Here is a 57,671-nt window from a genome sequence, read left to right on the forward strand (position 1 = left end):
TACCGGCTCGATCGGCAGTCGTCGGCAACACACGGGGACAGATCCAACGAGGGCCAACTCCTTCTCCCGTCGACACCGTCTGTCCACGGTTGGCGGTGCTCAAAAAGGTCGACTCGTTGAAACCCGACTCGTTCCGAAAAAGGCTTCCCCGAGACGTTACCCCACAATCTGATATCGGTTTGGGACGTGTGGGGTAACGATGGCGGACCAGCCAGCCGACCCCCCTGCCCCATCAGACCTGCCAGCATACGTGCTCGATCCACTGGAGCGCCAGTCGCCCGACCGCCTCGAACGCGTCGCGAGCTACGCGCAGACACTCGCCGCCTGGAAGCGCGCCCAGAATGAGCGCGACACCGCTCAGCGCCAGGCTGCGGAAGCGATCTCCGATGACGAACGCGCCGGACTCGACGACCGAGGCATCTCGACGAATCCCGAGGACTACGAGGCCGTGCCGAGCGGAGCGTACATCACGATCAAAACGACCAAACGAACGAGCGAGCGCGCCTACCAGTATTACTACTGGCAGTGGCGGGAGGGCGACATCTGGAAGAACGAGTACATCGCGCCGGTCGGGTCGACAGAATGATCGACCCGTGGCTGGAATGCGACTCCTTCCGTATTCAACCAGACGGCGACGCCCAACCCCGGAGCCAGTCGGCCACACAGCCGACAGGCATACGTCGTGCCGATTAGTATCAAGCGTCGCCGACACAAAGCCGTCACGCGGGCACCGGTTAGTGGCGGCGTGAGACCGAACACGGTCATCGTCACCCCACCCCCCGTCTGCGAGATGATATCCTGAGCGCTGTGCGGCGTTCCTACTCGCTGGGCGCGGGTTCCTTACGACGATGGCGGGCGAGCATCTACTCATGTTACCGGCAGTCCGAGACTGGAGAGACGCGTCCGTCAGCGGGAGAGCTCTGTTCGAACCAGCAGACATCGTGGCCGCTCTAGCGAGCAGTGCCGACCCGTCATCGAGTGTCGGGGGCGTGCGGTCGTGACTCCTGAGACTCGCATCTGCTCTCGTCTCAGCCACCCGAATGGAGTACAGACACCCCGTGTGCGAGATGAATTACACAGAGTTCAATGAATGTCAGACAAGCCAATCCAAACAGGGACACACCCCGTGTGCAAGATGAATTCGACGGATCCGGACAACCCGATTGTCCTACACAGACGGCACCGAAGACGAGCACACGGCAGAGGCCAGCCCCGCCACCCGAATTAGGAACTCACTCTGTCTGGAAGAAGTCGTCGAGCTGAGCGTTGACGACGGACCGGAGCAAGTCGATGTCGGTGTCCGCGGCTTCCAGATGCACGTCCTCGAGAAGCGTGTCAGCGACCACCTCGGGATCGTCGACGAACGTGTACTCCTTGTGAACACCACTGCCGTATCCTCGGCCACGTTTCTCGGAGGTAACGAAGTTGTACGTCTCCGCTTCGTTCATATATCGCAGGTACGAGTCGCGTGACTTCGTATCGGCGTCCAGTCGTTCGGTGAGGAACTGGTAGACCCGATAGGCGACCGTCGACGGCACGGCATTGATCGCATGGTCGGCAAACACTGGCACGATGGCGGTCGCGTACAGTGAGAGCTTCTTTTGTGTCGAGAGGCCCTGCATCTGTGTGAGCGTCCGGTCGCGCTCGGCCTCGGCCTGTGCGTCGCGGACGTGGTCCTCACAGACCATGGTCTCGTTGCGTCGGTCAGCGATCTCACCGGCCTTGCGAAACAGATCGATCGCCTTGCGCGCATCGCCGTGGTCCTGAGCGGCGAACGCAGCACTGAGTGGGATGATCTCCTTCTCAAGAACGCCGTCACGGTACGCATCCTGTCGGCGTTCGAGGATTGCCTGCAACTGATCCGCATCGTAGTCGGAGAACACCACGTCTTGGGGGTTGAACGAGCTCTCGGCTCGGCCGTCAAGGTCCTCCATGAACCGTGGGTCGTTCGTGAGAGCGGCGACTGAGACGTGGCCTTCAATTCGACCGAGTTGCGAGGCTCGCGAAAGCTGATAGAGCAACTTCGAGTACGCCGGTTCAGCGTTCGGGTCGCGTTGACGACCGGCTAGCAAGTCGACCTCGTCAAGGATGATGATGACTGAATCGTGGTGGTCGCTGAGGATGTCGTAGAACCGTCGAAGCTTGCGGTCAGTCGAGATGCCGCTCTGAGGGACGTCTGCGGGAACGCCCGCAGCAGCGGCGGCACTTTCGACGAGACGGTACACTGCACGATCGTGAGACTTGATTGTCTGGCAGTTGATGCTGATAACGCCGAATCGGTCGTCCTGTGCCGCCGCGAGTTCGACAACCTGTTCGCAGACGGCGTTGATGATGAGCGACTTGCCAGTGCCGGACGGCCCGTACAGGAGCATGTTCGGCGGGCGGTTGCCCTCCAGCGTCGGGCGAAGGTAGGTGATGATGTCATCAAGTTGGCTATCACGACCGACGATTCTGTCTTCGTCAATGACGGTATCGGGGTCGAGCAGCTGTTTGGCCTGGAACACAGAGTGTTCCGCCCCTGCTTGGAGTCGGCTTTTGATTGATTCCGAGAGGGGCTGGTCGTCGGCACCGTCAGGCATAGTCGGGACGTTTCACCGGCAGCATATATATCCACGGGCTACCGTGTGCGCGAATAATGGCCCGTGATATTGGACTCTAAGCACCTCTACAGTAGCCCGGCCGAAAATTTGGAAACACCGTGGTCAAAGTCAATTGAAGGAGCGGACACCCCGTGTGCGAGATGAAATTCCGGTCGGTCGGGTCTTGAACTCGCTACCCCGGTGTTAGATCAGTTATCATGACGGTACGGTCGCCTTCGTAGGAATCACGTTGACCGAGTTCCACTGTCCAGTGTCTCGTTCCATTGAACCCCCCCTCCCCGTGTGCCAGATGAATTCGACTGTGAGGCAGGGGGTGGGATGCCTCGAATCACATCGCTAAGCGGGACTCGTAGCGGCGAGCGAGATGGTGGCATGCACAGTGAACATAGACGGAGAGGTATATGACCCAAACATTGAATACAATCGCTAGGCTACTAGTCCGTAGCATCTCGTTATAGCGTCAAGAGAGATAGATGTTTAGTACGACTAAGTCGGGTCGCTAGTACTCCGATTTACTCTCAACTGATTTCATCTCGCACACGGGGTGGGGGTGTCTGTTTGCCAGGCGACCCTGCCTCACACACTCGGTCCACTGCAGAGCACCACGCAGTCTGAGTCAAAACGGGTCACTGCGGCCGATTCCGCACTCCGCTTCCAACTCTCAGCGACTGTGTCGCCCCACATACCACGATATCCGCTGTTCTTCGCGCAGGGACCACTATCCATGATGGAACAGCGGACATCGCGGGGTATCCGCGCAATCACATACAAGCATTCGCCTGTCCATCGTCACTGAAATCCGACGACGACTGAGCACCGACGACCAATCAATAGTTTCAGGACACTGATGGCCCAACTGAGGAAACGACAGACACGTGAGATGGTCCGGAGCGAGCTTCCAGAACCGGTACACCGTCGGGATGAGCACGCACTCAGCATGGTGTCCCATTGGCAGTATGTCGGCCTCTCTGTTCAGACGACACCCGCTCCAAACCGAATGTACGATGGGTTGTAAGCCAGGGAAAGAGGGACCCCCAGACCTCCAAGAGATCCTTGACGCACTCGACGACCCTGCGTGCAGAGAGATCGTTGAGTGCCTCGAGGAACCGATGACTGCTAGCGAGCTCTCGGAGCGATGTGAGATTCCGCAGTCGGCGATGTATCGGAAGCTCGACCTCCTCAGTGACGCCTCACTCGTCGAGGAACGTGTCGAGGTTCGAACTGACGGACATCACACAACCCGCTATGTCCTCGCGTTCAACGAGGTCCGTCTCTCTCTAGATGAGAACCGTGTCCTCGATGTAGAGATTGACCGTCCCGCCCGGACTCCCGAGCAACGGTTGTCCGAGATGTGGTCGGAGGTGCGAAAAGAAACATGAATACGAACATCACAACCACAGTAATCGTTCTCAAGACACTCACACTCCTCCTGGGGGGGTCGATCACGTTCTTCGCGTTCAAGGCGTATCGACGAACCGCCGCTCCGGCACTCCGTGCGCTCGCACTCGGGTTCGGTGCAGTGACAATCGGTGCGTTGCTCGCCGGAATCGCCGACCAGTTCCTCCCAGTCGACCCGAGTATCGCACTGGTCCTCGAAAGTCTGTTTACGACCGTCGGGTTCGGCGTCATTTTGTACTCACTCTATGTGGATTGAGAAGACGGTCGAGAGTAGAGAGCCTGCCAAACCGAGACACAACCAATCGGTTTCGACCGACTGAGAGGGGTTTCAGCGGGTCGAACGAACGTGTTCGCGAAGTCCGTAGAGGAAGGGTGCACCGAGCACAAGCGCACCACCACCAGTGACCGCGTAGCTGAGTGTCGAGAGTTGACGGGTTGGCCCCTCGCCGACGAGGATGACACCACGCATGCCCTCATCGCTGTACTCGGAACACTCGTACGTGCTCAGTCCGTCACCGTCGAACTCGACGGCGAATCGGTGACCCGCTCCGGCGACCTGGTCACTGTGGTAGCCGAGTTCGGCGTCGACCACGTCGTACGATTCGTCTCCCACCCACTCCCAGACGACGGTCGTTCCGGGGTCGATACGCATCGCTGGTGGGGCGAACGCGTAGGGGCCACCGTTGCCCTCCACACCGACCTCGACGGTCACTTCGGACTCGCCACGACGGTCGACGAGCTCGTGGTAGTTCCCGGTGTTCGCCAGCCAGCCGTCGTAGGTCTCCTCGGGCTGTTCGGGTGTCTGCTCTCCCCCACTGGGCCCGCTCAGCGTGACCCCCGCATCACCGACGACGACAGCGCCTTTCATGCCCATCGCTTCGTGGGGTGCACAGGCATACCGTGTGACGCCTGGGGCGTCGAGCATCGTCTCGAACGTGTCACCGCTCGCTCCGTAGTACTCCGACTCGAACGAGCCGTCCTTCGCGACGACGTTGTGCGTCCCGCCGTTGCCGGTCCACGTCCAGACGACAGTCGTTCCAGGGTCGATGCGAACTGCGGCAGGGGCGAACGCGAACGCGCCGCCATTCCCCTCCGCACCCACGGTGACCTCGACACGGGACTGGCCGCGGGCGTCGGTGACCTTCGAGACGCCCTCAGTGTTCGCGAACCACTTCGAGAGATCGACCGCTGAACCCCCCGCCTGTGCGGTGGCTGGTCCAACGAACAGACCGGCACCGAGCGTCGCACCAGCCGTCGCCGCGAGGAACCGTCGGCGAGTCGTTCCCGTCATCGCCATCAGGCCTCGTACCCCGCGTAGTCCATCAGCGTCCGGAAGATGTCCGTGTCCATCGCCTCCTTGTAGACGATGGCGTTGAGCATCCCACCCGGATACGACGAGCCGTTACGGATGTGGTCGACCTTGTGACAGTGCATGAGGTAGATGCCAGGGTCGGCGTCAGCCTCGAACTCGACGGTGTAGCGCTCAGCAGGAGCGACGTTCAACACGTCCTGTTTGAACTGGAGTACCTCGGGCATCGGACTGCCGTCTTTCTCGACGACGTGGAAGCGATGGTTGTGGGTGTGCAACGGGTGACTCATGAACCCCGCGTTGACCCAGTGGATACGAACTGTGTCGCCCGACTCGACGATGATGGGCGAGCCGGTCTCTGGGTGGAGCGTCGCGGGCGCGGACTTCCCGTTGAGCGTGAACGCGTCAGCCTTGCGGTTCGTGAGGTCGTAGCTGACGTCCTCGCCACCGTGCTGGCGGGAGAGGCTAGTATCCCACTCCTTGGCGGTCATGAAGTACTCCTTGTCGGCTTCCTCGTAGCCCTCGGGGTCGACTCTGAGGATGCCGTACATCCCCATGTCCATGTGCATCGGCGTCTGGTAGTGACAGTGGTACAGATGCGTCCCCGGAACGTTCGCGGGGATGTCATAAGTGTGACTCTCGCCGGGCATCACCGTGATGCCGGTCGTCGTCGGCACGCCGTCGTTCTCCCACGTTTTGCGAACGCCGTGGAAGTGCAGCGTGTGGGGTACCTGCATCTCCGTGTTGTCGAGGGTGATCTTCAGGTCGTTGCCCTCGGTCGTTCGAAGGATGGGGCCGGGCACGCTTGGCGTGCCGTCGTCAGCCTGGAACGCCCAGACCACGGGGAGGTTGACCGGCCCACCCATCGACTCGCCGGGGTGAATCGCGTGACGCGCCATCACCGACTTGATCGTCACTTCATGGTTTCGTTCGTCGAGGTCGACCACTTCCGGGCGACCGGTCGGGGGAAGGTCGGAGGGAGCCGCCGAATTGTTCGGGACCGAGTCGACGACGCGTGCGGACGGTGACGATGTCGTGGTGCAACCCGCCAACGCGACCAGTCCGGTCGAGCCGGTCGCGGCGAGGAACTGTCGTCGGGAGATACCCCGTCCAGGAGCGCCAATCTCGGACATACATGTAGTCGTTGGAAAGTACGAGAGATAAGCAGGTTATCCGATTCTCAGGTCGTAGGAATCGACACCTATTGGAAAGAGGGTAGAGTCCCGAATTCGAGGAAACGAGTTCTTGCACTGATAAACGATACCTGTCTGAGTGCGACCTACACGGAGGTACTGGAAAACGTTTCAGTCGATCGAACCATACAGCAGACACAAAACATCCCTCTCTGGACGTCATCTGGCTGGTTCTGGTGCCAGCCAGCCGAGGCCTACTCCAACGACAGCGAGAACGCCTGCGAGAAGAAACGCGGTCTCGAACCCAGCGGAATCGACGACTGCTCCACCGACAATCGGTGCGAGAAACGCCCCGGCCAGTCCAACACTCGTCTGAAACGCCACTGCAGTCGCAGCTACTCGTGTGTTGACGAGTTCGCGAACGTACGTGAACGAGAGTCCCAGTGTCAATTGAATCGCGAACCCAGTGACGAGTAACACGGCCACCAAGACTGGAATCGATCGGAGCCGCGTGAACCCGAAGACAAGCGGCGTCGCGACGACGAAGGAGCCGAACACGATTGGCTGTCGTCGGCCGCTGAACACGCGATCAGAGAGCAGACCGCTACTGGTACGAGACAGGACACCAACGGCAGGAAACACAGAGAGCAAGAGGCCACTCGCCGCCACAGAGAGACCCATCTCTTGAGAGAGGTACGGCCCACCCCAACTGTTGACGAAGAGGTATAGGGAGTACCCGAGAAAGCCGAGTCCTCCGACGAGCCAGACGTGCCGATTGCGGAGAACAGCCCCGAATTCAGCGAGAGATGGGGTAGCTCCAGAGGTGCGGCCGAGTCCTCGGCTCGTCGGCCAGAACAACACGAGGCCGAGCAGGGCGATGCCATTGAACGCGAGGAAGATAGCTGGCCACCCGAAGCGGGCTGCGATGAGTGGACCGGTCGCCTGGCCGAGGGCAAACCCGATCGGCCCACTCGCTGTGAAAATCCCGACCGCCGTTGCCCGGCGGTCAGTATCGACCGCTCGACTGACGATGTCGATACCAGCGTTCCAGACGGCAACGTACGCGACACCGCCCACTGCGCGAGACGCGATGACGGACCAGAAGTCGCCGCGACGGCCTGCCATCCAGCCCCATGTCCCTGCGACGAACAGGGTGAGAACCGCTACGGCCATCGCAGTTCGTGTGTTCGCTCTGTCGAGACCGATACCGATTGGAATACTCGCGATGACTGCCGTCCCGAACATCGTCCCGACAAGCAGTCCTGCCGCGGTTGCACTGATGCCCAGCGACTCCTGAACGAGTGGCGTAACGCTTGCCGGGGCGATTTCGTACGCGGCGAGACCTGTCGATATGAGACTCGCTCCGATGACGAGGCTCCAGAGCCGTCGTGGGCTTCGGTCAGGAGAATTCCCGTTTGTCTGAGAGACGTTCGCCGCTGTCGATGGTTCGGTCATCTGCCACGGTTCCACAGCGTCCGAACGAGTTCACGATCGCTCTCACCGCTGCACGTGAACTGCCGTCTCTCGCTGGGGACTGAAGCTGGCAACACTTGCACAGATGGCTTCCTCCCCAGCGAGGGAGCGCTACCGAGACGTGGACGTTTCCTTCTGCGTACGTCATCCGTAGCAATCGGACCTCGCGTATTGAAACGACGGCCAGTATACAGTGGGGTAGACCATGGGACCATTGTGGTTGTACTGCTGTTCCTCGTCAGTTGTCCTGCTCTCACTGAGTGATGCTTGATTCGTCCTCGACTTATTGGTACACATTGAACATCGAATGGGCAAGGTGGGTTCAGTTCGCCCCCAACCGTCGTCGATTGTCACCAGGTCACGAAGTCTCCAGACGGAATCGATCTCGGAACCGCCATCAATGCACCAATACTGCTAGCTCAGAGGGTAATCTAATTATGGTAAGCGTAGGTGAGTGACTGCTCGGATTGAAAGCCGGTACGTTCAATCGTCGCGATATTCAATATCCAACAATGGAAACTCCACCGCACGCTCTCGATGCAACGCACGTCGCGCTGGTTGGAGAGGCAGGATGGGTTGACGTGTTCAGAGACTGGGTGGGAACGAGAACGGATGCGACGGTGCTCGGAGTTTCGACCGCCACGGCTGCGCTCGACATCGTTCGGGAATCCGCCGTCGACTGCGTCATCTGTGAGTACACGCTCGACGGTGGGACTGGCATCGAACTCGTGGAGTCGATTCGTGAAGAGACGGCGACACTACCCATCGTGATGTGTACTGCCAGCGGGGACGAGACAGTAGCGAGCGCCGCCATCGGGGCTGGTGTCTCCGACTACATCGCGTTGGACGAGCCACATAGCGACGAGTTCGACGACGTTCTCGCTCGCGTAGACCGATGCGTTCGGGACGGGAAGCGATCGATGACACGGCAGGACAGAGCCTGCCAGTTCGACGCGATTTTCCACGACTCCCGGACCGCGACGTGGGTGCTCGACGCCGTCGGTGCGCTGACTCGCGTCAACGAGACCGCTCGTGATCAGATACCCTATACCGTCGAAGACATCATTGGCGAGCCGTTCTGGACCCTCCCATGGTGGACGCACGACGAGACAATCCAGACGGACGTACGGCGGGTCGTCGAAACCGCCCTTCAGGGAGAGTTCGGTCATGCCGTCGTCACTCACTCACCGGTCACAGAATCGGCGAACGTTGTCGAACTCTCCGCCCGCCCCGTCCACGATGGATTCGGCAATCTCGTCTCAGTGGTCGTCCAGGGAGTGGACATCACCGAGCGCGTCACGCTCGAACGCGACCTCCGCCAGTCCGAGGAGCTCCATCGGGTGACGCTCAACAACATGACCGACACGGTCCTCATGACCGACGACACCGGTGAGTACACCTATGTCTGCCCGAACGTTCACTTCATCTTCGGCTACACGGACGAGGAGATTCACCAGCACCACCCCATCGACGACCTGCTCGGCGAGGACCTGTTCGACCGTGACGAACTCGCCGCAAAGGGGGTCCTCAAGAACATCGAGTGTACCGCGACGGACAAGGCGGGCCGGGAACACACGCTGCTCGTCAACGTCCGCGAGGTGTCGATCCAAGACGGCTCACTCCTCTACAGCTGTCGTGACATCACGAAGCGGAAACAGCGTGAAGAAGCCTTGGCCACCCTCCACGGGACGGCCCGAGACTTCCTCTACGCCGAGACGCCGTACGAAATCGCCCAGCACGTCGTCGACGACGCCTCCGGTGTCGTGAACCTCGATGCGAGCGCCGTCTACCTGTTCGACGCCGACGAAAACGAACTCCAGCCGGTCGCGCAGTCCGCCGCAATGCGGGAGTTGAACGGGCCGCTTCCAGCAGTCCGAACTGACGACCCCGGACTCGTCAGCCACAGCTTCCTGCACGACGAACCACAGTTCTTCGACGACGTTCACGATTCGGAGCGGCTCGACAACCGTGCGACCGACCTCCGCAGTGTCGCGTACATCCCGCTCGGTGACCACGGGGTGTTCATCGTCGGTTCGGCAGTCGTTGGACAGTTCGATTCGGTGAGCCGGGAGCTGGCTGACCTCTTGGCGGCGACCGGTGAGGCCGCACTCGACCGTGTCCGACGTGAAGGACGACTTCGCCGACAGGAACGCGAGCTTCAACAGCGTAACACCGAACTCACCGCGCTCAATCGCATCAACGAAATCATCCGCGAGATCGATCAGGCACTCGTCGGGGCCGAAACGCGAACGGAGATCGACCACGCCGTCTGCGAACGGTTGACCGACGACGACCGATTCGCGTTCGCGTGGATCGGCGTCGTCGACACCGTGGGCGACGTCGTCGAACCGCGCTCGTGGGCCGGTGAGGAGCGGGGGTACCTCGACGAGATTTCCTTCACCGTCGCGGAGTCAGGAGTCGAACCGGCTGGCCGGACCGCGGCGACGCAGTCCGTGACGACTGTCGACAACGTCGCCGAGCAGCTTCGGGAGGAAGCGTGGCGAACAAACGCCCTCTCGCGTGATTTCCTCTCCGTCCTGAGTGTTCCGCTCGCGTACGACGAGTTCACGTACGGTGTCCTGACGGTGTACGCCGACGCCCAGGACGCGTTCGACGATACCGCACGGGAGGTCGTCGCAGAACTCGGTGAGACGGTCGCGTCGGCGACCAGTGCCATCGAGCGGAAGAACGCACTGTTGACGACGTCGGTTACCCGCGTCGAGTTCGCCGTTGACGACCCGTCGTTCGTTCTCACGCGCCTCGCGCGGGAAGCGGACTGCCAACTCTCCTATCGGGGTGGCGTCCAGCAGACCGAGCACGGGAGTGACGTGTTCGTGACGGTTGACGGTGCTTCCGTTGAGGCAGTTCAGGAGGCTGCGAACGCTCTCGTGGCTATCGAGCGTGTCCAGCCGATCAGTTCAGACGCGTCTGGTGGCGTCGTCCGATTACGAATCGCACAGCCGTTCTTGGCACTCGAACTGGCGGGCCACGGTGCAGTGCTTCAGCAAATCGTCGCCTCGGACGCAGAGACAACGCTCCGAATCGACATCCCGGAGTCAGTCGACGTCCGCCACATCACGCGGCTGGTGTCGAATTCGGTCGACGGGGTTGACCTCCGGTCGAAGCGGACGCTCGACGGGTCGTCGACGCGGGACCTCTACTCGCGATTCCTCGAACGGGTCACCGACCGGCAACTCGAGGTGATCCAGACTGCCTACTACAGCGGCTTCTTCGAAGCACCACGTGAGAGCACGGGTGAAGATGTCGCGGCTGCGCTCGATATCTCACCAGCAGCGTTCTACCGGCACGCACGGACAGTGCAACGGAAGCTCTTCTCGACGTTGTTCGATGAGGTCGGTGTCGCCGCGTTCCCAGCCACCGAAAGCTGATGTCGGGGCATCGCATCTGAATTCGCCGCATGCGACTACGGACGCGCTGTCCAGCATTACTCGCCACGCCGGTTTAAGGGGTTGAATAACGAATGTCTGCCACACACACTAGCGTGATGTTGAACTAGTGCGCCGATACGCTGATACCGTGTAGATTCTCGTGACGATGAGAGATGTCGAATACGACCCTCAAGAGGAATCGGCGTACGAGTGCTTCGACTGCGGTACCATCGTGGTCGAGGAATCCTGTCCGCGTTCGTGCCCCGACTGTGGTGGCTCGATGCGTAACCGACTGACGACGTTCGAGTAGGCCATGGCAACCGATTCACAGCAGACGACGCAATCTGAGTCGCCCGAAGACGACGAACCCGCTATCGAGACGGCCCGGCGCCAACTCGACCACGCGGCCGAGCAGTTCGACATCGACCGGAGTATCGTCGAACGCCTCAAACATCCGGCGAAGGTGACGGAAGTCGCCGTTCCCATCGAGCGTGACGACGGCACCGTCGAGGTATTCACTGGGTTTCGTGCCCAACACGACAGCGTTCGTGGACCGTTCAAAGGTGGGCTCCGGTACCATCCCGACGTTACCCGCGACGAGTGTGTTGGGCTGTCGATGTGGATGACCTGGAAGTGCGCCGTCATGGATATCCCGTTCGGTGGCGCAAAGGGCGGCGTCGTCGTCAACCCCAAGCGCCTGAGCGACGGGGAGACCGAACGCCTCACTCGCCGGTTCGCACAGGAGATTCGAGACGTTATCGGGCCGAACCGAGACATTCCCGCCCCCGATATGGGGACGAACGCACAGACAATGGCCTGGATGATGGACGCCTACAGCATGCAGGTCGGAGAGACGACGCCCGGTGTCGTCACTGGCAAACCTCCGATAGTGGGCGGGAGTTACGGTCGTGAGGAAGCCCCCGGCCGAAGTGTGGCGATTGTCACTCGCGAGACGTGTGAACACTACGGGATGTCGCTGGACCACGCGACGGTTGCTGTCCAAGGATTCGGCAGCGTCGGTGCGAACGCCGCTCGGTTGCTCGACGAATGGGATGCAGACGTCGTCGCGGTCAGTGACGTCAACGGTGCCGTCTACGACCCAGATGGACTCGATATCGCGTCGATTCCGACCCACGACGAGGAACCGGAGGCCGTGACGAAGAACGCGACTGACGTACTGCCCAACGAGGAACTGCTCGAACTCGATGTCGACGTCCTGATTCCCGCTGCTGTTGGGAACGTCATCACCGAGCAGAACGCAGACGCGATTCAGGCATCACTCGTCATCGAGGGGGCGAATGGTCCGACGACATCGAGTGCAGACGCGATGCTCCACGAGCGAGAGATACCAGTGGTCCCCGACATCCTCGCCAACGCGGGCGGCGTGACCGTCTCGTACTTCGAGTGGCTACAGGACATCAATCGCCGTGCCTGGTCGCTCGACCGCGTCAACGACGAACTCGAAGAGGAGATGCAGACTGCCTGGGGTGAGGTTCGGGACGTCGTCGAAGAACAGGACGTTTCGTGGCGAGATGCGGCCTACGCGGTTGCCCTTTCGCGAATCGCCGATGCTCACGGCTCGCGAGGGCTCTGGCCGTAGCGACGAGGCGCTCCATATTCGCTCACCGACGGTGTTCAGCAGCGATTCATCGAACTTTCTCGTATGAGGAGTTCACACACAGTAATGGTGTGAGAGACGAGCCCAGCACGTCAATGCTTTTCGCTCCAGACGTCGTACCGGGTTCCGTTGTGACCCATTCTGTCCTCACGATGTATGCAGACTACGCCTGTCCGTTCTGTTACCTCCAACATCAGGTGCTGAAAGACGGCCACGACGAGGCGCTACACGACGTCGAGATAGAGTGGCACCCGTACGATCTTCGTCACGAACATGAACCGAAAACGGGGGCCTGGGTGACGACTGGACCGGCGGCTATCCTGACCGGGTCCAACAGTCCATCCAGCAGTTGAAGACGGAGTACGGTGAACGAGATATGCTCAGCCCACACGACGTTCCCCGTGTCGACTCGCTACTGGCACAGTCGACCAGCCTGCACGTCCGACGACAGCACCCCAAATGGTGGTCCGAATTCGACGATGCTGTCTTTCGAGCACGCTGGGTGAACGGTCGCGATATCGGCAGTGTCGACACGCTCAGGAGTATCGCCGAAGAGACGGGAGTTCCCGGCGATACCGTTCGAGAGGTGACTCTGGACGGGCGAGACCGCTCAGCACTGTTCGAGTGTTTTGAGGAGGCCCGACGTCGTGGTGTTACCGACGTACCCACGTTCGTACACCAAGACGACAGCCTAACTGGCGTACACACGACCGAGAGGCTGCAGCAGCTCGTTGCTGAGTCCAGCTCCGAGTAACACCGAACTGAGCGATTCGGGTGTCGTACACCAATACCGTGACCTCGTGGTTCGCTCCCGCAGTGAGTGGTCGTCTCGCTGACGTCGTCACCGACAGACCCGTTCTGTGAGGATTGGCAACGCTCCATTGGATGCAGCGTGTCGCACTCGGACGATTCTACGCAGAAAACTGACCACTGTGGAGTACAATTGCCTCGAAACCAACGGGGACCGAAGAACCAGAACAGGGCTGTTAGCGTGCGAGAAGCTCACCCTCGACCGGCAGCGGGTGGCCGTTGACGAACGACGCGTCCGAAGACGCCAACCACACGACTGACGACGGGGTCTGCCATGCCTTCGACTGCGACGCTATAGAGGCAACAGGAAGTCGGCTGTGAAGGAAGCATTGTAGCAGTAGACGCGAGACGGGGGTGTATGGAGGTCGATGAACACGCCACTACCGACGACACCTTCGACCTGCTCAGCCACAACCGGCGTCGGCTTGCCCTCCAGCATTTCAAGCAGAACGACAACCCCGGCGACGTCGACACGCTCGCTCGTCGGGTCGCGCGGTGGGAACAGTCCCTGGCGACCGCCCCGGCGGACGTTGAGGTTGAGCAGGTCGGAATGGCGCTCGAATGCACCCACCTCCCGAAGTTCGAGGAGATCGGGCTCATCGAGAGCCATCCTGAGGAGGGTATCGTCACGATGGAGAGTGCGGCCATCGCCGCCGCCATGGCGAACGCCATCGCCGTCATCGAATTCTTCTTCGACGGCGCGGCCACCGACGGCGACTGACCCACGTCGGCAACCGTTATCGAGCGCCGACGACTTCACTCGCCATCGCTGAACATCATCTTGAGCGTAAAAAGATAGAATACCAGTAACTTCGTGGTCGAAGGTGACGACGGCCCCTCTGCCTTCGGGAGTGTGTCAGAGGCGCCCGAAGTACGACCGTCGTCAGGGGCGGCCGGTATCGGGCGACAGTGTTCCCACCTGCTGTCCGCCCGCCGGTCGACCGCCGGGTCACGTGGGTTCCTTCCCACGGAACGCCCCTCTTTCGTTTCGGAGGCTGCGAGGTGTCGATGCGCCGCCACGGAGACGAACCGAGACGTCACTCGTCCGGGCGACCCCAGCACGGAGAATCGAGCCAGCGTCGTCCAGCAACTCGTGACTGTCCGGGGCATCGTCCCCGAGCGTTTTTATCAGGGACTGTCGGACCGGACTAGCATGATTGTTATCGCCGACATCAGCGTCCCGGCGAGCCAATTTCCGCTCGGACGGGTGCTCGAAGCGTTCCCGGAGGTGGAGATCGAGCTCGAGCGACTCATCCCGCTCACCGAGGGAGTCATTCCGCTGATCTGGGTCCGTGATGCGGACGCCGACGCCATCGAAGCGACACTCGGGGACGACCCCGTGACGGAGTCGGTGCGGCGACTCACCCGGGTCGGACAACGAGTGCTCTATCAGGTCGAGTGGACGCTGGGCGTCGACGGCCTTGTGCAGTCGTTCATCGACTCGGAGGCACAGGTCGTCATCGGGGAGGGGACGGCGACCGTCTGGGACTTCCGACTGCAGTTCCAGTCGCGAGGAGACTTGGAGACGTTCCGTGCGTCCTGCGAGGAGAAAGACATCTCGCTCAGCCTCCGTCGTCTCTACAACCCAGCGCTCCCCGAGAACTCCCAGAGTCTCTCGGAGAGACAGTCCGAGGCGCTCATGACCGCCTACCGGGCCGGGTACTTCGAGGTGCCACGCGAGGTGAAACTGAGCGACATCGCCGCCGAGTTCGACATCAGCGACAGTGCGTTCTCCCAACGAATCCGCCGGGGCTCCTCGGCGCTCATCGCCGAGACACTCATCCCCGAGTTCGGGCGACGCGGAGGGCGCTCGGACTCGATCCCGTGGGGCTGAACGAGAGGGGCCACTTGTGGGGCCAATACCGCACGACGACAAAACATGTGGGACTCACGCGCTTTATTTACCAAAACCCGCAATCGACGTGTGACAGGTGACTGCCATCCCAATGAGCCTGCTGAGAGACGACTCGGGTGGACAGAACAGCGCCGTCGACTATCAACCGCTCACTGGATAACGAATGGTACTGTCTACCGGCCATGTGGTTTGTAGAAATCCACCCTCCGAAGTCAGGGCTTCCATCTCTCAAAAGATCGTATATCAATATGTGGTTTACTTGCTTCGATATCGCCACTCAAACGCCGAAGGTTTGGTTCTGAGTCCGCCTACCGAAGGAATACGCTCTCGGGCAAACTCACTTTGTTATAATGAAGTACAACAAAGTGATTTTGAGGCGCCCATCCCGTATAGGGACCGTTGACTCTTCTCTCAGAGCGACGGGCACTTCCTTACGACACAGAGTCGAGAGTAGTTTCGGCCTCGTTACCACTGTACCATTCGTTCGAGTACAGTCGATATCGCCTACCGCTCACCGATGGTTGGTATTCATTTACAACCAAATTCGCCACGCTCAGGATCTCTGGGCGGCGATTCACTGCCCATGGCCCTCGGCGGGCCTAGCTGGGCTTTCCCATCTCGCCGCACCATTCACCGAAGCTATCCTATCCATTCGTCTTTTTCAGCACAAGGAGCCCGTGTTCCAATTGGGTAGCTGAACTCTGGCTCCAGTCTTCCCCGATGTTTCAGCCTTTGTGCCACTTCTCTACGGCAGCGTAATCGAGGGCAGCACAAATCCCGCCAGTACAAGCGTCTCGAAGTGTCGGAAACTCTACTCGCAGATGGCCCCCTCTTCACTACCCATGTCGGTGGTCGTCTGTCACCGGATCGACTGGCCTCTGGATGAATCGATTGGTCCGGTTGGCAACTGACGATAGGCGTTGTACGGCGGCGTCTGCCGACCGGATCCTGTGGGCATGTGTGTTTTGGAAACGACCTGCCCCAGTCGTTCAATCGATCTTCACTGCAAACACTCATTAGTTGTGTTCAGTAGTGTTGTTCATTGGTTGTGTTCATACTCCTGCGGCCGTTGCTCTTCGTCGGGTACATGCGGTGGTTACATGGGCTGTTATCATTCATTGTTTGCACTCCTGAGTATTGTTCATTAGTTGTGTTCACCGGTTGTGTTCATTAACTGCACTCAGCAAATACATTCAGTTGTTGCACCAACAGTTTTTGTTCATGAATGCGTCTGACGTGGTTTGATAATGGATGCCTCTAATCAACGGTTATGTTGTCGTACTCGACGTACAGCGAGGCTGGTGGGGTGGGAAAAACCACGACGGCCGCAAATCTAGCGGTCGCGCACGCTCGTGGAGGACTCAAGCCACTGGTGGTCCCGCTCGACCCGCAGGACGGTGACCTCTCCCGGTTGTTCGGTGTCGACGACCAACGAACAGAATCGATCGACAATCTGGTCAGACACATGATTCGACGACCGAAGGGTGACTTCAATAACCTCGTCCGGACGGTCGAAGGGGTCGATATCCTCCCCGAACACAACATGCTCTCGGACCTCGCGACGTTTCTCCAACGGGAGAAAGAACAAGCCGAGGCGATGGGAGAAGCGTACGGAATCCATTCCCAGTTGCTTCGGGTCCTCCGCGAGGCCGGAATCCCAGACGAGTACGATGTCCTCATCTGTGATCCCCCTGCCACGGAGGGGCCGCATCTCTACAACGCGATCCATGCGACTCGGTCGCTCGTCATCCCTGTCGAGCCGAGTGCGAAAGGCCGTGCCGCCGTAGAAGGACTCGAATCACTCGTCGCTGGGTTCGAGGACCAACTCGAAGTCGACGTCGGTGTCCTGGCAGCGGTCCCTATCGGGTTCAAGAACACCCGAGACCAGCGAACGATTCTCGACGACATCGAGTATGCGATCCCCGAGATCATCGGCGAACGCGCCTCACTCATGGAAGGCTGTTGGATGCAACAGTGTTCCGCGTTCAGGTACGTCAGAGAGTTTCGCGACAGGCAACGTGAATACGAACGCGAGACGCTCGCGCAGTTCGACCGGCTCGCTCGCTACCTCGAGCGCGAGGTGGGGATTGAGGCACCGAACCCACCGAGGCCGGGCGACGTCGACCACGAGGTGATAATCGCATGACGGGGATGAAGGAGGGGGCTGGCGAGGACCCGTTCGCAGAGGACCCGGAGTCGAAAGCCGAGTCGCATGAAACCGAAGAACTGGGAGAACGCGAAGTCGGTGGCTCCTCGACGGAATCCAAAGAGGGGAGCCGACAGGAGGCAGGGAGCCGGCAGTCGATGCGGATTCCGTACAAGTTCCGTCGTGATGGCGTTCAGGACGGTCGTGACCGAGTCCCACTGTTCTTACATCCGAAGACGAAGAGTGCCGAGCGAGACGCGCTCCACGAACTCGAAGACCGCTTCGACGACAGCGTTTCGTTAACCGACCTGCGGGAGGCGCTCGTGATGGTCGGGTTGGACCATCTCGACGAAGTCGAACTCCACCTCGAAGAGTGGGGGTACGGACTGACGTTCGACTGATAGCTACGTTCACCTCGTCGCGAACCATCGAGCGGTTCCCGCTCCACTGACCTCGACACCCGGCGAGCAACGACGGTCGGCCAGGGTCCCTTGTTCCGGCGAACGGGAGTCGGGAAACGTGACGCGAGAAGCGAGCGAGTCGAACTCCCGGGGCAACACGTGTAGCTCCCACTGGTCGGTCGGAGCCGACAGTCGGTTCCACGGCCGACAGTTCGTCTCGTCGACACGTCACAGCGGCCCCGTCCACGCGCCTCCTCCTCGGAGACGGACGCCGACCAGTTCGCCCCTACGCTCTCGTCTATCTACCACTCTGTATTTCGTGAACAACGTTCTTATATGAGGCGCTTGCTAGCACAACCCAAGAGTGGTTTCACTGGTCAGCACTACCCGAACCGGTCGCAGCTCCGTTCGTCATGCATACGCACACACTTGCCCCGATCGACACCGCGCTCGAACGCGTCGCCACCGAACGTCGTGCGCTCGACACCGAACGAGCGGCCTACGAGACGTTCGCCAACCGCGTGGCCCCCCTCGACGTGGCCGTGCCTGCTCACCAGTCGACCGCCTCACAGACGCTTCCGTCCGCGGTCGGTGTCGACCGTCGACCCTGCGGTACCGACCCGATCCGCGAGGCGTTCCGCGACACCGTCATGAGCGTCCCGCACTACGACGCCGACTACGGTGAATCGCTGTTGGCACACGCGAGCGGGGAACTCAGTCCCGAACTCGCCCGCGGGTTGCAGTCCGATGCTCCACCACCGGGGTTCAAGCGAACGTTGCTCGACGAAGTCGAAGACGCCATCAAGCGCCGACGAAGCTTGCTCGACCACCTGGTGACCGAGGCCGACTCGCTCGCTGCCGCCCGCTCAGCACTCCGGGACGTCGTCGCAGGCCTCGACAGCGTGTGGGGTCGTCGCGAGGGAGGGGCTTCCGCCGGGCCGACTCCCGACAAGCTCACCGAGCAGTGTCGGGCGGTCATCGAGGACCGACAGTCGCTGGTTCAGAACCGGCTGTTCTCGTCGATCCACGACGGTCACGACTTCTGCACGTACCTCTACGGGGACGTCGATGGCTGGACGTATCCCGTTCTCTCGGTGGCCGCCTCGCTCCGTCGGGATATTGACGCACTCGATAGCTCGCTCTGACACCGTCGTACCACCGGCGTACCACGTAGAGCCTGTCTGTTGTGACGACCCGAGCCAGCGACGAGCGACCGGCAGACACCTCGTGCCGTCTATCGACGGTTCGCCGTTCACCGCTCGCTCCGGCTCGCGACAGTGGCTCCTTCTCGTGTCGACTCTCGACGCGCAACGCGGGTTGGCGTGTGAACGTCGGTGTCCCGACGGGGAGTGGAACTCTCCGAGGACGTGTCCTGTGGGTCGCTGAGCCGACATCCGACACGCCGGTCGAACGATGAATCAGGAGGATAAATAACGTTTGGCATGGTGCGGTGTGGTATGACAGCTGGCCGGTCGGTCGGGAGGTGCTCCGAGTCGGGTCACCGGACGTGAGGTGTACACTTATGCCTCGCCCTACCGTCGGCCGTCGTATGCGACGCGCACTCGTCGTCGTCGACCCGACGGATTCGAGCCGTGACCTCCTTCGCGAAGCGGGCGAACTGGCCGCCGGTGTCGGTGCGAACCTCATCGTCCTTTCGCTGCTCACCGAGGAGGCGTACGAACGGGACCGCGAGATGCTCGACACGATCGCTCGCGAGGAACGAACCGACTACCCCGACGAGTCGATCGCCGACTACGCCGACCGGGCCGCTGCGGGCCTCGCTGACGACGTGCTCGCGGGCATCGATGTCGAGTACGATCCACGCGGTGTCGTGCTCGACGGTGACGACCGTGGCGCGACCGTCGTCCGGGTCGCCGAGGAGGCCGGCTGTGACCACGTCTTCCTCGTCGGGAAACGCCGCTCGCCGACCGGAAAGGCGGTGTTCGGCGACACTGCGCAGTCGGTCATTCTCAACTTCGGCGGGCGGACGACCGTTGCGATGGCCGACGAGTGACCCCGGTCACAGTCACACGCGTTCGTCGTCGGGTGTCCGCTCCGTCGACTCGCCGACCCGTCACTCCCCGGCGTCGACGACACACCGGAACCCGATGTTACCGGTCGAGGAGTCGGGGGTGTTCTGTGAGCGGGCCGCAACGCGATAGCGATTGCAGTACGAGTCGTGACAGAGGTACGACCCGCCGCGCATCACGCGAGCGTCGCCGCTCTCGGGGCCACTCGGATTCTCGCGGGAGTAATCGTCGGTGGTGTGGTAGTCGGCGCTGAACCAGTCGGCACACCACTCCCAGACGTTCCCCGAGACGTTGAACAGGCCGTAGTCGTTGGGTTCGTAGGCGTCGACCGGTGCGGTGCCGTGGTAGCCGTCGGCGGCGGTGTCCTCGTCGGGGAACGCCCCCTGCCAGACGTTGCAGCGGTGCTCGCCGTTCGGCGTCAGTTCCTCACCCCACGCGTACCGCTTTCTCGCGAGCCCACCGCGCGCGGCGAACTCCCACTCGGCTTCGGTTGGCAGGCGTTTCCCCGCCCAGTCCGCGTAAGCGACGGCGTCGCGGTGGGAGACGTGCGTGACCGGGTGGTCGAGCCGGTCGTCGAGGGCGTTCGACGACGGCCCCTCGGGGCGGAACCAGCGGGCACCTTCGACGGCCAGCCACCACGGTGTGGCCGCGACCGAGTCCAGCACCCCTGATTCGTCTTCCGGAGCCACGAAATCCTGAAACACGAACGACCAGCCGAAGCGCTCGGCGTCGGTCGTGTAGTCCGTGTCGCGGACGAATCGAAGGAACTCCCGAACGGTCACCGCGTGTCGGTCGACGAGAAACGGGTCAAGGGTGACTTCGCGGGGAGGCCCTTCGCCGTCCTGTGGGAAGCCGACGCCGTCGTCGGTCCCCATCGTGAACGTGCCGCCGTCGAGTCGGACCATCCCGGTCGTGCGAACCTTGCCGACCGACGTCGGTTCGGCCGTCACACTCGCGTCCCGCGTCGCGTCAGTCTCGCCCGTGTCACGGCTCGCCGAACAGCAGGGTGGGTCGCCGGCCGTTGGCCCGTCGTCGCTCATGGTCGACGTCTCCCGGCGGAGCAGGATAAACGTTCAGCCTGTGCCGGCAGCGACGAGTAAAGAGCTAATAGCTCGTCGCCGATTGTCCCTGACACGCAATGGTGACTATCGTCGACTACGACCTCTACCAGGTGCCGCCACGGTGGTTGTTCCTCCGCCTCGAAACGAGCGACGGCCGGGTCGGCTGGGGTGAACCCGTCGTCGAGGGACGCGCCCGGACGGTCAAGACGGCCGTCGAGGAACTGCTCGACACCTACCTGCTCGGGTCGGACCCCGACCCCATCGAGGACCACTGGCAGACGATGTACCGTGGCGGGTTCTACCGCGGTGGCCCGGTGCTCATGTCGGCCATCGCCGGTATCGACCAGGCGCTGTGGGACCTCAAGGGCAAGCAGTTCGGCGCGCCCGTCTACGAACTGCTCGGCGGGAAGGCACGGAACCGCGTGCAGGTCTACCAGTGGGTCGGCGGGGACCGGCCCAGCGAGGTAGCCGATGCCGCCCGTCGACAGGTCGACTCGGGGCTCACCGCCGTGAAAATGAACGGGACGCCGGAGTTCCGGGCCATCGACACGCCTGCAGCGGTCGAAGCGGCCGCTGATCGCCTTCGCGAGGTTCGTGAGACGGTCGGTCCCGAGGTCGGTGTCGGCGTCGACTTCCACGGCCGCGTCTCGAAGTCGATGGCCAAGCGCCTCGCCCGTGCGCTCGACCCGCACGACCCGATGTTCCTCGAAGAGCCGGTCACGCCCGGTCACGACGAAGCGCTCACAGCGCTCGCGGCACACACGACGACACCCATCGCCACGGGCGAACGCCACTACTCGCGGTGGGATTTCAAACCGCTACTCGAATCGGGTGCGGTCGACGTGGTTCAGCCGGACCTCTCACACGCCGGCGGTATCACCGAGGTACGGAAGATCGCCGCGATGGCCGAGGCCTACGACGTGGCGCTCGCCCCCCACTGCCCGCTCGGTCCCATCGCCTTCGCCGCGTGTCTACAGGTTGATGCCGTCGCGCACAACGCGCTCATCCAAGAACAGAGCCTCAACATCCACTACAACGAGACGGCCGACGTGCTCGACTATCTCGCCGACCCGTCGGTGTTCGACTACGGCGATGGGTTCGTCGATCTCCCGGAGGAACCGGGGCTGGGTATCGCCATCGACGACGCCGCCGTCCGTGAGCGGGCCGGCGACGTCGACTGGCACAACCCCGTCTGGCGTCACGACGACGGCAGCGTCGCGGAGTGGTGACGGTGGTGGACGACGACCGCTCCACCCAGAACACCTTCGATACCGTCGCCACGCCTCGCTTCGACGACCCGACCACGAACGCCGTTCCCGGCCGGTTCGACGGGAAGACCGCACTCGTCACGGGCAGCACGCGCGGCATGGGCGCGGGGATGGCCCGACGGTTCGCGGCGGAGGGTGCGAGCGTCGTCGTGACCGACCGTTCCGCGGAGTCCGGCGAAACTGTCGCGACTGACATCCGCGGGGTCGGTGGCGAGGCTCGGTTCGTCCGGGCGGACATGCGCGACCCCGACGACATCGAGGCACTCGTCAAGGCGACTGTCGAGACGTCTGGCTCGTTGGACGTACTCGTCAACAACACCGGCGTCCAGACCGAGACGACCGCAGAGGAAGCGACGGCCGAGGACTGGGCGTTCGTCGTCGAGACGGACGTCCGCTCGTTCTAGCGCTGTACGAAACACGCCGCTCCACATCTCTCCCGAGGAGCGAGCGTCGTCAACACCTCCGCGAACCACGCGTCTCTGACCCGGCTGGGTCGAAATCGCCCGCACCCGCGAAGAGTTGGTCGACGCCGACCGCCAGCGCGTCGAGGCGATGTATCCAGTCGGCCGCATCGGAACGCCCGCCGACGACGCGGGCATCGTGGCCTTCCTCGCCAGCGACGACGCGGCGTTCGTCACCGGGGCGAGTCTCCTCGTCGACGGCGGGCGTGGTGCCGTCACGGAAAACAAGGCGTTCCTCGACTTTCGCGAGCGAGGGTAGTTCGGCGGGCGCGGAGTCGACGGTCGATGAACTACCGTCGTCCTGTCAGGCGTCGCCGTAGCGGTGTTTCCAGTTGTCGATGGGCTGTTGACCGCCATCGACACGCAGTTCGTGGCCGTTGACGTAGTCGCTCGCGGGCGCACAGAGGAACTGGACGGCGTCGGCGATCTCCGCCGAGCGGGCGAACCGTCCGAGCGGGTTGAGGTCGAGGATCTGCTCGCGGGTCGCGGCCTCGAAATCGGCGGTCATCCGCGTATCCGTCCACCCCGGCGCGACGGCGTTCACCCTGATACCGTCCCGGCCGAGTTCGAGCGCCAGCGTCTTCGTCAACCCGAGTAGCGCGAACTTCGCCACGTCGTACTGTGGCGACATCCCCACACCGTTTTTCGTGTGAATCGAGGTGATGTTGACGACCTTCCCGTAGCCCTGCTCGACCATCCCGTCGAGCGCGTGCTTAGTGCAGTAGATGGCCCCGCGGAGATGGGTGTCGAGGTTGAGGTTCCAGAACGTGTCGTCCGGTTCGTTACGGAAGCGGTCGCCCTGCCCGACGCCGGCATTGTTGACGACGATGTCGATGGTCCCGAACTGGTCGGTTCCACGTTCGACCATCGCCTGCACTGCTGACTCGTCGCTCACGTCACACGCTATCCCGATTGCCTCGCCACTCCGTTCATCGATACGCTCGACCGTCTCCTCGGCCGGCCCCGAATCGAGGTCGTTGACGACGACGCTCGCACCGTTCGTGGCGAGTCGCTCGGCGATAGCTCGCCCGTTTCCTCGTCCCGCACCCGTCACGAGTGCGACGCTGTCACTGAGGTCGGTCTGCATACGCGTCGCTGTCGGCGAAAGCACTAACGCGTTCAGGTTCCGGCAGCGACGACTCACCGACGGCCGAGCGGGACGCGGGTGGTGGCTCGCCCGGCAATTAAGTAGTGACCCAACCATCCGTCAGCAATGCGCGTGTTGCTCGTCGACATCGACTCGCTGCGCCCGGACCATCTCGGCTGTTACGGCTACTCTCGTGACACCTCGCCGACTATCGACCGTGTCGCCGCCGACGGCGTCCGCTTCGAGAACTGCTTCGTCTCGGACTCGCCATGTCTCCCCTCGCGGACGGCGCTGGCGACCGGTCGCCACGGCATCGACACCGGCGTCGTCACCCACTTCGGCGAGGGACAGTGGTACGATAACCCCGGGAGTGGTCACGACCCGGACCCCGACCGGCCGCTCGCGTTTCAACACCTCGCACAGCACGGGGTCCGTACGGCGTCGGTGAGCAGTTTCACGCAGCGCCACATGGCGTATCACTTCGCTGCGGGGTTTCAAGAGTCGATCCAACCGACCGCCGAGACCGGGCTGCTGGCGGTCGAGGACGCGAGCGACGTGACCGACGCGGCGCTGACGTGGCTCGGCAGTCACGCGACCGAGGACGACTGGCTCCTCCACGTCAACTACTGGGACGTCCACCACCCGTATCAGGGCGTTACCGAGCACGTCGACGCCGTTCGCGACTCGGGGCCGGCTCCGGACTGGCCGGACGAAGCGGCGCTCGCGGCTCAGGAGGGAATGACAGGGACGCGTACTCGCGAACTGTGGCCCAACCCGGCGGAACTCGACGCCGACTGGTACGACGAGAAGTACGGCGAGCGGCCGATGCCGGAGGCGTTCGACTCACGCGAGGACGTCAAGCAGGTTGTCGACGGCTACGACGCCGCGATCCGAAAGGTCGACGCGGCGGTTGCGGACCTCCTCGACGCGCTCGATGCCCACGGCGTCCGTGAGGAGACAGTAGTGATCGTGACGGCCGACCACGGCGAGGCGCTCGGCGAACACGGTATCTACGCCGAACACGCTCTGCCGCATCCGGCCTGTCAGCGCGTCCCGCTCGTGGTGTCGTGGCCCGGTCCGACTGCCGAGTCATCGACCGAGTCAGATGCCGACGACGAGAGTGTGGGACCGTCGGTCGACGGCTACGTCTACCAGTTCGACCTCGTCGCGACGCTCTGTGACCTGCTCGACGTTCCCGTTCCGTCCGGGTGGGCCGCCGAGTCCTTCCGCGAAGCGCTCACGCCGAACGATCGCCCGTTCGCTGGCCGGGAGCAGGTGGTGTGTGGACACGGCATCTACACGTTCGGCCGGGCGCTGTACGCCGACGGCTGGATGTACGCCCGTCTGCTCCATCCCGGCGTGTTCTCGCTGCCGGGCCAGTACAACGACCCTGCGCTCCCGAACGACGGTCTCGAACTGCTGCACGACCTCGACGCCGACCCCCACGGGAGCGAGAACCTCGTCGCCGAGCGGCCGGAGCGGGCCGCCGAGATGCGCGCCCGGATGGACCGGTGGCTCGCCGACCGACTCGGGGAGCGGTGGCCCGACCATCGGCCGGTCGAGACGGTCGGCCGGGACCCGCTAGCGGCGATGTGCCCTGCCGGTCCGTACCTCTACGTCGACCCTGACGACCTGCTGGCGCTCTACCACGAGCGTGACGACGACCAGCGCGCGGACCGACTGCGTGCGACGCTATCGCGCCACGAGTGACGACCCGACCTGTCGCCCCTCGGCTCTGCTGCGCCGACCGACCGACGCTAGCGGCCACCGTTGCCGCCCGATGGCCAATACTTAAATCGGTGCTCGTCGAAGCGAGTTCTGAGAACGTCCGAACTGCGAGCGAACCACACCACCAGTTCGCGCGAACTACCCACTGTCAGGAGCACTCACCACATGACTCAACCCGACCTCGGAGCGATCGAGACTGAAGCACAGCTAACTGACGCACTGACCGCGCCGTACCCGGAGGACGTCGAATTCGCAAAACGGCTCGACGGCGACGTCATGATTCTCGGGGCGGCCGGAAAGATGGGGCCGTCGCTGGCCGGGCGTATCTTACGGGCGAGCGACCGGGCGGACGTCGATAGAACGGTCTACGCGGTCTCCCGGTTCTCCGACTCCGAGACGAGAGAGGTACTCGACTCGCACGGTGCCGAGACGATCGCGGCGGACCTCCTCTCGGAGGAGTCGCTGGCCGCGCTGCCGGACTGTAAGAACGTCATCTACATGGTCGGAACGAAGTTCGGCACCGGAGGGCGCGAACCGCAGACGTGGGCGATCAACGCCTACCTGCCGGGGGACATCGCTCGCCGGTTCGAGAACTCGCGGATCGTCGCGTTCTCGACCGGCAACGTATACCCCCCGGTTCTCGTCGAGTCGGGGGGGCCGACGGAGGACGACGAGACGGGACCGGTCGGGGAGTACGCACAGTCGTGTCTGGGCAGGGAGCGTGTCTTCCAGTACTTCAGTGAGGAGAACGACACGCCCGTCTGCCTCTTCCGGCTGAACTACGCCGTCGAAGCGCGGTACGGGGTGCTGACCGACATCGCGAAGTGGGTGCGTGACGGCGACCCCGTCCCCTTGGACATGGGATACGTCAACGTCGTCTGGCAGGGGGACGCGAACTCCGTCTGTTTCCGCTCGCTGGAGTTCGCCGACTCCCCCGCGAAACCGCTCAACGTGACCGGTCCCGAGATACTCTCTGTACGTGACATCGCCGAGCGGTTCGCGGACCGGTTCGACACCGACGTCAGGTTCGACGGGGAGGAACACGAGACGGCACTCCTCAGCGACGCCAGTCGATGTCACGAGCGCTACGGCGAGCCGAAGGTCTCCGTCGACGAGGTCGTCGACCTGGTCGCGTCGTGGGTCGAAGCCGACCGGCCGATGATGGACAAACCCACGAAGTTCCACGTTCGGAGCGGGGAGTTCTGAACGGCCGGCCGCGGCTACTGGCTGGGAGTCTCGAACGCGATGCCTGTCGAACACCGTCGAAATGCCGCTCTCACAGCGGTCGAACCCAGATGTTCCGAAACCGGACGCGGTCGCCGTGGTCCTGAAGCGCGAGTGGAGCCTCAGTCGGGTGGTTTTCGTACTGTGCGACCGCCCGGTGTACCGTTTCCCCGAGGAGTGTCGTTCGATGCTGGACGAGGACGCCGTTGTGAAACACGGTCACGACGGCCGGCCGTTCCACGCGCTCCTCACGAAAGTGTGGCCCGTTCCAGACGATGTCGAAGCACTGCCACTCGCCGGGTGGCCGTGACGCGTTGACCAGGGGTGGAGACTGACCGTACACCGCCCCGGCGTATCCGTCCGCATACGTCGGATTGTCGTAGTTGTCGAGAACCTGGATCTCGTAGCGATCCATGAGAAACACCCCGCTGTTGCCGCGTCCCTGCCCGTCGTCGGTCGTCGCCGGCGGCGATGCCCATTCGAGGTGAAGCTGACAGTCGCCAAACACGCGCTCGGTTCGAACGTTCCCGGTTCCCGGCGCGACCTCGGCGTAGTCGGCTTCGACGTGCCACTCGACATCACGACCGTCTTCGTGTTCCCACTCAGCCATCGCATTGCCGTCGAAGAGAACCGTCGCGTCCGAGGGCGGCTCGCCGGTCGCCAGAGCTCCCCCGGGATCGACCGGTTCGGGATGCGGTCGGTCGGGGTCGTGGACGCGGTAGCCACACTGTGGCAGTGTTGGCGTGTCGGTGTATCCGGGGTTTTCCATGGCTGGGATTACGTCCAGGCTCCTGTGTAGCTGTCGCTCGGTGGCTACTCCCGGACGTCGATCCACTCTCCGGTCTCGGCGGATTCGTACGCGGCGTCGAGCACTCGGAGCAACTGGACCGCGTCGTCGACCGTCGCTGGGACGTCGCCCGTCTCGTACCCCGCGAAGTACGCCTCGAAGTAGTCCTGGACGAAGTCGCCCCACGCGGGGAACCGGTCGTAGGTCGGCTCGAACTCGACGGTCCGGCGCGGCGCGGCCGACCAGTCGGGGGCCGACGAGGTGAGTTCGAGTGGCACCGTCGGTTCGTGCTGGAGCGAGTCGTGGTGCAACGGCGTCTGCGCCTGCGCGTCGGTCCCGTACAGCCCGAGATGAGTGTCCTTGCCACGGTCGCTGAGGTAGTAGCCGGTGTGGTACGTGCCGAGCGTCCCGCCTGCGGTTTCGAACTGGAGGACGGCCCCCGCGTCGACGTCGGCGTGGGGGTCGTCGGCGTCGTGGAACCGGGCGTTGACGCGGACGATGGGGTCGTCGAGGATCCACGGCATGGCGTCGAGCCAGTGAGGGCCGATCCACTGGAGTGCCCCGCCACGGCTCGTCTCGCGGTCGTAGATGTAGTGGGTGGTGTCCCGATACGAGAGTTGGCTGGCGTTGAACCGTCCCTCGACGGTCCAGACGTCGCCGAAGAATCCCTCTCGAACCCGCTCGCGGAGGTCCATCGCGACGGGGTTTCGTCGGTAGTAGAGCGTGGGTGAGACGGTGACGTCAGCCTCGGTGGCCCGCCGAGCGATCGGTTCGAGGTCGGTGGCGGTCCGGGCGATGGGTTTCTCGCTGATGACGTGGACGCCGTTCTCAACGGCTGCCTCAACGACGGCGGGCGTCTCGTCGCTCCGGTAGGTGATCCAGACGACGTCGATGTCGGCGTCCGCGACGAGTCGCGTCGGGTCCTCGTAGACGGCCGCATCCTCGACGAGGCTCGCGACCTCCTGACCCTCCGTGGTCACCTCGTCGGGGCGCTCGTCCATCGCCGTGAGCGCGGCGGTGTCGACACGCTTGCCGGGTTCACAGACCGCCGTGACGGTCACGTCGAGGCCGCTCGCGACGGTGAAATACGGGTCGCGGTGGTGGTGCTCGACGCCGACGTAGCCGATTCGGACTGTCATGTCGACCGTTCGTGAAACGAACACAAGAAACTACCCCCTCCGCCGAGGCTTGGAGCCGATATCGGCGGCTACGACGGTCGACTGACGGTCGCCTGTCCACCGGAAACTATTATCAGCGCGCGGGAGGTGATGAGAACGAAACAGATGAAAGAGCTAGGTATCATCATGAACGGCGTGACCGGACGGATGGGAACCAACCAGCATCTCGTCCGGTCCATCCTCGCGTTGCGCGAGGAAGGTGGCGTGGAACTCCCCGACGGCGAGCGTGTCCTGCCCGACCCGGTGCTCGTCGGGCGGGACGAACGGAAGCTGCGACGGTTGAGCGAGGAGTACGGCGTTGAGCGCTGGACCGCCGACCCCGATCTGGAGTCGTGTCTCGACGGCGACGACACGGTCTACTTCGACTCCCAGATAACCAACCGTCGTGCGCCCGCCCTGCTACGAGCCATCGAGGCCGGCAAGCACGTCTACTGCGAGAAGCCCCTCGCATCGGACCTCGACACGGCCGTCGAGGTGGCGCGCACGGCCGAGGCGAGCGGTGTGAAACACGGCATCGTCCAGGACAAGCTCTGGCTCCCCGGCATCCAGAAGCTCCAGCGCCTGCTCGACATGGACTTCTTCGGCGAGGTGCTCTCGGTCCGCGTCGAGTTCGGCTACTGGGTGTTCACGGGGCACGGCCAACCCGCCCAGCGACCGTCGTGGAACTACCGGGCGGAGGACGGCGGCGGCATCATCGACGACATGTTCTCCCACTGGAGCTACGTGCTGGAGACCCTCTTCGGTCGGGTGGAGTCGGTGGCCTGTCTCGGGAGGACACACGTCCCGCGTCGCGTCGACGAGGCCGGCGAGGAGTACGAGGCGACGGCCGACGACGCCGCCTACGCCATCATGGAACTGGACGGTGGGACGGTCGCGCAGGTGAACTCGTCGTGGACGACCCGCGTCAACCGGGACGACCTGCTGGAGATCCAGGTCGACGGCACCGACGGGAGCGCCGTCGCCGGACTCCGCGACTGCAAGACACAGTCACACGCGAACACACCGAAACCGGTCTGGAACCCCGACACGCCGACAAACCACGATTTCACTGACGACTGGAGCGATGTCCCGAACAACCGTGAGTTCGAGAACGCGTTCAAACAGCAGTGGGCCGCGTTCCTCCGCCACGTCGCCGCCGACGAGCCGTTCCCCTACGACTTCCGGGAGGGGGTCAAGGGCATCCAGCTGACGGAGGCGAGTCACCGGTCGTGGGACGAACGGCGCACCGTCGACATTGACGAGCCGCCGGTCTGAGCGGCCGACCGCGGTCTGTGAATCGTCGCTGTCACTCTCCACTCGGGTCGTCCTCGTCGCTCCGGGCGGCCGGTGCCGCCTCGTGTGGCGTCGGTGCGACGAAGTCACCGCCCTCGAAGGCGATAGGTTCGGGTTCGGCGACGACGCGGAGGTCGTCGCGTTCGCGTGCCGTCTCGACGAGCGCGGTCGACGCGTAGAGCTGGCCGAGGCGCATCGTGTCGGTCGCACGGACGACTCGGACGGTGTCGGGGTCGACGACCCCGATGGTCGAGAGCGCACAGACCAGCCCCGCACGGTCGGTTTCGGCGACCGGCGGGAGGCGGACTCCTCGTGTCGTGCTCGCCGTCAGTGCGTTGACGAGCGTGGTCGGCATATCGACGGCGGCGAGCAGGTCGGCGTGGACGACGTCGGCCGACCCCATCCCCATCGCGTTGCCGTGGGCCGCCTCCGTGAGCGACCGGGTGTAGATGCGCTTGATGTCCGGGTGGTCGGGTTCCGGCTCTTGAATCGCGAACGGGCGGCGGCCGATGACGTTCGTGTCCATGCCTTGTCCGCTGACGTCCTTGCCTTGCCGGTCGATGATGAGGACGTCAATGTCGTCGAACGGGAGCGTCGGCATGCGCTCGTAGGCCGTCTCCAGCAGTTCCGCCTCGCGGTTGAGGAAGCCACTCGGTGGGACCCCTTCGATGAGCGTCGTATCGTCGTGCTGGTCCTCGACGATAGCGACGCCGCCCACGACGGGCAGCGCGTCGAGGAGCTGTTCGGTAATCGCTGGAAGCATCTCCCGGAGTGACCAGTCGACCGCCCAGTCGTGGGCGATTTTCGCGCCGCGCTGCTTCCCGAGACCGATGACGAGCATCTTCGAGAGGCCGCTCTCGACGGTCCCGTCGAAGTCGGTGTGCGGTTTCACACGGTTGATGGGGAGGATGGCGTCGGCGTCGGCCGCATGCGCGTCCGTGACGACCGGAACGTCCCGATCGGCGGTGCGCCCGACCTCGACGACATCCATGCTCGACCGAATCGCACAGCCGACCGACGCCTCGGTGACGCCGAGTTCGGCGAGCATCTCGCGTTGCCCCTCGGCGGTCGCTCCGCCGTGGCTGCCCATCGCGGGAACGACGAACGGGTCGAACCCCCGCCCGTCGAGCGCGTCAACGACGCCGGCGACGATGGCGGGCAGATTGGCGATGCCCCGACTCCCCACGCCGAGCGCGACCTCTCCGCCGTCGGGCACGCCGTCGAACGACATCCCGTCTACCGCACGGGCAGCGTGCGCACGGACCTCCCCGTGCGGGATCGGGTCGGTGTCCCACATCTGCTCGATGAGTCCCAGCTCCGGCAGCGGCGTCTCGCCGCAAGCGTCGAGAACGGTCGCTTCCGGAACGGCGAGCGACGACTGGGGCGTGTTCGAGTCCATGCGTGCTGGGCCGCGGTGCTGGGGCATAAACCTGGCCCACCGTCCGTCCCGGATCAGTGGTCGGTCCGTCGGGACCGTCACGAAGGACAGTATGTCGGCGCGGCATGGACTGCCTGTCTCATTTCTGTTCACTAAGGGTAAACATAGGCCGGAATAGTGGTGTGTTAACAGCCGACGATTTTCAAGAGACTAACAGTACTAGTCTTGTTATGGGCTCCGCAAAGCGGCCCATTTTGGTTGAACAGCTGTTTTTCTGTAGTGAACAAACTAATCTGCCCCTCGTCACGCGACCGTCACTGCCTCCGGTCCACACCTCCGCCGTGGGGCAGAAGAGCGACTCTCCGGGATCGCCCCGGTGTGCTACGTGTTCACTAACGTCGAACGTCGTCGGGTCGTACCGTGGTCTTGATTGTGTGTGGTGCCCGCAGAGCTGGTCGAATCGCTCACGACTCCGTCAGCGGCGGCCGAGCGACGGCGCCTCGATGTGACCGAGATTCACGTAACTGCCGACAGGCTTACTATGGTCGTCCGACGAGACGGACGTGAGTGTACCATGCTCCAATCAGGTGATCCGATATGAGTGAGCCGAGCGATGCTTCGAGCCCCGTCCGGATCGGTGGTGCCGAACTGACGGTCGAGCCGCTGTGGGACGCCGACTTCGACTCGTCGGCGGAGTGGGTGGTCGAACAGCAGAAGCCGGGTAGCACGGTCCGCTTCGAGGGTGGGCAGCTCCACGTCGACTGCGTCGACGAGCGAGGGGTCACCGTCTGGACGCCCCAGGAGTTCCCCAGTGACCTGCTCGTGGAGTACGAGGCGACCGTCAGCGAACCCGCCGACCGCACGACTAGCCGAAACCTGAACTGCTTCGTCTGTGCCTCGGACGACCCGCCGCTCGCCGAGACCGAACGGAGCGGCGGGTACAACGAGTACCACGAGTTCCCGAACTACATCTTCACGCTGACGAACACCCACACGCGGCTGCGCCGCGACCCCGGTTTCGAACTGACGAGCGAGCTCATGATGGGGGTCCAGCCCGACGAGCCGTACACCGTCCAGCTCTACAAGACCGGCGGCCGCCTCCGCACCGCGGTCAACGGTCGGCTGCTCCACGACTGGACCGACGACGACCCGCACGGAGCGGGGTGGGTCGGCCTTCGAACCTACGACACCGACGTCACCTACGACCGCTGGACGGTCTACGACGTCCTCGACGGCGACCGATAGCCCACGAACCGGCTCTCGGAGCCGTCTTCGGTGTCCTCAGAACCGGGCGTCCGTCACCGCCTCGATGAGCCGCTCGACCCGCTCCGGCCCCGGCAGGTAGGCGTCCTCGGTCTGATTCCCGGGGAAGTGTACGTCGAACCCGGTCGCCCGCTTGATCGGCGCTTCGAGGTACTCCAGCGCGTGTTCGTTGACGAGCGCCGACAGCTCAGCGCCGAGTCCGAGCGTCCGCCGCGCCTCGTGGAGGATCGCACATCGACCCGTCTTCCGAACGGACGCGAGCACCGTCTCGACGTCCAGCGGCGCGAGGGTCCGTAGGTCAACGAGTTCGACGCTCGCATCGACGCGCTCGGCCGCCGTGACCGCGTGTGGGATCATCGCCCCGTACGTGAGGAGCGTCACGTCCGTCCCCTCGGTGACGAGTCGCGCGTCGTCGAGTGGCCGCGTGTACTCCTCGACCGGGACCGGCTCGGTCGCCGTCCGGTAGCACCGCTTCGGCTCCATCACGACGACGGGGTCGGGGTGGCGAATACTCGCCGCCAGTAGCCCCTTCGCCTCGGCTGGCGTGCTCGGGCAGACGACGCGGACGCCGGGGGTGTGGACGAGGAACGACTCGGTCGACTCGGAATGGTACTCGCTGGCTTTGATACCGCCGCCGTAGGGCACTCGAACTGTCAACGGTACCTCGGTGTTCCCGCCGGTTCGTTCGTAGGTCTTCGCGAGGGCGTACATGAACTGGCCGAACGCGGGGTAGAGAAAGCCCATGAACTGTATCTCCGCGACGACCCGCTCGCCGCGCATTGCCATCCCGACCGCGGTCCCGAGGATGCCGTTCTCCGAAAGCGGTGTGTCGACGACCCGCTCCCGCCCGAAGCGCTCGACCAGCCCCTCGGTCGCCCTGAAGACGCCGCCGATGGGGCCGACGTCGTAGCCGAGGAGCCGAACCCGGTCGTCCCGCGCGAGCTCCTGGTGGAGCGTCCGATTGACCGCCGTCACGAGGTTCATCGGCTCGGTCTCGCCCGTCGGTGTGGGCCGCTCGCTCGGTCGTTCACTGTCGGCGTGTATAGAGTCACCCGCACCGCCGCCCAGTTCGACCCCGGCGTCGAGAAACGGGTTCTCGCCGTTCAGTTCGGCGCGAAGCTCTGCACGTTGGCGACGTTCCCGCCACGAGGTGCCGTGGAGGTGGTTGTCGAACATCGTCGAGGGGTCGGACCGGGGCACCGACCGGGCGCGGTCGACGGCCGACGCAACGGTCGATTCGGCCTCGCGTTCGATCGCCGCGATGCGGTCGTCGTCGAGAACCCCTTCGTCGACGAGGTACGTCTCCAGGCGGTCGAGCGGGTCGCGGTCCGCCCAGTAGGCGGCCTCCCGGTCGCTCCGGTAGACGCTTTCCTCGTCGGCGGTGTTGTGTTCACCCCTCCGATAGGTAACGCACTCGACGAAGGTCGGCCCGTCGCCGCGACGTGCCCGCTCGACGGCGTCGCGGGTGGCGTCATACACCGCGAACACGTCGTTCCCGTCGACGCGGTCGTGTGGAACGCCGTACGCGTCGGCCTTCTGAGCGAACGTCTCGGCGGCCGTCTGCCGGTGAGCCGGCACCGAGATCGCCCACTGGTTGTTCTGACAAACGATGACCGCCGGCGCGTCGAACACGCCGGCGAAGTTGAGCGCGTCGTGGAAGTCACCCTGACTCGTCGACCCGTCGCCGATGTACGCCATCGTGACGACGTCCCGGTCGCGAAAGCGGTCGGCCATCGCTGACCCGACCGCGTTGGTCACGTTCGCCCCGAGCGGGATGTACGCGGGGGTGACGTTCACCGCAGGCGAATCGGAGATAGAGAGGTGTTCGTCGATAGTTTCGGGCTCTTTGCCCATGAGCCCCGCGACGAGACGGTCGATGGGTGCGTCCCAGTAGAGCGACGCCGGGGTCTGGCGGTAGGTGGGAAAGAGCCAATCGGCCGGGCGAAGCGCCGCACTCGACCCGAGTGACACCGCCTCCTCGCCAAGCGTCCGGGAGACGATGCTGACCTCACCACGTCGCTGCATGGCGAACAGTCGGGATTCGAGGGTGCGCGTCAGGACGATGGTCCGATAGAACGCGAGGAGTTCCGCCTCGTCGCGAATCGGTGCCGGCCGTTCGAGGTCACCGCTTGGCGTCAGTATTCGATCGAACGCTTCGGCGGGTCGCCGCTCGTCCCAGACGTCCATGGCGTGATGAATCCGACCGACCGCTTAACACTGTGGGTGTCGGTGGCACGAACCGGGCGACCGCCGCGATTGCAGCACAGAGAGCGCAAGCATGGTGTGGGTCCGCGGTGGTCGTCCTCCAGTGGGTCGGTACCCGCTCGACGGGCGGTCGTCCGGGTACCCGGTGTGGTCGAGACAGCTATTTGCTCCCGTCGTCCGACTGCACCGGTATGACCGACGAGCTACCGTTCGAATCGGCGCGAGAACTGGCCGCACGGATGCGAGCGGGCGACCACTCCCCCGTCGAAGTGACCGAGGCGTATCTCGACCGCATCGCCGACCGGAACGACGACCTGAACGCGTATCTGACGGTCATCGACGACGAGGCTCGGGCGGCAGCGGTCGACGCGGAGCGGGCGGTTGAGCGCGGTGACGACCTCGGCCCGCTCCACGGCGTTCCGGTCGCGATTAAGGACCTCACCGCATTCAAGTCGGGCGTCCGGCACACCTTCGGCTGTCGAGCGTTCGGCGACAACGTCGCGGACCACACGACCACGTTCGTCCGCCGGTTGGAGGCTGCCGGAGCCATCGTTCTCGGGAAGACGAACACGCCGGAGTTCGGCCACCGCACGACGACCGACAACCTCCTCGCCGGACCGACGTGCAACCCGTTTGACCCGACGTGCAACGCCGGCGGCTCCTCGGGAGGGAGCGCGGCGGCCGTCGCCGCCGGGTTGACCGCGCTAGGCCAGGGGGGCGATGCCGGCGGCTCGGTTCGCACGCCGGCCGCGCTCTGTGGCGTCTACGGGTTGAAACCGACGGCCGGGCGGGTTCCACAGCCGACCCGCCCCGATGCGTTCCAGAACCATACCCCGTTTATCGACAAGGGCCCCATCACGCGGACGGTCGCCGACGCGGCACTCATGCTCGACGTGATGGCCGGACCGGACCCGCGCGACCCGTTCAGCCTCCCGGCGGCTGACGGGTCGTTCCTCGCGGCGACCGACCGGTCGGTCGAGGGTCTCGACGTGGCGTACTCCCCCGACCTAGGCGTCTTTCCCGTCTCGGCGGCGATCGAGCGGTGCGTCGAGCGGGCGACCGACGCGTTCGTGGACGCTGGGGCGACCGTCGAGTGCGTCGACGTTGAGTTCGGCCACGACCTCGGAACGCTTCGTGACGGTGTTCGACTCCCACAGATGCATCTGCTCGCCGCGAAGGTCGCGCGGAACCTCGCCCCCTCGGGGGCCGACTTCCTTGACGCCTACGGCGAGGACGTCCCCGACACGTTCCGAGAGCGGGTCGAACGAGGGCGCGAGTACAGTGCGATGGACATGGCCAACGGCGAACTGCTCCGGACGGACGTGCTCGACGCGGTCCTTGACGTGTTCGAGACGCACGACCTGCTGGTGACGCCGACGACCGCGGTGGCGTCGGTCCCGAACGGCGCGCTCGGTGCGACGTCCGTCGATGGCGAACCCGTCGACCCGACCTCGGACTGGGTGCTGACGTGGCCGTTCAACCTGACCGGCCACCCCGCGGCCTCGGTGCCCGCCGGAACCGTCGACGGGATGCCGGTCGGTATGCAGGTGGTCGCCCCACGATACGACGAGGCGACGGTCCTCGCCGCGAGCGCGGCGGTCGAACGCGAGCGGCCGTGGTCAGACCTGTACGGCTAACCGAGTTCGAACCCCGCCGCGGCGACCACCGTCTCGCCCATCAGCACCTCGGCCGGGTTGCCGTGGACCATCCGCGTCAGGTCGCGTTCGGGGCGGAGTCCATGTCCTCGAAAGGTTCCATCCATCGCTCCGTCGGCGAGGCTGTCGACGATGAGCGCGCCGAAGCGACTCGCGGCGGCGCTCAGCAGCGCCGCGCACGTCTCGCGGTCGGTCGCGACGAGCGGACCGAGTTGAGCGCGCTCGCGCCCCGGCCGGAGGACGGCGTAGCCGTTGAGCTCCGACCCCTGTCCGCGAACGAGACCGACGGCCCCCTCCTCCGCGAGTAACCGTGCGAGCAGGTCGCGCCGGTCGGTGCCGCACGCACGACGGTCGAACGCGGCGATCCGGTCGGAATCGTCGACCGGTTCGACGTCACCGGTTTCGGCGGTCGGTTCGACGGCACCACTCCACCGCACGATCGGAGCGACGTTCTCGAAGCCGTACTGTCGGTAGACGGTCCGGCCGTCGGCCGTCGCGTCCAGTCCGACTCGGAGTCCGTCGTCGAGGGCGTCGTCGAGCGCGCGTTCGAACATCGCGCTCCCGTACCCCCGCCGACGGTGAGCCTCGTCGACGAGCACCATCCCGACCCAGCCGACCGCTCCGGCGTAGCTCACGACGGTCGCCGTCGCGACGAGATCGCCGTCAACCCACCCGCCGTAACAGGCGTCGGGAGCGAGCGCGATGAGCCGTCGCCAGTCGGTCGCGGTCTGGTTCCAGTTCGCCTGCGTCGAGAGCCGGAGCGCCCCGTCGACGTCGGCGTCGGTGAGCAGTCGGATGTCCATGGGTCACGTGGTACGCCGGGCGAAAAGAGGATTACGAGTACCCAGGGAGGGCGATTACTTCGGCGGCTTGATGTCGACGTCGCTGTTGGCGGAGACCGTCCACGCCCCGTCGACGCGCCGGACCTGCACCGAACTTGGCAGGGTCGCGGTGTCACCGGCCTTCACGTCTAGCACGCGGAAGGTGTCACCCTTCGAAAGGCCGGTCGTATCGGTCACCGTCAGGTCAGTGTAGGACGGCTCGGTGTTCTCGATGGTCGTCACGTCGCCGTCGCTCGTCGCCAGCTGCTTCCCGTCGAAGTACTCGTTGGCGTCGTCTTCCTCCTGTGGTCCCTCGGTGTGGGTGAACGGGAACTCCGTCGGCCCCATCGCCGTGTTCCCCTCGACGCTCGTGATGCTGCCCCGCGAGAGCGCGATGGTGAGTTCCTCAAGGACGACCCGGGACCCACCGTCGATGGATTCGACGCGCTCGATGCGGTACGGCGAGTTGTGCGAGTAGTCGGGGTGGTCGAGCAGCAGGTACTGACCCGCGAGCGCGTCGCCGGTTGGCAGGTCGGCGTCGATATGGAGGCTCTCGCCTTCCTCGTCGACCGCGACGACCGACCCCTCGTGGGCTGCACTCGATCCCTCCACCATCATCGGCCGGCCGCCGCCGAACTTCACCATGAGGCGGGTCCCGCCCTCCATGCGGGCGGTCCGTACCTCGCCGCTCCCGTCCGTGCGGACCATCGCGAAGGCGGCGTCGGTCTGCAGGAGGTCGCCGCCCCCGATGTTTGCCGTGAACTCCTCGCCGTTCGCCGACGAGAGGAAGTAGTCGACGCGCCCGTCGTCGAGCGTCACCTTCGCCGCCACCGGGTCGAACTGGCCGTCGGTGTCGCTCGTCTCGATGGACTCGACGGACGCGACCGGGAACGAGTCACCGACCGGCTCGATGACGCTCACGAACTGGGCGTCCCCGCCGTCGCGGGCGAGCAGATACTTGACCGACGTCTCGCTCGGGTCCTTCCCGACGAGTTCGACGAGCTTGTCCGGTCCGTTCGAGACGAGGATCTTACGGTCGTCGTCGGGGAGCATCGTCAGCCGCAGCGCGGCGGGTGGGCCGTCGTCCTCGACCGCCCAGGTCGCGCTCCAGGTCTCGTCGCCCGGGGCGCTCTGCGGTTGGCCAAGGAAGCCGTAGCCGTTGCCCGGCGGGACGACCGCCCGACTCTCGTCCTCATACCCCTCGACGTTGCCGTTGTCGCCGACCTTGTCGCCCCAGAAGTAGTCCGGGCTCGCCACGGAGCCCTCGGCGGGCTCGGAGAGGCCGAGACTCGTCGAGAAGTCGGTTCCCTTCCCGTGGAACGAGAAATCCGCCGACTCACCGCCCGCGACGCGGAACACGTCGAACAGGTACGAGGGGCCGTCGGCCACGTCGGCGCTGCTCTCATCGCTCCCCGACGATGCCGCGCCGGGCAGCGCGACGCTCATCGAGTGGTCGCCGGGACCGACCGTGACGGTGACCGCGTCAACCAGCTCCTGTTCGCTGGCACGCTCGCGGTCGAAGCCCGATCCCGGCTTCGCGTAGCTCACCAGTGACAGCGTCTCCTCACAGCTCTCCCCGACACTGAGGCTGACCGAGGCGGTACCGCCGTCGACGGTGATGGCGTCGCTGTCGACGCAGTCCGTCACACCGTTCCCGCCGTGGGCCGTGACCGAGTCGCCGTGGCCGTGAACGTACCGGACGAGCCGACCCTGGTCGCTGTAGAAGTCGTCTGGAGTCTCCCCCAACTGCTCTTCTGGTTCGCCGGTGACGAGGTCGACCTGGTAGTGGCTGCTCGGGTCCCCGCCATCGCTGCCGCCGCCGCTAACCGCCCCGCTGTCGACGAGCGCGGTCAGCCGCCTGTACTCGTCGACGCCCTCGTCGCCATATGCGTCGGGATTCGACACCTCGCTGACGGTGTAGCCCTCCCGACTGGCGAACAGCTTGACGCTCCCGCCATCGTCCTCGTTGGGCACCGAGGAAGTCTCGTTGACCACGGTCGTATGGTGGGCGACCGTCTGCAGCTGGAAGCTCTGTCGGAAGTCGTCTTTCGGCTTCTGGCCGGGGTCGAACGTGAGGTCGCGCCCCGCGCCGTATATCCACAGGCCGAGTTCGTCGTAATGGCCGTGGCTGAGCGTCGCGCCGTACCGCAGCATCGCCCCACGGTCCGTTCCCGCGTCCGAGCGGTACATCGTCATCCCCTTGCCTTCGAGCAGTTCGGAGTCGCGCTGCTCGACGGTCAGGTCCGAGAGGTCGTACCCCTCGATGGAGCCATCGATGTTGAACAGTGGCCACATGTGTTCCTCGGTTCGGTACGCGCTGACGGGGAGGTCCAGCAGTTGGTCGTTGGGGTCGCCGCCGGCGATCTCGGCGAGCGTCTGGGCGTACTCGTTGCGGGTCGCTTCGTCGGCGGCCCGCGCATAGAATCGGAGGGTCGAACTGAAGTCGCCCCGAAGCGGTTCGGTGTCGACGCCGAGGTCGACCTGTGAGACGTCGCCGTAGTGCGGAATCCGACCGGCGACGCTCTGGCGACGCGGTCCTCTCACGTTCAGGTTGACGAATCGCGGTTCGTCGTAGAGGTTCACGCCATCGGGGTAGGCATCGTTGCTGAGGTAGTACGCGAGCCGTGCCCACTCCGCGAGCGACACGGAGTACAGCGACGACGTCTCGAAGTACGAGCCGTCGCGGAACACCGTGTTTGCGAGGAAGTTCTGCAGCGACACCTGCCCGTCGAGCGCCCACTTGGCGTATCCCGCGTCAAGGCTCAACAGCGACGACGCGGCGACGAACCCCTTGTTGAAGTCGGCCGTCCCGTTGTGGTAGATGGCGGCGTAGTTCGCGTGTTCGAGGTTCTTCTCCGGCAGCCCGCCGTGCATGTCGCGCCACATCCAGTCGACCGACTCGACGACGACGTTCTCCGTGGCGTTCTTCTTGATCGTCACGTCGTCGTGGAGCTGCGAGGGTCGTTCGAGTTCGCCGCTGCCCCAGACGAGGTCCATCGCATTGACGAACTTCTGGACGATTCGGGAGTAGCTGTACATGTTCCGGTAGAGCACCGCCGGTTTCTGCTTCGGCTCGGTCTCGAACCACGGGTACGGTCCCCGGTCGACGACATAGTCGAACGAGGTGGGGACCGACTCGCCCAGTGCGTCGAGGATGGTCGCCACCACCTCGGCGTACTTCTGCTCCCGAGTGAGGACGTATGAGTACGCGTAGGCGTTGATCCAGCGTGCCCACGCCTTCGCGACGAGGCCGTTGTACTTGGCGATGAACCAGAACGTCTGGGGTTCGTCGAGCTCCTCGGCGGCCGCCCAGTCGTCGGGCACCTCCTCGGGGTCGACCTCGACGCCGCTCCCGTCGTCGTTCAGGTCGACGCCGTCGACCGTCCCCGGAAAGACGTTCCCGCTGTCGTCGACGACCTCTCCCGGTCGGTCCCAGCCTGCGAGTTTCAGCTCGGAGCCGTCGACGGGGCTCATCGACCCCTTCAGGAGGTTACCGCCGAACGGCATCGTGTAGTAGGACTGTCCATCGGGCGCGACGACGGGCCGTGCCGCGAACAGCTCCTCGCGGGACATCTCCTTGAACGGGTAGTCGGTGGTGAGGGCGACGACCTGTTCTTTCAGCCGCGCGCCCCATTCGGTGTTTTCGGCGTTGTCGCGGGCGACGGACACTTCGTCGGCCGCGTGGTAGACGCGCGGGTGTTCGAGCCCGTATTCGACCGAGTCGAGTGCCTGCTGTTTGGTGATGTCGGACTCCTCGACCGGAACGCCCGCCGACTGGGCGGCCACCGGTGTGTTCCACGAGCCGACGGCCCCGGCGGCACCCGCCGCGCCGAGGAACTTGGTGAACCGTCGTCGTGTCAGGTCCGGCAGGACCGACCGCGATACCCCTCGCTGCCCGTGCGAATCGCTGTCTTGTGACATGGGCTGTCGACTCGTTGATTGCTATGCCGGGTTATAAATTTACCCCACAGTACGGCAAACTGTTAGTGATGTTGGCGTACAACGAAACCCTCGTCAACGGGTAATTCACAAGTTTCGTCGTTTTGGAGGCAACATTTATCAGGCGATAATCCATGAGAGTATCCGTCATGGCAGATAGCCAGTCACCGGACGGCACAGCCGACGGCGTATCGGGTGAGAGTGACAGGATGTTTCGGCGGGGGTACCTGAAGACGGCCGCCGGGATGGCGGCGGTCTCGGCCGGGGTCGCCGGGTTCTCCGGGACGGCAACAGCCAATCCCGTCACCGCGGAGAACGGAAAGGACGGCGACGACGACTGGTTCCCGTCGCTGCCGGTTCGGTCGCGTCCGGAACGCATCACCCACCGGATCGACGGCTACACCTCGCAGACGAGCGTCGCGCCCGATGAGTCCGTCGAGTTCCACGTCAGCACCGACCCGGCTGCCCCCTACCGCATCGATATCTACCGGTTGGGCTGGTACGACGGCGACGGTGGGCGACTTGTGGCGAGTACCGACGAATCCCAGGGCGAGGCCCGTCCGATTCCCGACCCGGGACCGCTCGGGAAAGTGGCGTGTGACTGGACTATCACGGACACTGTCGAGACGACGAAACGGTGGACGACGGGGCTGTACTTCGCGAAGTTCGTCCTCACGGGTGGGGAGTTCGCAGGCGACTCGACGGCACAGGCGTTCGCGGTTCGCCCCCGCGAGGACCGCGGTCGGACCTCGAAGCTGCTCGTCCAGTTGCCCAACGCCACGTCAGAGGCGTACAACGGCTGGGGTGGCAAGAGTCTCTACGGCTTCACGAGCACCGACGAGGAGACCGCTAGCGGGACTGACTCGGCGGATGTCGTCTCGTTCGACCGGCCGCGACAGACGCCCGACCTCCACATGAGCTATGCCATCCACATGCTCCGGTTCCTCGAACGCGAGGGGTACGACGTCTCCTACGTCATGGACGACGACGTACACGAGAACCCGGGGATGCTGCAGGACCACGAACTCGTAATCAGTTCGGGCCACGACGAGTACTGGAGCATGGCACAGCGTGACGGGTTCGAGGCCGCCCGCGATGCCGGGACGAACGTCGCGTTCCTCGCGGCCAACACCGCGCTCTGGCAGATTCGATTCGAAGACGACGGACGAACCATCGTCGGCTACAAGGAGAACGTCGAGGACGACTCCTTAGCGGGCACGCAGGACGAAACTGACCTGTTTCGCGACCTGCCCGACCCGCGTCCCGAGTGTGAGTTGCTCGGCGTGATGGGGACCGGCGCGGGGCTGTACGCCGCGCCGAACTACACCGTCGTCGACGAGGCGCTTGACCACCCCTGGATGCGTGACACGGGCTTCGAGGCCGGCGACGAGGTCGTCGGCTGCATCGGCCACGAGTGGGACTTCGTCCACGACGGGTGTGATGTCCCCGGTGAGCTCACCACGTTCTTCCACTACGAGGCGGGGACGAGCGACACCGACCTCCTGCCGTTCGCTCCCGTCATCGACACCGACGCCGACGCCGTCTCCTATCAGGCACCCGGTGGCGGGTACGTGTTTTCGACCGGGTCGCTGGGCTACACCTGGCGGCTCGATCCCGACCCGACGTGGGCCAGCGAAATCTGGCCGCTCGTCCGTATCAAGGAGTACAAACCCGAGGTACTCACGCCCGACGAGCGACTCCAGGCGTTCACGAAGAACGTCCTCGACGACCTCCGGAAGCCCAACACGACAGTGAAGTGAGGGCGGTCGAACCGGAGGGCCGCCGTCGACTCCCCTCCTCCCGAACGTTCTTTTTGGCGACAGTCGAAAGTGTTAGCATCATCCATGCCGAGCGGATACACGACCCACGATGACACATGACAATCAGGGTTCGACAGCGGGACGCATCGCCTCCAGACGGTCGGTCCTCCGGACGCTCGGTGCGGCGGGCGTCGCGGGCGTTGCGGTCGCGACGCGTTCGGGGTCGGCGACGGCTGCCCCCCGCGGCGGGTTCCAGTTCGACCGTGTGGTGAACATGCACGAGGCCGGCGCGGACCCGACCGGCGGCGAACCGGTCGACCCCATCGTCGACCGCTACACCGAGAGCGGGACGCTGCTCCTGTTCCCGCCGGGTGAGTACCGGCTGAACCAGTTCAACCCCGGCTTCGACACCGACCTGGAGAACTTCGGCATCAGAGGCGTCAACTCGAAGCAGGTGACGTTCGTTCCCCGCGAGGGACAGGGCTCGGACCGCTACGGAACGGGCTACGCCGACAAGCTGTTCATCAACCTCTGGGGGGTCAGGAACCTCCTGTTGGGCGGGTTCACCGTCGACTGTACGGCGGAGAACACCGGCGGACGCACCCAACTGCTGGCCGACGACGGACTCGTCTTCCGTGACGTGACGTTCCGTGGCCGCCACGACGTCGACCGCGGGCCGTTGCTGTTCTGCGTCTTCGATGAGGACGGCGAGGGCGTCGTCGACCGGGCGCGTCTCCCCGATGGATCGGTCGGTCCCGACCCGAACCCGGTCGGCGTCTTCGTGTTCCGTCCCCACGCGGGGACGCTGACGTTCCGAAACTGCCACGTCGAGGGGTTTCAGGACAACGGCATCTACGCCTCCGCGCCCGACGACCCCGGCGTCATCGGCGTCGAGGGTGGGTACTACGCGAACAACAACGTCGCGGGCGTCCGCCTCGGCCAGTCCGAGAGCTACGTGAAGAACGCGACCATCGTCGTTGACGAGGTGCCCGACTTCTGGAACCGCGCGTTCAAGAACGTCAACATGCGTGGTATCTGGCAGAACGACGGTGAAGGAATGTCGGTGAAGAACTGCGAGGTGGTGATGGCGACCGACGTCACCTCGCAGGGCGGCATCGTCAGCAGCAAACGCTCGGGCGGGTTCACCGTCGAGAACACCACCGTCCGCACCGAGGCTCCCTACCGCTCGTTCGGTATCAGCGCCCGCCGCTCGCAGGGCGAGGACGGCTTCGGCAACCAGTTCGAGGACCTCTCGGTCACGCTCCGGAACGTCTCGACGACTGGCGATGCTCCCGACGCGGCGGCGGTCGACCTGCGCGGCCGCGACGGGAGTCTCGTCGAGAACGCCCGCATCCGACACTCGGGGACCGGTCGGGACGGGATTCGGTTGCTCGATTCGGACGCGACGGTCCGCAACGCGGTCATCGACGTGGCTGGCGAACCCATCGTCGCCGAGGGAAGCGACGTCACCACACGGAACGTCCGCTACGACGACAACGGTCGGGGGCGCGGTCGAAGCGACCGGTAGTCGGTCGCCCCTCCCGGTCGCCTCCCGTCGACGAGTCCGGTTTCGCGACTGCCATCGCACACGTACAGCTATCCGTCTCGCGGTTGAGCATCGGGGTGATGTCCGAACATATACGACTCGGCGTCATCGGCGCGGGCGGCATCTTCCGGCGACGACACTTCCCGGCGTTCGCCGGGATGGACAACGTCTCCGTCGAGATTATCGCCAACCGAAGCGTCGAGAGCGCACACGACATCGCACAGGAGTTCGACTTCGACGCCACGGCCTCCGACGACCCCGATGCGGTCGTCGCCCACGAGAACGTCGACGCGGTGATGGTCGGCACGTGGCCGTACAAACACCACGAGTACGCGCTGGCCGCGCTCGATGCGGGCAAGCACGTCTTCGTACAGGCACGGATGGCCCGCACCTACCAGGAAGCGAAGGAGATGCACGACGCGGCCCGCGAGTCGGACCTCGTGACCCAGATCTGCCCGTCACCGATGGCGATGGAGGGCGACCGAACGATGCGGCGACTGCTGGAGGAGGGCTACGTCGGCGACGTCCACCTGATTCGTGGCCACGTCCTGAGCGGGAACGGTATCGACCCGGAGACGCCGTTACACTGGCGTGACGTCGAACACTACCAAGGTGTCAACGCCTTGCAGGTCGGCATCCTCGCCGAGCGGCTCCATCGCTGGTTCGGCCACGCCGACACCGTCTCGGCGCGCGCGGAGACCCGGATTCCGGAGCGCCCGCTCCCCGACGGTGAGGGCGGGGGTACCGACGACGCCGGTGGCGACACCGAGACGGCCTCCGTCGAGCGTCCCGACCTCGTTTCCATCGACTGTGAGCTGGACAGCGGCGCGTTCATGACGCTCGATTTCTGCAGCGTCGCCGAGCACTCGCCGGCCAACCAGGTCGAGGTGTACGGGAGCGAGGGGACGCTCGTCTACGAGTTCGCCGACGACACCATCCGCGGGGCGGCCGTCGAGGACGACGAGTTGCTGGAGATGCCCATCCCGGACGAGGAGCGTGTCGACTGGACCGTCGAACAAAACTTTGTCGACGCCATCCGTGAGGGTGGGTCGCCCCGGACGACGTTCCGTGAAGGAATGAAGTACATGGAGTTCACCGAGGCGGTGTTCCGCTCGGTCGAGCGTGGCGAGGCGGTGACCCTGCCGCTGGTCCGCTGAGGGCGACGGGGAACGGCCCGGTAGTCGCCTCATGCGGTCCGGCCAGTTCCTGACCCGTCGCCACGGTAGTTTCTTGTAACGGGGTACCGAGCGTTCGTTTGACCCATGCGCATCTCGCTGTCGACGCTTGGCTGTCCCGACTGGGACCTCGACACCATTTGTACGACCGCCGCCGACAACGGGTTCGACGGCGTCGACTTCCGTGGCTACCGGGAGGAGATCGACGTCACCCAGCACCCACAGTTCACCGACCGACTCGTCGAGACGATGGCACGACTCGCCGACGCGGGACTCACCGTGAGCGGCCTCAGCACGAGCATCAGAATCTGTTTCGCGGACAAACGCGAGGAGAATCTCGCCGAGGCACGGCGCTACATCCCGCTCGCCCACGAGTTAGGGGTCGACACGATTCGGGTGTTCGGCGTCGGCGACGCCGAGGAACACTCACTGGAGGAACTTGCCCGCGTCGGTGGTGAGACGGTTCGTGACATCCTCGCGCTCGACGGCGCGGCGGACCTCCGATGGCTCGTGGAGACCCACGACAACTGGACCTCGTCGGCGGACTGCCGACTGCTGCTGGACGAACTCCCTGACGACAACACGGGTATCCTCTGGGATGTCGGGCACACGACGCGCCTCGGTGGCGAGTCGCCCGCCGAGACGCTCGACGCTATCGGCGACCGCATCGAGTACGTCCACGTCAAAGACGCCGTCTACGCCCCCGACGACGAGAACGCCAAGGACGACGGCTGGGTGTTCGTCCTTCCTGGCGAGGGCGAACTCCCCATCGACGACGCCCTCCGCGAACTCGACGACCGTGGCTACGACGGCTGGGTCGTCCACGAACACGAGAAACGCTGGCAGCCATACGTCGCCGACCCCGAGGTGGCGTACCCCGCGTTTGCGGAGTGGTACCGGACGGTGCTGGAGTGAAGCGTCGGCCTCCCCTCGCTCGGCGGAACGACTAACCCGGTCGCTCCCGACTCCGCTGACGATGCGCGAGATAACGACCGACGACGCACCGGCCAGTATCGGCCCGTACTCACAGGGCGTCCGCGACGGCGACCGCGTGTTCGTCTCCGGGCAGGGCGGGGTCGACCCCGAGAGTGGCGACGTGGTGAGCGACGACATCCACGAGCAAACCGAGCGAACACTGCGGAACGTCGACGCCGTGCTCCGAGCGGCGGGCGGGTCGCTCGACGACGTGGTGAAGGCGACGGTGTTCGTCACGGACATGGCCGACTACGAGGCCGTCAACGAGGTGTACGGCGACCACATGTCGCCGCCGTATCCTGCCCGGAGCGCGGTCGAGGTACGTGACCTCCCGGTCGACATCGGCGTCGAGATAGAGGTCGTCGCGTCGATACCGGAGTAGTCAGTCCTCGGCCGGGGTCGGGGAGAGCTCCTCGGCGTCGACGAGCGCCTCCAGCGGGTTGTCCTCGGCGTCGAGCGGGAGGTCGATGCGGCCTCGCTGGCGCACCGATTCGTACACTGCGAAGATGAGTTCGGTCGCGACGAGCGCCCGACTCGCGGCGGTCTCGGGTTCCTCGCCGGCCGCGAACGAGTCGACGACGTGCGCGATACTGTCGACGACACGGTCGCCGTCGGCGTCGATATCGATTCCCGTCCACTCGGTCTCACCCTCCCGGCGATAGCGGTTCTCCTCGCCGCCCTCGTGGAGTTCGACGACACCGTTGGACCCGCACAACCGGAGCGACGCGTCGACGAGCCACGCGCCATCACCAACGGCAGCGAACCCACCGAGACGACCGTCGGCCGCGTTCTCGCCGTCCGCTGCCGTCCCTACACCCGCGTTCTCCTCCGGTTCGTACGCCCACTGGATGACCGCCTGGTTCACGTTGTGGGTTCCGTAGCGGACGTTCTCGGTCCGGTAGTCGACCTGCCCGAGGACCCAGTCGACCGGTCGGGCGTCGGTGAAGAACGTACACATGTCGAACAGGTGGGTGCCGTGGTCGAGGACGTTCCGCGGTGCGACCTCGACGCGTTCGAGGTCGCCGATTCCCCCGTCGTCAAGGACGCGTTTGGCTTCTCGCCACGCCGGGTCGAACCGCCGCTGATGGTTGAACGTCAACTGAACGCCATAGTCGTCGGCCGTCTCGGCCATCCGTCGGGCGTCGCCCCACGTGTCGGCCATCGGCTTCTCGCAGTGGATCGCGTTCACGTGGCCGCTCTCGATACAGTCGACGACGATGTCGGCGTGGGTCGGGACGGGTGTACAGACGCTGACGAAGTCGGGGTCGTGAGCGGCGAGCATCTCGCCGTAGTCCTCGTAGACGCTCTCAGGGGAGATGTCGAACTCCTCGGCGAACGCACGAGCGTTCTCGGGAACGAGGTCCGCACATGCGACGAGGTCACACTGGTCGTGCTGACGATAGCCGGCGGCGTGTCGGTACGCCATCGCCGCGCTCTCGCCCCAGACGGGCGTCTCCGGGTTCGGGCCGGTGCCCACGAAGGCCACCGTGAATCGTGAGTCGGACATTGCCTGCCGTGAACCGTGTGCCCGACTCGCATAACTGTGGGGGTACCGCCGGGTCGACGACCCGCTCGCGGCCCCGTCCGCCAGCAGCGTTATGTGCTCCGTCGTCCTCCCCCGGACCGATGCGAGCGTTCGTACTGACCGACATCGAGGGTGTCGCGGGTGTCGACTCGTTCGACCGGACGCGAACGACCGACGAGGCCCTAAAAGGCCCGGCGATGGACCAACTCGCCCGTGAGGTGCAGGCGTGTGTCGAGGGTATTCGGTCGGTCCACCCGAACGCCCGCTGCACGGTGTGGGACGGCCACGGGTCCGGCGGCCTCCGTGAGGAGGACGTCGCGGCCGTCGAAGGGGCGAGGTACGTCTCCGCGGGGCAGCCGTACTGGGACCTCGACGGCTACGACGCCGTCTACTTCGTCGGCCAGCACGCGATGGCCGGGACGGCGTTCGCGCCGCTCGCACACACCTACAGTTCCCGGCACGTCGCGTACTACCGGCTGAACCGGTTCTTCGTCGGTGAGTTCGGCGCGCGGGCGCTCGTCGCCGGACAGCAGGGCGTCCCCACCGTATGCCTCGCGGGCGACGACAAGGCCGCCCGCGAGGCCGAGAACGTCGTCCCCGACATCGAAACTGCCGTCGTCAAGGAAGGGACGGGCCTGGAGAGTGCCGACCACCTCGCGTCCGACGCCGCGTGCGAGCGGGTCCGCGAGGTCGCCGCCCGAGCGACGCGACGGGTCGACGACGTCGCGCCGTTCGACCGCATCGAGCCGCCGTACTCGCTCGAAATTCGATACGTCGACCCACACGACGACGAGGACCTCCCGGACCGGATCGACCGCAGCCTCGTGACCAGAATCGACGCGCGAACCGTCCGGATCGAGAGCGGCGACCTCGCCGATATGCCGTTCTGACCGATCACCTGCTATGAGACGGCCGAAAACGGACGCGTTGACGACGCTCAGTCCCCGTCGCCGTCCGGAGCAACGCGCCTCGACCGTCCGGTGAGGTCGAGGCTCGTCCCGCCGGCGTCGACGGCCGCGCGTCCGGTCCGGTCGAGCCAGTCGCGGTAGCGTTCCAGTCCGTACTCGTCGACGACGTCGGCGACGGTGGCGTCCCGCTCCCGGGACTCCAGCGCGAAGGTCTCGTCGTCGCTGAAGTCGTGGTAGACGACCGCCCGGCCGTCGGCCTGGAGCGCCTCGACCGCCTGTCGATTGGCCGGGGTCCGACCGAACACCCCCCAGTCGGCGTTCAGTTCGGCGAACGCGTACCGGGCCTCCCCGCCAGCGTCGAGGGACTCCAGCGGTTCCTGCCCGGCCCACTCGCCCGCGTTGCGGGCGACGGTCTCGCCGGTCGGTCGCACCACCTCGGCGGTCGACTGGTGGGCCTTCACGACGTGGAGGCCGTGTTCGCGCGCCCAGTGGGCCATCAGCGCGCGGCCCTGCAGGTGCGTCGAAAAGAAGAGGAGGTCGACGCCCTGCCGGGCGAGTTCGACGCCGAGTTCGGGGTACTTCAGGTCGAAACAGACGAGGCCGGCGACGCGGCCGAACGGCGTCTCCCACGTCGGGAGCGACGTGCCGGGGCTGGTCCCGCCCTCTATCTCGCCGACCGTCGGCCGGAGTTTCCGGTAGGTGCCGACCACGCTTCCGTCGGGACCGAGCAACGCGAGCGCGTTGTACCGTCGCTCGCCGTCGCACTCGGGCATCGGCAGCCAGACGTACGTGTCGTGGGCGGCCGCCAGTTCGCCCACGCGGTCAGTCGCGGGACCAGGAATCGGCTGGGCGCACTCCTCTTTCTGGTCGGCTGTACACCACCGCCGAAGCATCGCTTCGGGGAAGACGACGAAGTCCGGGTTCCACCGGGCGGCACGGTCGACGGCCTCGCAGACGTTGTCGAGGTTGTACTCGAACCGGTCGGCCTCGGGCGGTAGTTCCTCGGTCTTCGGGACTTCGAGCGAGACGGGGACGACACGAGTCTGTCGCATAGGTGGGGCTCGGATGCCGAACGGAAAGAACGTTTCTCCAATCGCACGCCATCGGGCGGAGAGACACGATTCGAACGGCAGCCGTTCGACCGACCGACCCGTCGCCGGGTAGTGAGCTCGTTCAGATGGAGAACCGAACCGAGCCGAGTTTTCAATCCGACACCGAGGTGGTTGAAACAATTGACATCACTACCAATCTTTTAGTCGGTTCGATTCGTCGGTGGTGCTCGGTCTATGCTACCAGACGACAAACCCGACCGAGAAGCGGAGGCGACCGATCTCGAAACGACCAAACGAGCGTTCATGAAGCTCCTCGGCGCGGCCAGTGCTGGTGCCGGCCTGAGTGGTGCGAGCGCGGCCACCGGTGATGGCGTGATCGCAGCGCTCGACGCCGCTGACTCCGGCACGGTACGGAACGTCTACGCTCAACCGACGCGAGACCAACTCCCCGACCTGTCGGCCGAGCAGACGCCTGCCGTAGGAATCACGGATCAGGGAGTGTACGGTTACGACTCGTCGGCTGACCGGTGGGAGCAGTTCACCGACGAGCCGATCCAGAACCTGCGGGACACCGACGCAGCACTCGGCCGCGTCGATCGCCCGCTCCAGACGACGGGACCGCGAACCATCCACGTCGCTCCGGACGGAAGCGACGACGCCGCCGGGACGGAGGCCGACCCGCTCGCGACCGTTCAGGAGGCGTTCAACCGGACGCCGGTGTTCATCCACCACGACTGGACCATCGACCTCGCCGACGGCGAGTACCTGACCGGGAAGGACGACTTCGCCACGCGAACGGGGCTGCACCTGGTGTGGTCGAAGGACAACTTCACGCTGCTCGGAAACCCGGACAACCCCGAGAACGTCACGATCAACGCGCTGAACGCGAAGTTCGCGGGCGGGAAGCACAACAACTGCAAGTTCAGGGGGTTCTCAGTCAGGTATCTCACACAGTTCGCCGGCCGGGCGTGGGTGCGGGACTGTCGGTTTCTGGGGAAGTCGTACCGAGAGAGCGGTGTCTCGGCGTTGAGCGGGAAGAACGGTTCAGTCGATATCGGGCGCTCCCAGATCGGGAACCGCGAGGACCCGCCGGAGTACGCCATCACGCACAGCCTGTACGACAACTACCTCCTGAAGGCCTGCGAGGTGTACGCGAAGAACTACGTCGTGAACAACTCCTACAGCAAGCAGGCCCGCGTCCAAATCGCGGGGAACACGACGTGGGAGTCGAGCTACGGGCTCGGTGACCCTGGCTCGGCGACGCTGATGGTCTACGACGAGACCATCTACGTCGGCGGGTTCACCACGGTCGCGGACGACTTCAACGACGACCTGTTGACCGGTCGCATCACGATGAACGGCGGTGGGCACGGCGGCTACCGACCGGAGTGGTCGTCGTCGGAGTCGGCACACGCACGTGGCGGGGAACTCGTGTTGCCAGCCGGGGACGACGCGAGTGCGGCCGTCCCGTCGCCGGTCGGCATCGGAACGTGGGCGTTCGATGTCGCAGTCGGCTCCGAGACTGGTCGTGGCCCTCCCGACCACGCGAATCCGGACGGGCAGAAAGGGAAGGGCAAGAAGGGTAATCCCACGACCGGGAGCGCCCAGGTCTACTTCCAGTACACCGCGGAGGGGGCCGACTACTATCGGCTCCGTGTCGATCACGACGGGACGCTCGCGCTCCAGAAGAGCGAGGCAGGCGCGCCGCCCACGACCGTCGCGTCCGGGGCCATACCCGACGGTCGAATGGCGGGTCGGGTCGTCATTGGGCGTACGGCGGAGGGGAAGACGACGGTGAGCGTCGACGGCGAGGAGGTGCTGTCGGGGACGGACACGTTCCAGCCGATGGCCAGCGACGAGCAGGCCGTGAAGTTCGAAAACGGGTTCGACGCGACGGTTCGGGTGGACAACCTGCGAGTCGAACAGGGGTGATCGACGCAGAGAGCTCGGGAGGTGCCCTCTCTCCGGTGGGGTAGCTGCGGGTGCGTCCGCTCGGTCCGATGTCGAGAGGCAGCGGTGACCGTGCTACACTCTCGTGCTGTCGTGGCTCCCGAACGTTTAACCCGCTCTGCGACGCCGTTCAGCCAACCGTGATAGACTGCCACTTCCACCTGTGGACGACCGACGAGTCCACCCCCGAGAAGCGCGCCGAACGAGCCGAACAGTTGCGTGAAGAGATGGAGCGTCAAGGCGTCGACCGCCTCTGTCTCATCGGCGAGGTCGGCGACACTATCGAGGAGTGTCGCGAGGCGAACCGCACCGTCGCGAAGTACGTCGCGGAGTACCCGGAGTCGTTCTACGGCTGGGCGCGCGTCGACCCGCGGCTGGGTGACGACGCCGTCGCGGAGTTCCGCCGCGCCGTCGAGGAGGACGGACTCGTCGGTCTGAAACACCACTTCATACCCACGCCGATCAACATCTCCGACCCCGAGTTCTTCCCGCTGGCCGAGGCCGCCGTCGACATGGACGTGCCGGTCATCGCGCACGTCATGCAACGGCTCCCGGCGGACCAGGAACGATGGGACGATAGCGAGGCCCACACGGAGGACGTCCTCGAACTCGCACAGCGATACCCCGAGTTGAAACTCGTCTCGGCGCACATCGTCGCGGGCGGGGACGCCGAGTACCGCATCAAGACCGTCGCCGACCAAGAGAACGTCATCCTCGACATCTCGGGGAGCAACTGCGAACGCGGCTACGTCGAGAGAGCCGCCGAGCGTCTGGGCACCGACCGACTGGTGTTCGGGACGGACACCTGGTTCGCCCCCGGCGTCGGGAAGCTGTCGGGGCTAAACCTCTCGTCCGAGGCGCGCGCCGACATCGCCTACGGGATACACGACCTGTTCCGCGACGACCAACCCGGCCGCTTCACCGACGGAGAGCTGGCCGAACGGAAAGCGGCCGCGGCCGAGCGGTTCGCCGCGAGCGACGAGTCGCGTCGCGAGGGGGCCGTCGACGTCAACGCCTTCGTGGGCCACTGGCCGTTTCGCGACCTCGATGCGAGCGCCGACGCGCTTCTCTCGTTGATGGACGAGGCGGGCGTCGATGCGGCGCTGGTCTCCTCGCTGGAGAGCGTCTTCTACCGCAACGTCCACGCGGGGAACCGTGACCTCCGCGACCGGGTCGCGGGTCACGAGGAGCGACTGTTCCCGCTCGCGACGATCAACCCGACGTATCCTGAGTGGGAAACCGACCTGCGAGAGTGCGTCGAGGAGTGGGGGTGGTCGGGCGTCAAGCTCCTGCCGGCGTACCACGACTACGACCTCGATGCCCCCGAGACGACGGCGCTGTTCGACGTCTGTGCCGACCTCGACGTGCCCGTGGTCGTCTGTGCGACGCTCGAAGACCAGCGCCAGCGCCACCCCCGTGTGACGCTCCGGGGGTTCGAAGACGGCGGCACACGAGCGTTCACCGACGGCCATGTCGACGCCCTCGTCGACCTCCTCACCGAGTGCCCGGAGACGGACGTGGTGCTGGCCGATCTGTGGACACACGCACCGCGCATCGTCGAGGAGTGCTGTCGGGTCCGCCGAAACGGGGTCCGGCTCGACAACCGGGTGCGCTCGGGGGAGACGCTGTTCGTCCTCGACGACCTGTTCGTCTACTTCTCACACCAGGGCGAGCGGCTCGTCGAGGAGGTCGGCGTCGACCGGCTGGTCAGAGGGCCACAGCTCCCGTTCAAGATCGCCGAAGCGTACGACGGCTACGTCGACCTGCTGCCGGCGAGCGACGACGACCGGGCGCGGGTAGGAGGCGACACCCTCCGCTCGGTGTTCGGTCTCGACGGGTGACGGTGGGGCCGCCGCCGTCGTCGTCCACTCAGTCGGGGCCGCCGAGTTCCGCCAGTCGCTCGCGCTGGTCGCGGCGGGCCCGCTCGTCGACGGCGTCCGGGTCCTCGTCGAGATGCACGCGCAGACGACGCTCGAACCGTTCGCGAACGTCGGTGTACTCGGGAGTCCCGGCGAGGTTCGTCAGTTCGTCGGGGTCCGATTCGAGGTCGAACAGCTGGTCGGGGTTGTCGGGGTAGTAGACGTACTTGTACCGTCCCTGCCGGAGCATGAACATCCCGCGACTGACGCCGTGAGCGTGGTACTCGGAGAACACTGCGCGGTCGTCGTCGGGCGCGTCGCCACAGGCCACGTCGAGCAGCGAGCGCCCGCGCCACGCCGAGTCGTGCGGAACACCGACCGCGTCGGCCATCGTCGGGACGAGGTCGAGCAGCGAGACGGGTGCGTCGACCGTCCGACCAGCGACGCCCGGCCCCCGCATCGCCAGCGGGACACCCACCGACGGTTCGTACATGCAGCACTTCCACCAGACACCGTGGTCACCGAGCGGTTCGCCGTGGTCGCTGGCGTAGACCACTAGCGTGTCCTCGGCGAGGCCGAGACGGTCGAGCGCGTCGAGCAGCTGTCCGACGTGGTCGTCGAGCGCCGTACACAGCGCGTAGTACGCGGCTCGCGTGCGCCGAAGTGTCGCCTCGTCGAGGTCGGCCCCGTCGAAGTGCGACCGGAGTTCGTCGAGGATGGGGTGGTCGTCGCCCGGTGGGTAGTCGGTCGGCAGATCCACCTCGGTTTCAGGATAGCGTTCGTAGTACGACGGTTCGGCGACCAGCGGGAAGTGCGGTAGGATGTAGTTCGTCCAGCAGACCCACGGCTCAGCGGTTCCGGAGCCCTTCCCCTCGCCGTCGCCGGCCGCCTCCTCCGCCCGCGCTTCGAGGAACGCGACGGTCTCGTCGGTGACGCGGTCCTCGCGCTCGCAGTACCACGCCTCGCCGTCGGCGGCGGCGGAACCGGCGGCTTCGATACGGTCCCGTGCCCCGTCGCGGACGATGGGAGGGTCACGGTGGAGGCCGTTCACGTCCGGCGTCTCGCGGTGGAAGGCGACGCGCTGGTCGTCGAAGCCGTCGTCACAGTCGGGCTCGAAGTCGAGCTTTCCGACCGTCGTCACGTCGACGCCGTGGTCGACGAAGTGGTGACCCCAGCTTCGGGGCGTACCGTCGTACGGTGTCGCGTTGTCCCAATGGCCGGTGTCGTGGACGTACCGGCCGGTGGCGAAGCTGGCGCGACTCGGCGCACAGAGCGGACTCGAACAGTACGCCGACGTGAACCGGATGCCGGTGGCGGCGAAACGGTCGAACGTCGGCGTCTCGACGAGCGGGTGACCCGCCGCCCCAAGCGCGTCGGGACGGTGTTCGTCGGACGTGATGAGCAGGACGTTGAGCGGAGTGGTCGGTTCGGTCACGGCCGACCGGTCTCACCTGGCGCGCATAAATTGGTGGGAGGAGGCCGCCGTCCAACCCACCCGGTCCGACGAACCGGACGAGTTTCGTGATTGTACTTCGATTTGCAAACAAGACTAATGTGTGATGAAAATTACGTTCAGACGGGGCACGGGCGGACAAACCGACGACGAGTCGTTGGGAGAGCGACGGGTCTGTCGGCCCTGTCAGTGGGACCGTCGGAGCCGTGCGACGTGACCGCCTTCAACCCCGGAGACGAGCGAACACGATGACACGAGACGACCGACACGTGGCGCGTGGCACAGAGCGAGAATCGAACGACACCGACGACGAACGGTCGCCGATGCCCGTCGACCGCCGATCGTATCTCCGGCTGGCGGGGGCGGCGGTCGCTGGGGCCGGACTGCTGACCGCTCCCGACGTCGCGGCGGCAGCGACCGAGTATCACGGCTTCACCTTCTCGACGACGGTCGATATGGTCGAGGACGCAGGCTGTGACCCGACCGGCGGCACCGACTGCAGCACCATCATCGAGGACGCGGCGGCCGACGACACCCTCCTGGTCTTCCCGGAAGGAGAGTACCGTATCGCGAACCCGGTGGTGCTCGACGGATACACGACCGTCGGCGTCCGCGGCGAGGGCGAGGCGACGTTCGCGTGGGACAGCGGGTTCGACCGGAACAAGTCGTTCGCCGTCGAGGCCACCGACGAGTTCTACTATGAGGGTATCGACTGGGACATCACCGCCAAGAACTGCGCGCCGGGGCTGTACTTCGAGGTCGACTCGCGGGCCCACGTCGAGGACCTCGAAGTGGTCGGTCGGGGCGACGGGACGGCGAACGCGCTCAACCCGTTCGTCAGGGACCCCGACGGGACGGCCGTCATCCGGAACTTCGTCGCCAAGCAGGGGTCGGACTGGGACGAGACCGGGCGGGTCGGCGCGCTCGTCTTCCGGGAGTCCGAGAACGTCCCGCGGAACGTTGGGACGATTCGCTTCGAGGACTGCCACATGGAGGAGTTCGAGAACAACGGCATCTACGCCGCCGCCTCCGGCGGCCCCATCCAGGTCGTCGGCGGGACCTACCGCAACAACAATCGCGCCTCGCTCCGGTTCTCGGGGCCCGAGTCGTTCGTCGAGGACGCGGTCGTCGAGGCCGACCTCTCGACGGTCGATCCCGACTCGAACGCCACGACGACGGACAACCCGGTGAACCTTCGACCTATCTGGTGGCAGAACTCCTTCGGGCGCAACGGCGGCGAGATTCGGGACACGGAGGTCGTCGTCGCCGAGGGGACGAACTCCGCGGGTGGTGTTGTCTTCCGCCGCCAGTCGGGGGCGTGTACCGTCAGGGACACCAGCATCGAGATCCGGGCGGACGAGACGCCCGCCGTCCTGGGTCAGCGCCCCGACCGGGACGTGTTCGACCCACCGTTCGGCATCACGCTCGACGACGTCCGAATCACTCACACGGGCGACGCCGGGGGGTTCACGCTCGTCGAGACGGTCGGGTTCTTCGTCAACCGTGATGGGACCGAGATCACCGACTCCTGTCTCCACGCGACCGAGTCGGGCATGAACGGGCTCACCTACCGTGATTCGACGGACTGCTCGATAACGGACACGACCATCGACGTCCCTGGCGAGCAGGTCGTCGAGGAGGACGCCCCCGTCACGACGACCGACGTCAATGATGACGGCCCCTGTCCGGGCGGTCGCGGCGGGAAGTCCGGCGAACGGCCCGGAAAGGGGCCTGGAGGGAACTGACGCCGCCGGCCGGTCCGCGGTCGCGTTGGCCCCCTGTTGCTGGGCGCGCCCGACCGGGCCGTCACCGTCCGGCGGCGCATTGATATGGCTCGTCGACGAGCGAGCGCGTATGAATCGCAACCGTCCGACGGGCGACTGGGACGTCGGGGCGCTCTCGACGGTGGCCGGCACGGGACCGCGCTGCTCGCTCCCCTCGTACGACGACCAGCAGGCGTGGGATCGACTCTGCGGGTC

45 protein-coding genes and 1 pseudogene (1 of these 46 running past the window's edge) are annotated in these 57,671 nt (G+C 65.0%); 31 read left to right on the forward strand and 15 right to left on the reverse strand.

Going from position 1 to position 57,671, the window contains the following annotated elements:
* The first annotated feature begins 199 nt into the window (after positions 1–199).
* A complete protein-coding gene (locus tag GQS65_RS04710) occupies positions 200–586 on the forward strand; it encodes a hypothetical protein (RefSeq protein WP_158203526.1) in 387 nt (128 codons plus the stop codon).
* Positions 587–1,232: 646 nt separating this feature from the next.
* Here the strand turns inward: GQS65_RS04710 and GQS65_RS04715 are convergent.
* Positions 1,233–2,579, reverse strand: a complete 1,347-nt coding sequence (locus tag GQS65_RS04715; protein WP_158203527.1) for an orc1/cdc6 family replication initiation protein — start codon at positions 2,577–2,579, stop codon at positions 1,233–1,235.
* A gap of 1,025 nt (positions 2,580–3,604) precedes the next feature.
* On the opposite strand from GQS65_RS04715, the gene GQS65_RS04720 reads away from it, so the two are divergent.
* Together GQS65_RS04720 and GQS65_RS04725 are read left to right on the forward strand one after the other, a co-directional pair.
* The gene (locus tag GQS65_RS04720) at positions 3,605–3,979 is read left to right on the forward strand and encodes an ArsR/SmtB family transcription factor (protein WP_158203528.1); all 375 of its coding nucleotides are present in this window, start codon (positions 3,605–3,607) and stop codon (positions 3,977–3,979) included.
* Entirely contained in the window at positions 3,976–4,254 is a 279-nt protein-coding gene (locus GQS65_RS04725) for a DUF7521 family protein (RefSeq protein WP_158203529.1), read from the forward strand. Before GQS65_RS04720 ends, GQS65_RS04725 begins: the two co-directional genes overlap by 4 nt.
* A gap of 72 nt (positions 4,255–4,326) precedes the next feature.
* Here the strand turns inward: GQS65_RS04725 and GQS65_RS04730 are convergent, their stop codons facing one another.
* The 3 genes from GQS65_RS04730 to GQS65_RS04740 form a co-directional block, all read right to left on the reverse strand.
* The gene (locus tag GQS65_RS04730; protein WP_199268401.1) at positions 4,327–5,295 is read right to left on the reverse strand and encodes a halocyanin domain-containing protein; all 969 of its coding nucleotides are present in this window, start codon (positions 5,293–5,295) and stop codon (positions 4,327–4,329) included.
* On the reverse strand, positions 5,295–6,440 hold the full coding sequence (locus tag GQS65_RS04735; protein WP_158203530.1) for a multicopper oxidase domain-containing protein: 1,146 nt from the start codon (positions 6,438–6,440) through the stop codon (positions 5,295–5,297). Before GQS65_RS04735 ends, GQS65_RS04730 begins: the two co-directional genes overlap by 1 nt.
* A gap of 219 nt (positions 6,441–6,659) precedes the next feature.
* Positions 6,660–7,895, reverse strand: a complete 1,236-nt coding sequence (locus GQS65_RS04740) for an MFS transporter (protein WP_158203531.1) — start codon at positions 7,893–7,895, stop codon at positions 6,660–6,662.
* Positions 7,896–8,425: 530 nt separating this feature from the next.
* Between GQS65_RS04740 and GQS65_RS04745 the strand changes: the two genes are divergently transcribed.
* The 11 genes from GQS65_RS04745 (at position 8,426) to GQS65_RS04795 (ending at position 20,146) form a co-directional block, all read left to right on the forward strand.
* Positions 8,426–11,302: a bacterio-opsin activator domain-containing protein gene (locus tag GQS65_RS04745; protein WP_158203532.1), complete on the forward strand. Its 2,877-nt coding sequence runs from the start codon at positions 8,426–8,428 to the stop codon at positions 11,300–11,302.
* A gap of 166 nt (positions 11,303–11,468) precedes the next feature.
* Positions 11,469–11,612 (forward strand): rubrerythrin-like domain-containing protein, encoded by a 144-nt coding sequence (locus GQS65_RS04750; protein WP_158203533.1) that lies wholly within the window; start codon positions 11,469–11,471, stop codon positions 11,610–11,612.
* A 3-nt stretch (positions 11,613–11,615) separates the two neighbouring features.
* Positions 11,616–12,902, forward strand: coding sequence for a glutamate dehydrogenase GdhB (gene gdhB, locus GQS65_RS04755; RefSeq protein WP_158203534.1), 1,287 nt, complete (start codon positions 11,616–11,618; stop codon positions 12,900–12,902).
* 170 nt (positions 12,903–13,072) lie between these two features.
* Complete coding sequence (locus GQS65_RS22095; RefSeq protein ID WP_368279841.1) at positions 13,073–13,273, forward strand: DsbA family protein; 201 nt, start codon at positions 13,073–13,075, stop codon at positions 13,271–13,273.
* The gene (locus GQS65_RS04765) at positions 13,261–13,674 is read left to right on the forward strand and encodes a DsbA family protein (protein WP_368279843.1); all 414 of its coding nucleotides are present in this window, start codon (positions 13,261–13,263) and stop codon (positions 13,672–13,674) included. The genes GQS65_RS22095 and GQS65_RS04765 overlap by 13 nt, the downstream gene beginning before the upstream one ends.
* A gap of 414 nt (positions 13,675–14,088) precedes the next feature.
* Positions 14,089–14,451: a DUF7344 domain-containing protein gene (locus GQS65_RS04770; RefSeq protein WP_158203537.1), complete on the forward strand. Its 363-nt coding sequence runs from the start codon at positions 14,089–14,091 to the stop codon at positions 14,449–14,451.
* Between the two features lie 432 nt (positions 14,452–14,883).
* Positions 14,884–15,564 carry a helix-turn-helix domain-containing protein gene (locus GQS65_RS04775; RefSeq protein ID WP_158203538.1) on the forward strand — a complete coding sequence of 227 codons (681 nt, stop codon included), beginning with the start codon at positions 14,884–14,886 and terminating at the stop codon, positions 15,562–15,564.
* A 1,291-nt stretch (positions 15,565–16,855) separates the two neighbouring features.
* On the forward strand, positions 16,856–17,731 hold the full coding sequence (locus GQS65_RS04780; protein WP_158203539.1) for a ParA family protein: 876 nt from the start codon (positions 16,856–16,858) through the stop codon (positions 17,729–17,731).
* Positions 17,728–18,132, forward strand: a complete 405-nt coding sequence (locus GQS65_RS04785; RefSeq protein WP_158203540.1) for a hypothetical protein — start codon at positions 17,728–17,730, stop codon at positions 18,130–18,132. Before GQS65_RS04780 ends, GQS65_RS04785 begins: the two co-directional genes overlap by 4 nt.
* 413 nt (positions 18,133–18,545) lie before the next feature.
* On the forward strand, positions 18,546–19,277 hold the full coding sequence (locus tag GQS65_RS04790; protein WP_158203541.1) for a DUF7260 family protein: 732 nt from the start codon (positions 18,546–18,548) through the stop codon (positions 19,275–19,277).
* 404 nt (positions 19,278–19,681) lie between these two features.
* Positions 19,682–20,146 (forward strand): universal stress protein, encoded by a 465-nt coding sequence (locus GQS65_RS04795; protein WP_158203542.1) that lies wholly within the window; start codon positions 19,682–19,684, stop codon positions 20,144–20,146.
* A 60-nt stretch (positions 20,147–20,206) separates the two neighbouring features.
* On the opposite strand, the gene GQS65_RS04800 is transcribed toward GQS65_RS04795, so the two are convergent.
* Positions 20,207–21,202, reverse strand: coding sequence for a formylglycine-generating enzyme family protein (locus GQS65_RS04800; RefSeq protein WP_158203543.1), 996 nt, complete (start codon positions 21,200–21,202; stop codon positions 20,207–20,209).
* A gap of 98 nt (positions 21,203–21,300) precedes the next feature.
* On the opposite strand from GQS65_RS04800, the gene dgoD reads away from it, so the two are divergent.
* Positions 21,301–22,452, forward strand: coding sequence for a galactonate dehydratase (gene dgoD / locus GQS65_RS04805; protein WP_158203544.1), 1,152 nt, complete (start codon positions 21,301–21,303; stop codon positions 22,450–22,452).
* 137 nt (positions 22,453–22,589) lie between these two features.
* Positions 22,590–23,211 (forward strand): annotated as a pseudogene (locus tag GQS65_RS22100) (SDR family NAD(P)-dependent oxidoreductase).
* 45 nt (positions 23,212–23,256) lie between these two features.
* Here the strand turns inward: GQS65_RS22100 and GQS65_RS04815 are convergent.
* Positions 23,257–24,039, reverse strand: a complete 783-nt coding sequence (locus tag GQS65_RS04815; RefSeq protein WP_158203545.1) for an SDR family NAD(P)-dependent oxidoreductase — start codon at positions 24,037–24,039, stop codon at positions 23,257–23,259.
* A gap of 126 nt (positions 24,040–24,165) precedes the next feature.
* Between GQS65_RS04815 and GQS65_RS04820 the strand changes: the two genes are divergently transcribed.
* Together GQS65_RS04820 and GQS65_RS04825 are read left to right on the forward strand one after the other, a co-directional pair.
* Positions 24,166–25,749, forward strand: a complete 1,584-nt coding sequence (locus tag GQS65_RS04820) for a sulfatase (RefSeq protein WP_158203546.1) — start codon at positions 24,166–24,168, stop codon at positions 25,747–25,749.
* 183 nt (positions 25,750–25,932) lie between these two features.
* Positions 25,933–26,973: an NAD-dependent epimerase/dehydratase family protein gene (locus GQS65_RS04825; RefSeq protein WP_158203547.1), complete on the forward strand. Its 1,041-nt coding sequence runs from the start codon at positions 25,933–25,935 to the stop codon at positions 26,971–26,973.
* Between the two features lie 70 nt (positions 26,974–27,043).
* Here the strand turns inward: GQS65_RS04825 and GQS65_RS04830 are convergent, their stop codons facing one another.
* Together GQS65_RS04830 and GQS65_RS04835 are read right to left on the reverse strand one after the other, a co-directional pair.
* Positions 27,044–27,826, reverse strand: coding sequence for a 3-keto-disaccharide hydrolase (locus GQS65_RS04830; protein ID WP_199268402.1), 783 nt, complete (start codon positions 27,824–27,826; stop codon positions 27,044–27,046).
* A complete protein-coding gene (locus GQS65_RS04835; RefSeq protein ID WP_158203548.1) occupies positions 27,805–28,917 on the reverse strand; it encodes a Gfo/Idh/MocA family protein in 1,113 nt (370 codons plus the stop codon). Before GQS65_RS04835 ends, GQS65_RS04830 begins: the two co-directional genes overlap by 22 nt.
* Before the next feature lie 144 nt (positions 28,918–29,061).
* Here GQS65_RS04835 and GQS65_RS04840 point away from each other — a divergent pair, with 144 nt between their 5' ends.
* A complete protein-coding gene (locus GQS65_RS04840; RefSeq protein WP_158203589.1) occupies positions 29,062–30,210 on the forward strand; it encodes a Gfo/Idh/MocA family protein in 1,149 nt (382 codons plus the stop codon).
* Positions 30,211–30,241: 31 nt separating this feature from the next.
* Here the strand turns inward: GQS65_RS04840 and GQS65_RS04845 are convergent, their stop codons facing one another.
* Positions 30,242–31,627, reverse strand: a complete 1,386-nt coding sequence (locus GQS65_RS04845; protein ID WP_158203549.1) for a DUF362 domain-containing protein — start codon at positions 31,625–31,627, stop codon at positions 30,242–30,244.
* 576 nt (positions 31,628–32,203) lie between these two features.
* Here GQS65_RS04845 and GQS65_RS04850 point away from each other — a divergent pair.
* A complete protein-coding gene (locus GQS65_RS04850; protein WP_158203550.1) occupies positions 32,204–32,851 on the forward strand; it encodes a DUF6250 domain-containing protein in 648 nt (215 codons plus the stop codon).
* Positions 32,852–32,887: 36 nt separating this feature from the next.
* Here the strand turns inward: GQS65_RS04850 and GQS65_RS22105 are convergent, their stop codons facing one another.
* Positions 32,888–35,056 carry an alpha-ketoacid dehydrogenase subunit alpha/beta gene (locus tag GQS65_RS22105; protein ID WP_368279836.1) on the reverse strand — a complete coding sequence of 723 codons (2,169 nt, stop codon included), beginning with the start codon at positions 35,054–35,056 and terminating at the stop codon, positions 32,888–32,890.
* 209 nt (positions 35,057–35,265) lie between these two features.
* Here GQS65_RS22105 and GQS65_RS04865 point away from each other — a divergent pair, with 209 nt between their 5' ends.
* On the forward strand, positions 35,266–36,711 hold the full coding sequence (locus GQS65_RS04865) for an amidase (RefSeq protein ID WP_158203551.1): 1,446 nt from the start codon (positions 35,266–35,268) through the stop codon (positions 36,709–36,711).
* On the opposite strand, the gene GQS65_RS04870 is transcribed toward GQS65_RS04865, so the two are convergent.
* Both GQS65_RS04870 and GQS65_RS04875 read right to left on the reverse strand, forming a co-directional pair.
* Positions 36,708–37,532, reverse strand: coding sequence for a GNAT family N-acetyltransferase (locus GQS65_RS04870; RefSeq protein ID WP_158203552.1), 825 nt, complete (start codon positions 37,530–37,532; stop codon positions 36,708–36,710). The two genes, GQS65_RS04865 and GQS65_RS04870, sit on opposite strands and share 4 nt — an antisense overlap.
* Before the next feature lie 54 nt (positions 37,533–37,586).
* Positions 37,587–41,471 carry a heparinase II/III family protein gene (locus tag GQS65_RS04875; RefSeq protein WP_158203553.1) on the reverse strand — a complete coding sequence of 1,295 codons (3,885 nt, stop codon included), beginning with the start codon at positions 41,469–41,471 and terminating at the stop codon, positions 37,587–37,589.
* A 167-nt stretch (positions 41,472–41,638) separates the two neighbouring features.
* On the opposite strand from GQS65_RS04875, the gene GQS65_RS04880 reads away from it, so the two are divergent.
* From GQS65_RS04880 to GQS65_RS04900, 5 genes are all read left to right on the forward strand, one after another.
* Complete coding sequence (locus tag GQS65_RS04880; RefSeq protein ID WP_158203554.1) at positions 41,639–43,249, forward strand: N,N-dimethylformamidase beta subunit family domain-containing protein; 1,611 nt, start codon at positions 41,639–41,641, stop codon at positions 43,247–43,249.
* Positions 43,250–43,358: 109 nt separating this feature from the next.
* Positions 43,359–44,777: a right-handed parallel beta-helix repeat-containing protein gene (locus tag GQS65_RS04885; protein WP_158203555.1), complete on the forward strand. Its 1,419-nt coding sequence runs from the start codon at positions 43,359–43,361 to the stop codon at positions 44,775–44,777.
* Between the two features lie 98 nt (positions 44,778–44,875).
* On the forward strand, positions 44,876–45,952 hold the full coding sequence (locus GQS65_RS04890; protein ID WP_158203556.1) for a Gfo/Idh/MocA family protein: 1,077 nt from the start codon (positions 44,876–44,878) through the stop codon (positions 45,950–45,952).
* Between the two features lie 105 nt (positions 45,953–46,057).
* Complete coding sequence (locus GQS65_RS04895) at positions 46,058–46,885, forward strand: sugar phosphate isomerase/epimerase family protein (protein ID WP_158203557.1); 828 nt, start codon at positions 46,058–46,060, stop codon at positions 46,883–46,885.
* A 61-nt stretch (positions 46,886–46,946) separates the two neighbouring features.
* Positions 46,947–47,327: a RidA family protein gene (locus GQS65_RS04900; protein ID WP_158203558.1), complete on the forward strand. Its 381-nt coding sequence runs from the start codon at positions 46,947–46,949 to the stop codon at positions 47,325–47,327.
* Here GQS65_RS04900 and GQS65_RS04905 read toward each other — a convergent pair whose 3' ends face one another.
* On the reverse strand, positions 47,328–48,452 hold the full coding sequence (locus tag GQS65_RS04905) for a Gfo/Idh/MocA family protein (RefSeq protein WP_199268403.1): 1,125 nt from the start codon (positions 48,450–48,452) through the stop codon (positions 47,328–47,330).
* A gap of 119 nt (positions 48,453–48,571) precedes the next feature.
* On the opposite strand from GQS65_RS04905, the gene GQS65_RS04910 reads away from it, so the two are divergent.
* Positions 48,572–49,360, forward strand: coding sequence for a M55 family metallopeptidase (locus GQS65_RS04910; protein WP_158203559.1), 789 nt, complete (start codon positions 48,572–48,574; stop codon positions 49,358–49,360).
* Positions 49,361–49,407: 47 nt separating this feature from the next.
* Here the strand turns inward: GQS65_RS04910 and GQS65_RS04915 are convergent, their stop codons facing one another.
* Positions 49,408–50,430: a carbon-nitrogen hydrolase family protein gene (locus tag GQS65_RS04915; protein WP_158203560.1), complete on the reverse strand. Its 1,023-nt coding sequence runs from the start codon at positions 50,428–50,430 to the stop codon at positions 49,408–49,410.
* 234 nt (positions 50,431–50,664) lie between these two features.
* On the opposite strand from GQS65_RS04915, the gene GQS65_RS04920 reads away from it, so the two are divergent.
* Positions 50,665–52,362 carry a hypothetical protein gene (locus GQS65_RS04920; protein ID WP_158203561.1) on the forward strand — a complete coding sequence of 566 codons (1,698 nt, stop codon included), beginning with the start codon at positions 50,665–50,667 and terminating at the stop codon, positions 52,360–52,362.
* Positions 52,363–52,520: 158 nt separating this feature from the next.
* Positions 52,521–54,221 carry an amidohydrolase family protein gene (locus tag GQS65_RS04925; protein WP_158203562.1) on the forward strand — a complete coding sequence of 567 codons (1,701 nt, stop codon included), beginning with the start codon at positions 52,521–52,523 and terminating at the stop codon, positions 54,219–54,221.
* A gap of 28 nt (positions 54,222–54,249) precedes the next feature.
* Here the strand turns inward: GQS65_RS04925 and GQS65_RS04930 are convergent, their stop codons facing one another.
* A complete protein-coding gene (locus tag GQS65_RS04930) occupies positions 54,250–55,674 on the reverse strand; it encodes a sulfatase-like hydrolase/transferase (protein ID WP_158203563.1) in 1,425 nt (474 codons plus the stop codon).
* Between the two features lie 266 nt (positions 55,675–55,940).
* Between GQS65_RS04930 and GQS65_RS04935 the strand changes: the two genes are divergently transcribed.
* A complete protein-coding gene (locus GQS65_RS04935) occupies positions 55,941–57,437 on the forward strand; it encodes a hypothetical protein (RefSeq protein ID WP_158203564.1) in 1,497 nt (498 codons plus the stop codon).
* 109 nt (positions 57,438–57,546) lie between these two features.
* Positions 57,547–57,671: the 5' portion of a heparinase II/III domain-containing protein gene (locus GQS65_RS04940; protein ID WP_158203565.1), read on the forward strand. Its footprint extends 1,828 nt past the window's final position; the window shows 125 of its 1,953 coding nt (coding positions 1–125); its start codon is at positions 57,547–57,549; the stop codon falls past the right edge of the window.

This window comes from Halomarina oriensis (assembly GCF_009791395.1).
Taxonomy (GTDB): Archaea; Halobacteriota; Halobacteria; order Halobacteriales; family Haloarculaceae; genus Halomarina; species Halomarina oriensis.

What these genes read in the sequence shown, in the direction of transcription:
- GQS65_RS04710 (WP_158203526.1), top strand. Translation starts at nt 200, where the DNA reads ATGGCGGACCAGCCAGCCGACCCCCCTGCCCCATCAGACCTGCCAGCA.
- GQS65_RS04715 (WP_158203527.1), bottom strand. Translation starts at nt 2,579, where the DNA reads ATGCCTGACGGTGCCGACGACCAGCCCCTCTCGGAATCAATCAAAAGC.
- GQS65_RS04720 (WP_158203528.1), top strand. Translation starts at nt 3,605, where the DNA reads ATGGGTTGTAAGCCAGGGAAAGAGGGACCCCCAGACCTCCAAGAGATC.
- GQS65_RS04725 (WP_158203529.1), top strand. Translation starts at nt 3,976, where the DNA reads ATGAATACGAACATCACAACCACAGTAATCGTTCTCAAGACACTCACA.
- GQS65_RS04730 (WP_199268401.1), bottom strand. Translation starts at nt 5,295, where the DNA reads ATGGCGATGACGGGAACGACTCGCCGACGGTTCCTCGCGGCGACGGCT.
- GQS65_RS04735 (WP_158203530.1), bottom strand. Translation starts at nt 6,440, where the DNA reads ATGTCCGAGATTGGCGCTCCTGGACGGGGTATCTCCCGACGACAGTTC.
- GQS65_RS04740 (WP_158203531.1), bottom strand. Translation starts at nt 7,895, where the DNA reads ATGACCGAACCATCGACAGCGGCGAACGTCTCTCAGACAAACGGGAAT.
- GQS65_RS04745 (WP_158203532.1), top strand. Translation starts at nt 8,426, where the DNA reads ATGGAAACTCCACCGCACGCTCTCGATGCAACGCACGTCGCGCTGGTT.
- GQS65_RS04750 (WP_158203533.1), top strand. Translation starts at nt 11,469, where the DNA reads ATGAGAGATGTCGAATACGACCCTCAAGAGGAATCGGCGTACGAGTGC.
- gdhB (WP_158203534.1), top strand. Translation starts at nt 11,616, where the DNA reads ATGGCAACCGATTCACAGCAGACGACGCAATCTGAGTCGCCCGAAGAC.
- GQS65_RS22095 (WP_368279841.1), top strand. Translation starts at nt 13,073, where the DNA reads ATGTATGCAGACTACGCCTGTCCGTTCTGTTACCTCCAACATCAGGTG.
- GQS65_RS04770 (WP_158203537.1), top strand. Translation starts at nt 14,089, where the DNA reads ATGGAGGTCGATGAACACGCCACTACCGACGACACCTTCGACCTGCTC.
- GQS65_RS04775 (WP_158203538.1), top strand. Translation starts at nt 14,884, where the DNA reads ATGATTGTTATCGCCGACATCAGCGTCCCGGCGAGCCAATTTCCGCTC.
- GQS65_RS04780 (WP_158203539.1), top strand. Translation starts at nt 16,856, where the DNA reads ATGTTGTCGTACTCGACGTACAGCGAGGCTGGTGGGGTGGGAAAAACC.
- GQS65_RS04785 (WP_158203540.1), top strand. Translation starts at nt 17,728, where the DNA reads ATGACGGGGATGAAGGAGGGGGCTGGCGAGGACCCGTTCGCAGAGGAC.
- GQS65_RS04790 (WP_158203541.1), top strand. Translation starts at nt 18,546, where the DNA reads ATGCATACGCACACACTTGCCCCGATCGACACCGCGCTCGAACGCGTC.
- GQS65_RS04795 (WP_158203542.1), top strand. Translation starts at nt 19,682, where the DNA reads ATGCGACGCGCACTCGTCGTCGTCGACCCGACGGATTCGAGCCGTGAC.
- GQS65_RS04800 (WP_158203543.1), bottom strand. Translation starts at nt 21,202, where the DNA reads ATGAGCGACGACGGGCCAACGGCCGGCGACCCACCCTGCTGTTCGGCG.
- dgoD (WP_158203544.1), top strand. Translation starts at nt 21,301, where the DNA reads ATGGTGACTATCGTCGACTACGACCTCTACCAGGTGCCGCCACGGTGG.
- GQS65_RS04815 (WP_158203545.1), bottom strand. Translation starts at nt 24,039, where the DNA reads ATGCAGACCGACCTCAGTGACAGCGTCGCACTCGTGACGGGTGCGGGA.
- GQS65_RS04820 (WP_158203546.1), top strand. Translation starts at nt 24,166, where the DNA reads ATGCGCGTGTTGCTCGTCGACATCGACTCGCTGCGCCCGGACCATCTC.
- GQS65_RS04825 (WP_158203547.1), top strand. Translation starts at nt 25,933, where the DNA reads ATGACTCAACCCGACCTCGGAGCGATCGAGACTGAAGCACAGCTAACT.
- GQS65_RS04835 (WP_158203548.1), bottom strand. Translation starts at nt 28,917, where the DNA reads ATGACAGTCCGAATCGGCTACGTCGGCGTCGAGCACCACCACCGCGAC.
- GQS65_RS04840 (WP_158203589.1), top strand. Translation starts at nt 29,062, where the DNA reads ATGAAAGAGCTAGGTATCATCATGAACGGCGTGACCGGACGGATGGGA.
- GQS65_RS04845 (WP_158203549.1), bottom strand. Translation starts at nt 31,627, where the DNA reads ATGGACTCGAACACGCCCCAGTCGTCGCTCGCCGTTCCGGAAGCGACC.
- GQS65_RS04850 (WP_158203550.1), top strand. Translation starts at nt 32,204, where the DNA reads ATGAGTGAGCCGAGCGATGCTTCGAGCCCCGTCCGGATCGGTGGTGCC.
- GQS65_RS22105 (WP_368279836.1), bottom strand. Translation starts at nt 35,056, where the DNA reads ATGGACGTCTGGGACGAGCGGCGACCCGCCGAAGCGTTCGATCGAATA.
- GQS65_RS04865 (WP_158203551.1), top strand. Translation starts at nt 35,266, where the DNA reads ATGACCGACGAGCTACCGTTCGAATCGGCGCGAGAACTGGCCGCACGG.
- GQS65_RS04870 (WP_158203552.1), bottom strand. Translation starts at nt 37,532, where the DNA reads ATGGACATCCGACTGCTCACCGACGCCGACGTCGACGGGGCGCTCCGG.
- GQS65_RS04875 (WP_158203553.1), bottom strand. Translation starts at nt 41,471, where the DNA reads ATGTCACAAGACAGCGATTCGCACGGGCAGCGAGGGGTATCGCGGTCG.
- GQS65_RS04880 (WP_158203554.1), top strand. Translation starts at nt 41,639, where the DNA reads ATGGCAGATAGCCAGTCACCGGACGGCACAGCCGACGGCGTATCGGGT.
- GQS65_RS04885 (WP_158203555.1), top strand. Translation starts at nt 43,359, where the DNA reads ATGACACATGACAATCAGGGTTCGACAGCGGGACGCATCGCCTCCAGA.
- GQS65_RS04890 (WP_158203556.1), top strand. Translation starts at nt 44,876, where the DNA reads ATGTCCGAACATATACGACTCGGCGTCATCGGCGCGGGCGGCATCTTC.
- GQS65_RS04895 (WP_158203557.1), top strand. Translation starts at nt 46,058, where the DNA reads ATGCGCATCTCGCTGTCGACGCTTGGCTGTCCCGACTGGGACCTCGAC.
- GQS65_RS04900 (WP_158203558.1), top strand. Translation starts at nt 46,947, where the DNA reads ATGCGCGAGATAACGACCGACGACGCACCGGCCAGTATCGGCCCGTAC.
- GQS65_RS04905 (WP_199268403.1), bottom strand. Translation starts at nt 48,452, where the DNA reads ATGTCCGACTCACGATTCACGGTGGCCTTCGTGGGCACCGGCCCGAAC.
- GQS65_RS04910 (WP_158203559.1), top strand. Translation starts at nt 48,572, where the DNA reads ATGCGAGCGTTCGTACTGACCGACATCGAGGGTGTCGCGGGTGTCGAC.
- GQS65_RS04915 (WP_158203560.1), bottom strand. Translation starts at nt 50,430, where the DNA reads ATGCGACAGACTCGTGTCGTCCCCGTCTCGCTCGAAGTCCCGAAGACC.
- GQS65_RS04920 (WP_158203561.1), top strand. Translation starts at nt 50,665, where the DNA reads ATGCTACCAGACGACAAACCCGACCGAGAAGCGGAGGCGACCGATCTC.
- GQS65_RS04935 (WP_158203564.1), top strand. Translation starts at nt 55,941, where the DNA reads ATGACACGAGACGACCGACACGTGGCGCGTGGCACAGAGCGAGAATCG.